The organism is Streptomyces vulcanius (assembly GCF_042653945.1).
Taxonomy (GTDB): domain Bacteria; phylum Actinomycetota; class Actinomycetes; order Streptomycetales; family Streptomycetaceae; genus Streptomyces; species Streptomyces mangrovi.
In genome coordinates this window covers 54,619-99,147 of the sequence record NZ_JBHSFK010000044.1, presented here as the reverse complement: position 1 = coordinate 99,147, position 44,529 = coordinate 54,619, and the positions used below count along the sequence as shown (strand labels likewise).

41 protein-coding genes and 2 tRNA genes (1 of these 43 only partly in view) are annotated in these 44,529 nt (G+C 72.0%); 27 read left to right on the top strand and 16 right to left on the bottom strand.

All coding sequences use genetic code 11. The features are described 5' to 3' along the window. From ACFPIH_RS45105 to nudC, 4 genes are all read left to right on the top strand, one after another. On the top strand, positions 1 to 2,169 hold a 2,169-nt coding region (locus ACFPIH_RS45105; protein ID WP_385878860.1), incomplete at its 5' end, for a PD-(D/E)XK nuclease family protein. Between the two features lie 44 nt (positions 2,170 to 2,213). After that, positions 2,214 to 5,684 carry a UvrD-helicase domain-containing protein gene (locus tag ACFPIH_RS45100; RefSeq protein WP_381164932.1) on the top strand — a complete coding sequence of 1,157 codons (3,471 nt, stop codon included), beginning with the start codon at positions 2,214 to 2,216 and terminating at the stop codon, positions 5,682 to 5,684. 10 nt (positions 5,685 to 5,694) lie between these two features. Continuing rightward, positions 5,695 to 7,104: a dipeptidase gene (locus tag ACFPIH_RS45095; RefSeq protein ID WP_381164929.1), complete on the top strand. Its 1,410-nt coding sequence runs from the start codon at positions 5,695 to 5,697 to the stop codon at positions 7,102 to 7,104. Between the two features lie 155 nt (positions 7,105 to 7,259). Continuing rightward, entirely contained in the window at positions 7,260 to 8,204 is a 945-nt protein-coding gene (nudC, locus tag ACFPIH_RS45090) for an NAD(+) diphosphatase (RefSeq protein ID WP_381164926.1), read from the top strand. A 58-nt stretch (positions 8,205 to 8,262) separates the two neighbouring features. On the opposite strand, the gene ACFPIH_RS45085 is transcribed toward nudC, so the two are convergent. Next, positions 8,263 to 8,505, bottom strand: coding sequence for a mycoredoxin (locus ACFPIH_RS45085; protein ID WP_381164923.1), 243 nt, complete (start codon positions 8,503 to 8,505; stop codon positions 8,263 to 8,265). Positions 8,506 to 8,599: 94 nt separating this feature from the next. On the opposite strand from ACFPIH_RS45085, the gene ACFPIH_RS45080 reads away from it, so the two are divergent. From ACFPIH_RS45080 to ACFPIH_RS45065, 4 genes are all read left to right on the top strand, one after another. Beyond that, complete coding sequence (locus ACFPIH_RS45080) at positions 8,600 to 10,924, top strand: ATP-dependent DNA helicase UvrD2 (protein ID WP_381165767.1); 2,325 nt, start codon at positions 8,600 to 8,602, stop codon at positions 10,922 to 10,924. 145 nt (positions 10,925 to 11,069) lie between these two features. Continuing rightward, entirely contained in the window at positions 11,070 to 11,396 is a 327-nt protein-coding gene (locus tag ACFPIH_RS45075; protein WP_381164920.1) for a hypothetical protein, read from the top strand. Positions 11,397 to 11,572: 176 nt separating this feature from the next. Then, a complete protein-coding gene (locus ACFPIH_RS45070; protein ID WP_030038270.1) occupies positions 11,573 to 11,941 on the top strand; it encodes a WhiB family transcriptional regulator in 369 nt (122 codons plus the stop codon). Beyond that, the gene (locus ACFPIH_RS45065; protein ID WP_381164916.1) at positions 11,938 to 12,261 is read left to right on the top strand and encodes a hypothetical protein; all 324 of its coding nucleotides are present in this window, start codon (positions 11,938 to 11,940) and stop codon (positions 12,259 to 12,261) included. Before ACFPIH_RS45070 ends, ACFPIH_RS45065 begins: the two co-directional genes overlap by 4 nt. Before the next feature lie 125 nt (positions 12,262 to 12,386). On the opposite strand, the gene ACFPIH_RS45060 is transcribed toward ACFPIH_RS45065, so the two are convergent. Continuing rightward, a complete protein-coding gene (locus ACFPIH_RS45060; RefSeq protein WP_381164913.1) occupies positions 12,387 to 13,760 on the bottom strand; it encodes an ABC1 kinase family protein in 1,374 nt (457 codons plus the stop codon). Continuing rightward, a complete protein-coding gene (locus tag ACFPIH_RS45055) occupies positions 13,753 to 14,982 on the bottom strand; it encodes a TOMM precursor leader peptide-binding protein (protein ID WP_381164910.1) in 1,230 nt (409 codons plus the stop codon). The genes ACFPIH_RS45060 and ACFPIH_RS45055 overlap by 8 nt, the downstream gene beginning before the upstream one ends. Before the next feature lie 198 nt (positions 14,983 to 15,180). On the opposite strand from ACFPIH_RS45055, the gene ACFPIH_RS45050 reads away from it, so the two are divergent. From ACFPIH_RS45050 to ACFPIH_RS45035, 4 genes are all read left to right on the top strand, one after another. Next, positions 15,181 to 15,777, top strand: a complete 597-nt coding sequence (locus tag ACFPIH_RS45050; RefSeq protein ID WP_381164908.1) for a M48 metallopeptidase family protein — start codon at positions 15,181 to 15,183, stop codon at positions 15,775 to 15,777. A gap of 145 nt (positions 15,778 to 15,922) precedes the next feature. Beyond that, entirely contained in the window at positions 15,923 to 17,626 is a 1,704-nt protein-coding gene (locus ACFPIH_RS45045) for a TerD family protein (protein ID WP_381164905.1), read from the top strand. 11 nt (positions 17,627 to 17,637) lie between these two features. Next, positions 17,638 to 18,318, top strand: a complete 681-nt coding sequence (locus tag ACFPIH_RS45040; RefSeq protein WP_381164902.1) for an AIM24 family protein — start codon at positions 17,638 to 17,640, stop codon at positions 18,316 to 18,318. 18 nt (positions 18,319 to 18,336) lie between these two features. Beyond that, complete coding sequence (locus ACFPIH_RS45035; protein WP_381164899.1) at positions 18,337 to 19,092, top strand: AIM24 family protein; 756 nt, start codon at positions 18,337 to 18,339, stop codon at positions 19,090 to 19,092. Positions 19,093 to 19,137: 45 nt separating this feature from the next. Here ACFPIH_RS45035 and ACFPIH_RS45030 read toward each other — a convergent pair whose 3' ends face one another. Both ACFPIH_RS45030 and ACFPIH_RS45025 read right to left on the bottom strand, forming a co-directional pair. After that, positions 19,138 to 19,653 carry an NUDIX hydrolase gene (locus tag ACFPIH_RS45030; RefSeq protein ID WP_381164896.1) on the bottom strand — a complete coding sequence of 172 codons (516 nt, stop codon included), beginning with the start codon at positions 19,651 to 19,653 and terminating at the stop codon, positions 19,138 to 19,140. Beyond that, complete coding sequence (locus ACFPIH_RS45025; protein ID WP_381164893.1) at positions 19,650 to 21,098, bottom strand: zinc-dependent metalloprotease; 1,449 nt, start codon at positions 21,096 to 21,098, stop codon at positions 19,650 to 19,652. Before ACFPIH_RS45025 ends, ACFPIH_RS45030 begins: the two co-directional genes overlap by 4 nt. A gap of 194 nt (positions 21,099 to 21,292) precedes the next feature. On the opposite strand from ACFPIH_RS45025, the gene ACFPIH_RS45020 reads away from it, so the two are divergent. The 4 genes from ACFPIH_RS45020 to ACFPIH_RS45005 all read left to right on the top strand — a co-directional run bounded on the left by ACFPIH_RS45020 (position 21,293) and on the right by ACFPIH_RS45005 (position 24,460). After that, a complete protein-coding gene (locus tag ACFPIH_RS45020; RefSeq protein WP_381164890.1) occupies positions 21,293 to 22,402 on the top strand; it encodes an SDR family oxidoreductase in 1,110 nt (369 codons plus the stop codon). 153 nt (positions 22,403 to 22,555) lie between these two features. Beyond that, positions 22,556 to 22,975 carry a molybdenum cofactor biosynthesis protein MoaE gene (locus ACFPIH_RS45015; RefSeq protein ID WP_381164887.1) on the top strand — a complete coding sequence of 140 codons (420 nt, stop codon included), beginning with the start codon at positions 22,556 to 22,558 and terminating at the stop codon, positions 22,973 to 22,975. A gap of 171 nt (positions 22,976 to 23,146) precedes the next feature. Further along, positions 23,147 to 23,311 (top strand): hypothetical protein, encoded by a 165-nt coding sequence (locus tag ACFPIH_RS45010; protein WP_381164884.1) that lies wholly within the window; start codon positions 23,147 to 23,149, stop codon positions 23,309 to 23,311. 54 nt (positions 23,312 to 23,365) lie between these two features. Then, positions 23,366 to 24,460 carry a YlbL family protein gene (locus tag ACFPIH_RS45005; RefSeq protein WP_381164881.1) on the top strand — a complete coding sequence of 365 codons (1,095 nt, stop codon included), beginning with the start codon at positions 23,366 to 23,368 and terminating at the stop codon, positions 24,458 to 24,460. Between the two features lie 22 nt (positions 24,461 to 24,482). On the opposite strand, the gene ACFPIH_RS45000 is transcribed toward ACFPIH_RS45005, so the two are convergent. After that, positions 24,483 to 25,025: a PPA1309 family protein gene (locus ACFPIH_RS45000; protein ID WP_381164878.1), complete on the bottom strand. Its 543-nt coding sequence runs from the start codon at positions 25,023 to 25,025 to the stop codon at positions 24,483 to 24,485. A gap of 165 nt (positions 25,026 to 25,190) precedes the next feature. On the opposite strand from ACFPIH_RS45000, the gene ACFPIH_RS44995 reads away from it, so the two are divergent. From ACFPIH_RS44995 to ACFPIH_RS44980, 4 genes are all read left to right on the top strand, one after another. Beyond that, positions 25,191 to 28,169, top strand: coding sequence for a UPF0182 family membrane protein (locus tag ACFPIH_RS44995; RefSeq protein WP_381165765.1), 2,979 nt, complete (start codon positions 25,191 to 25,193; stop codon positions 28,167 to 28,169). Between the two features lie 41 nt (positions 28,170 to 28,210). Further along, positions 28,211 to 28,284, top strand: a tRNA-Met gene (locus ACFPIH_RS44990). Positions 28,285 to 28,491: 207 nt separating this feature from the next. Next, positions 28,492 to 30,354: a tetratricopeptide repeat protein gene (locus tag ACFPIH_RS44985; protein WP_381164875.1), complete on the top strand. Its 1,863-nt coding sequence runs from the start codon at positions 28,492 to 28,494 to the stop codon at positions 30,352 to 30,354. A 149-nt stretch (positions 30,355 to 30,503) separates the two neighbouring features. Continuing rightward, a tRNA-Met gene (locus tag ACFPIH_RS44980) sits at positions 30,504 to 30,577 on the top strand. A gap of 42 nt (positions 30,578 to 30,619) precedes the next feature. Here the strand turns inward: ACFPIH_RS44980 and ACFPIH_RS44975 are convergent. From ACFPIH_RS44975 to hisN, 6 genes are all read right to left on the bottom strand, one after another. Further along, positions 30,620 to 31,753, bottom strand: a complete 1,134-nt coding sequence (locus ACFPIH_RS44975; protein WP_381164872.1) for an ABC transporter substrate-binding protein — start codon at positions 31,751 to 31,753, stop codon at positions 30,620 to 30,622. Continuing rightward, the gene (locus ACFPIH_RS44970; protein ID WP_381165763.1) at positions 31,750 to 32,610 is read right to left on the bottom strand and encodes an ABC transporter permease; all 861 of its coding nucleotides are present in this window, start codon (positions 32,608 to 32,610) and stop codon (positions 31,750 to 31,752) included. The genes ACFPIH_RS44975 and ACFPIH_RS44970 overlap by 4 nt, the downstream gene beginning before the upstream one ends. Positions 32,611 to 32,615: 5 nt before the next feature. Beyond that, positions 32,616 to 33,398 (bottom strand): ABC transporter ATP-binding protein, encoded by a 783-nt coding sequence (locus ACFPIH_RS44965; protein ID WP_381164870.1) that lies wholly within the window; start codon positions 33,396 to 33,398, stop codon positions 32,616 to 32,618. A gap of 97 nt (positions 33,399 to 33,495) precedes the next feature. After that, on the bottom strand, positions 33,496 to 33,912 hold the full coding sequence (locus ACFPIH_RS44960; protein WP_381164868.1) for a Fur family transcriptional regulator: 417 nt from the start codon (positions 33,910 to 33,912) through the stop codon (positions 33,496 to 33,498). Positions 33,913 to 34,044: 132 nt separating this feature from the next. Then, positions 34,045 to 34,437 (bottom strand): CBS domain-containing protein, encoded by a 393-nt coding sequence (locus tag ACFPIH_RS44955; protein WP_381164865.1) that lies wholly within the window; start codon positions 34,435 to 34,437, stop codon positions 34,045 to 34,047. A gap of 184 nt (positions 34,438 to 34,621) precedes the next feature. Beyond that, on the bottom strand, positions 34,622 to 35,422 hold the full coding sequence (gene hisN / locus ACFPIH_RS44950) for a histidinol-phosphatase (protein WP_381164862.1): 801 nt from the start codon (positions 35,420 to 35,422) through the stop codon (positions 34,622 to 34,624). A 143-nt stretch (positions 35,423 to 35,565) separates the two neighbouring features. On the opposite strand from hisN, the gene ACFPIH_RS44945 reads away from it, so the two are divergent. Beyond that, positions 35,566 to 36,183 carry a TetR/AcrR family transcriptional regulator gene (locus tag ACFPIH_RS44945; RefSeq protein WP_381164859.1) on the top strand — a complete coding sequence of 206 codons (618 nt, stop codon included), beginning with the start codon at positions 35,566 to 35,568 and terminating at the stop codon, positions 36,181 to 36,183. A 349-nt stretch (positions 36,184 to 36,532) separates the two neighbouring features. Here ACFPIH_RS44945 and ACFPIH_RS44940 read toward each other — a convergent pair whose 3' ends face one another. From ACFPIH_RS44940 to ACFPIH_RS44925, 4 genes are all read right to left on the bottom strand, one after another. Further along, the gene (locus ACFPIH_RS44940; protein ID WP_381164856.1) at positions 36,533 to 36,856 is read right to left on the bottom strand and encodes a DMT family transporter; all 324 of its coding nucleotides are present in this window, start codon (positions 36,854 to 36,856) and stop codon (positions 36,533 to 36,535) included. A gap of 96 nt (positions 36,857 to 36,952) precedes the next feature. Continuing rightward, on the bottom strand, positions 36,953 to 37,963 hold the full coding sequence (gene rsgA / locus ACFPIH_RS44935; RefSeq protein ID WP_381164853.1) for a ribosome small subunit-dependent GTPase A: 1,011 nt from the start codon (positions 37,961 to 37,963) through the stop codon (positions 36,953 to 36,955). 11 nt (positions 37,964 to 37,974) lie between these two features. Then, complete coding sequence (aroA, locus tag ACFPIH_RS44930; protein WP_381164850.1) at positions 37,975 to 39,300, bottom strand: 3-phosphoshikimate 1-carboxyvinyltransferase; 1,326 nt, start codon at positions 39,298 to 39,300, stop codon at positions 37,975 to 37,977. Positions 39,301 to 39,410: 110 nt separating this feature from the next. After that, positions 39,411 to 40,133 carry a M50 family metallopeptidase gene (locus ACFPIH_RS44925; RefSeq protein ID WP_381164847.1) on the bottom strand — a complete coding sequence of 241 codons (723 nt, stop codon included), beginning with the start codon at positions 40,131 to 40,133 and terminating at the stop codon, positions 39,411 to 39,413. Positions 40,134 to 40,249: 116 nt separating this feature from the next. On the opposite strand from ACFPIH_RS44925, the gene ACFPIH_RS44920 reads away from it, so the two are divergent. From ACFPIH_RS44920 to ACFPIH_RS44895, 6 genes are all read left to right on the top strand, one after another. Then, positions 40,250 to 41,065: an SOS response-associated peptidase gene (locus ACFPIH_RS44920; RefSeq protein ID WP_381164844.1), complete on the top strand. Its 816-nt coding sequence runs from the start codon at positions 40,250 to 40,252 to the stop codon at positions 41,063 to 41,065. 1 nt (position 41,066) lies between these two features. Further along, entirely contained in the window at positions 41,067 to 41,696 is a 630-nt protein-coding gene (locus tag ACFPIH_RS44915; protein WP_381164841.1) for an alpha/beta hydrolase family protein, read from the top strand. Between the two features lie 244 nt (positions 41,697 to 41,940). After that, positions 41,941 to 42,624: an RNA polymerase sigma factor SigR gene (gene sigR / locus ACFPIH_RS44910; RefSeq protein ID WP_381165761.1), complete on the top strand. Its 684-nt coding sequence runs from the start codon at positions 41,941 to 41,943 to the stop codon at positions 42,622 to 42,624. Then, positions 42,621 to 42,932 (top strand): mycothiol system anti-sigma-R factor, encoded by a 312-nt coding sequence (gene rsrA, locus ACFPIH_RS44905; RefSeq protein ID WP_381164838.1) that lies wholly within the window; start codon positions 42,621 to 42,623, stop codon positions 42,930 to 42,932. Before sigR ends, rsrA begins: the two co-directional genes overlap by 4 nt. Positions 42,933 to 43,064: 132 nt before the next feature. After that, complete coding sequence (locus ACFPIH_RS44900) at positions 43,065 to 44,369, top strand: HD-GYP domain-containing protein (RefSeq protein WP_381164835.1); 1,305 nt, start codon at positions 43,065 to 43,067, stop codon at positions 44,367 to 44,369. Positions 44,370 to 44,401: 32 nt separating this feature from the next. After that, a protein-coding gene (locus tag ACFPIH_RS44895) for an HD-GYP domain-containing protein (RefSeq protein ID WP_381164832.1) crosses the window boundary here: on the top strand, positions 44,402 to 44,529 show its 5' end (the start). Its footprint extends 1,120 nt past the window's final position; only the first 128 of its 1,248 coding nucleotides appear in the window; its start codon is at positions 44,402 to 44,404; the stop codon falls past the right edge of the window.

The following is a 44,529-nucleotide window of genomic DNA, read 5'->3' as shown; positions in this document are numbered from 1 at the left end:
CCCGCCTCGCCCTCCGAGCCCGCCTCGCCCTCCGAGCCCGCCTCGCCCTCCGAGCCCGCCTCGCCCTCCGAGCCCGCCTCGCCCTCCGAGCCCGGGTCGCCCCCCGAGGCCGCGTCGCCCCCCGAGCCGGCACCTGCCCCCGTGTCGGCTGCGAGGCCAGCCCCGGAGCCCGCCTCCGTCGCCGTGTCGCCCTCCGGTCCCGCCCCGGAGCCCGCCTCCGTCGCCGTGCCGCCCTCCGGTCCCGCCCCCGAGCCCGCCTCCGCCCCGGCCGCCGCGCCCGCACCCTGCTGGCTCGACACCGAGACCGCCCTCGCCCTGCTCGCCTCCCCCCTCGCCGGTATGGACGCCGCCGATCTGCGGCGGCTCGGGCGGGCCCTGCGGGAGGAGGAGCGGGCCGGAGGGAATGCCGTGCCGCCGCCTTCGGACGAACTGCTCGCGCGGGCGCTGGCCGAGCCGGAGCGGCTGGTCGCCCACGACCCGGTGTACGCGCGCGGCGCCCAGCGGCTCGGCGCGCTGCTCGCCACGGCCCGTGAGCGCCTCGCGCGCGGCGGCACGGCCGAGGAGGCCCTCTGGGACCTGTGGGAGGGCACGCCCTGGCCCGCGCGGCTGGAGCGGGCCGCCCGGCGCGGCGGCGCGGCCGGCCGCAACGCCGACCGCGACCTGGACGCCGTATGCGCCCTGTTCGCCACCGCCACGCGCGCGGAGGAGCGCACCGGAGGCCGCGGCGCCCTGAACTTCCTGGCCGAGATCGAGGCCGAGGACATCGCCGCCGACACCCTCACCCGCCGCGCCGTACGCCCCGACGCCGTACGCCTGATGACCGCGCACCGCGCCAAGGGCCTGGAGTGGAGCCTGGTCGTCGTCGCAGGCGTTCAGGAGGGCCTGTGGCCGGACCTGCGCCGCCGCGGCTCGCTCCTGGAGGCCGACCGCATCGGCCGCGACGGACTCGCCGAGCCGCTCACCCCGGGAGCGCTGCTCGCCGAGGAGCGCCGCCTGTTCTACGTGGCCGCCACGCGTGCGCGTGACCGGCTCGTCGTCACCGCCGTGAAGGCGCCCGCCGACGACGGCGACCAGCCCTCCCGCTTCCTCACAGAGCTCGGCGTCGAGCCCCGGGACGTCACCGGCCGCCCCCGCCGCCCGCTGTCGGTCGCCGCCCTCGTCGCCGAACTGCGCGCCACGACGGTCGACCCGCGCGTCTCCGACCGCCTGCGGGAGGCCGCCGCCCAGCGGCTGGCCCGGCTCGCCGCGCTCACCGACGAGGACGGCCGCCCACTGGTCCCCTCCGCGCACCCCTACCGCTGGTGGGGCATGTTCGAGCCGACCGAGAGCAAGGTGCCGCTGCGCGACCGCGACCAGCCCGTCGTGCTGTCCGGCAGCGCCCTCGACCAGCTCGCCAACACGTGCGCCCTGCAGTGGTTCCTGGGCCGCGAGGTGAAGGCCGACGCCCCCGCCACCGCCGCCCAGGGATTCGGCAACGTCGTACACGTCCTCGCCGACGAGGTCGCCTCCGGACACACTCCGGCCGACCTCGACGTCCTCATGGAACGCCTCGACTCCGTGTGGAACGCGCTCGCCTTCGACGCGCCGTGGAAGTCGGAGCAGGAGAAGGGCAACGCGCGCGTGGCGCTCGAACGCTTCCTGAAGTGGCATGTGATGGACCGAACGGGTCGCACCTCGGTCGCCAGCGAGCACGACTTCGACGTCACCCTCGGCGCGGGCGACTACGAGGTCCGCATCCGCGGCCAGTTGGACCGCGTCGAGGCGGACGGCGAGGGCCGCGCCTACGTCGTCGACTTCAAGACCGGGAAACAGGCGCCCACCGCCCGCGAGGTGGAACGCCATCCCCAGCTCGCCGTCTACCAGCTGGCTGTCCGCGAGGGCGCCGTCGACGAGGCATTCGACGGGGTGCGGCCGGAGCCGGGCGGCGCGGAGCTGGTGCAGCTTCGCCAGGGCGCCGCCAAGAAGGACGGCGGCGAGACCCTGCCCAAGGTGCAGGCGCAGGAGGCCTTGCAGGGCTCGGCGGGGGAGTGGGTCGGCGAACTCCTCGCCACGGCGGCCGGGAAGGTCCTCGACGAGCGGTTCACACCGAGCGCGGGCCAACACTGCACGCACTGCTCGTTCCGCGCGTCGTGCAGCGCCCGGCCCGAGGGGCGGCACGTGGTGGAGTGAGCGGTGTGTCATCGGTTGTCAGTGCCCGCCGCTAGCCTCTCAGCATGCCCGCCCGTATCACCGATCCCGAGCAGCTCAAGGAGCTCCTCGGGATCCCCTTCACCCCGGAGCAGACGGCCTGCATCGTCGCGCCGCCAGCCCCGCAGGTGATCGTGGCCGGAGCTGGGTCGGGGAAGACGACGGTGATGGCCGCGCGCGTGGTGTGGCTGGTCGGCACCGGCCAGGTCGCCCCGGAACAGGTCCTCGGCCTGACCTTCACCAACAAGGCCGCCGGCGAACTCGCCGAACGCGTCCGCAAGGCACTGGTGAGGGCCGGTGTCACCGACCCCGACGTCATCGACCCGGACAACCCGCCGGGCGAGCCGGTGATCTCCACATACCACGCCTTCGCGGGCCGCCTGCTCACCGACCACGGCCTGCGCATCGGCCTGGAGCCGACCTCCCGCCTGCTCGCCGACGCCACCCGCTTCCAGCTCGCCGCACGCGTCCTGCGCGAGGCCCCGGGACCCTACCCGTCGCTCACCCGCTCCTTCGCCGACCTGGTCAGCGACCTCCTCGCCCTCGACGCCGAACTCGCCGAACACCTCGTACCCCCCGAGGACCTGCGCGCCTGGGACGCCGGACTGCTGCGCACCCTGGACGGCGTCAAGCTCACCAACGCCGACCTGCGCAAGGTCCCCGACACCGCCGCCGCCCGCCGTGAACTGGCCGACCTGGTACTGCGCTACCGCGCCGCCAAGCGGAAACGCGACCTGCTGGACTTCGGCGACCAGATCGCCCTGGCCGCGCGGCTCGGCCAGGTCCCCGAGGTGGGCCGGATCCTGCGCGACGAGTTCCGCGTCGTCCTCCTCGACGAGTACCAGGACACGTCGGTGGCCCAGCGCATCCTCCTCGCCGGCCTGTTCGGCGGCGGCACCGGCCACCCCGTGACCGCCGTCGGCGACCCCTGCCAGGCCATCTACGGCTGGCGCGGCGCCTCCGTCGCCAACCTCGACGACTTCCCCGAGCACTTCGCCCGCGCCGACGGCAGCCCCGCCACCCGCCAGGCGCTCAGCGAGAACCGCCGCAGCGGCGGCCGGCTCCTCGACCTCGCCAACGGCCTCGCCGAACCCCTGCGCGCCATGCACGCGGGCGTGGAGGCCCTCCGCCCGGCCCCCGGCGCCGAACGGGACGGCCAGGTCCGCTGCGCCCTCCTGACCACCCACGCCGAGGAGATCGACTGGATCGCCGACTCCGTCGCCCACCTCGTGAACACCGGCAAGGCGCCCGGCGAGATCGCCGTCCTGTGCCGCACCGCCACCGACTTCGCCGAGATCCAGGGCGCGCTCGTCGCACGGGACGTACCGGTCGAGGTGGTCGGCCTCTCCGGGCTGCTGCACCTCCCCGAGGTCGCCGACCTCGTCGCCGTCTGCGAGGTCCTCCAGGACCCCGGCGCGAACGCCTCGCTGGTCCGGCTGCTCACCGGCCCGCGCTGGCGCATCGGCCCGCGAGACCTGGCCCTCCTGGGCCGCCGGGCACGGCTGCTCGTCGCCCACGCGCGCGGGGACGGCGACGACGACCCGGACCGCCGCCTCGCCGAGGCCGTCGAGGGGGTCGACCCGTCCGAGGTGATATCGCTCGCGGACGCCCTCGACACGTTTCTGGAGACCCCCTTCGAGGGTGACCGGGACGACGGGCTGCCGTTCTCGCCGGACGCGCGCGTGCGCTTCGCCCGCCTCGCCACCGAACTGCGCGACCTGCGCCGCTCGCTGGCCGACCCGCTGATGGACGTCCTGCACCGCGTCCTCGCCGTCACCGGCCTCGAGGTCGAACTGTCCGCCTCCCCGCACGCCCTGGCCGCCCGCCGCCGCGAGACCCTGTCGAACTTCCTCGACATCGCCGCCTCCTTCGCCGCCGGCGAGCGCGAGGCGAGCCTGCTCGCCTTCCTCGGCTTCCTGCGCACCGCCGCGCAGTACGAGAAGGGCCTCGACAACGCCCTCCCGGGCGGCGAGAACACCGTCAAGGTGCTCACCGCGCACAAGTCCAAGGGCCTGGAGTGGGACGTCGTCGCCGTCCCCGGTCTGGTCACCGGAACCTTTCCCAGCGGCCAGGGCCGCGAGAAGTGGACCGCCCAGGCCAAGGTGCTGCCGCACGAACTGCGCGGCGACGCCGACACCCTCCCCGACATCGGCTCCTGGGACTCCCGCGGCATGAAGGCCTTCCACGAGGCCATGAAGGACCACCAGCACACCGAGGAACTCCGCCTCGGCTATGTCACCTTCACCCGCCCCCGCTCCCTCCTGCTCGGCTCGGGGCACTGGTGGGGTCCCACCCAGAAGAAGCCCCGCGGCCCCTCCGACTTCCTTCAGAAGCTGTACGACCACTGCGCGGCCGGGCACGGCGAGATCGAGGCATGGGCGGACGAGCCGGAGGAGGACGAGGAGAACCCCACCGTGCACCGCGCGGGCGCCGACCAGGTCTGGCCGCTCCCCCTGGACGACGCGGCACTCGCCCGCCGCCGCGCCGCCGCCGCGACCGTCCTCGCCCACCTGGACGACCTCGCCGCCCGGGACGACGTCCTGCCCGCCACCACGCACGACCAGGAGACGTACGACGACCCGGACTGGCCCCCGCCGCCCGACGAGGACGAGCCGCCCTACGACGACCTCCACGACGAGCCCGACCCCTTCGACGATGACCTGGCATCCCGCGTCGGCCCGGCCCGCCCCACCGTCCCCCACCAGGCCACCGCGCCGCGGGACCGCCTCACGCCCGAGGAAGCCCGTACGGTCGCCTCCTGGGACCGCGACCTCGACGCGCTCGCCGGAGAGCTCCTGCGCACCCGCCGCGCCGTCACGGACGTACCCCTCCCGGCGACCCTCACCGCCTCGCACATGCTGAAGCTTGCCGACGACCCGGACGGGCTCGCGCAGGAGCTCGCGCGCCCCATGCCACGCCCCCCGCAACCGGCCGCGCGCCGTGGCACCCGGTTCCACGCATGGGTGGAGGCCCGTTTCGAGGCGTTGACGCTCCCCCTGCTGGAACCGGACGACCTGCCCGGCGCCGACGCCGAGATCGCCGACGAACGCGACCTGGAAGCACTCAAGGAGGCCTTCGAGCGCACCGACTACGCCCACCGCACACCCCACCGCGTGGAGGCCCCCTTCCAGCTCGCCCTCGCCGGACGCGTCGTCCGGGGCCGGATCGACGCCGTCTACAAGGAGGTCGACGGGGAGACGACGACGTACGAGATCGTCGACTGGAAGACCAGCCGCACCCGGTCCGCCGACCCGCTCCAGCTCGCCCTCTACCGGCTCGCCTGGGCCGAGCAGCAGGGCGTACCCGTGGAATCCGTCACAGCGGCGTTCCTCTATGTCCGCACCGGCGAGGTCGTACGGCCCGCCGCACTGCCCGATCGTGCGGCGCTGGAGCGCCTGTTGACGGGCGAGGAGGCCGCCGGAGCCGACTCGGCGGGGCAGACAGCACAGGAACAGCGTGCGCAACCGCCCGGCGAGGATGTCGGCGCGGGCCGATAGGCTCGTGACCATGAGCCATCCCGTTGACAGTGCCGTCAGCGCCGTCCGCACGTACATCGAGCAGCACCGCGCCGCCTTCCTCGACGACCTCGCCGGGTGGCTGCGCATCCCGTCGGTGTCGGCACAGCCCGACCACGCCCCCGACGTGCGGCGCAGCGCGGACTGGCTCGCGGCGAAACTGAAGGAGACCGGCTTCCCGGTCACCGAGGTCTGGCAGACGCCCGGCGCGCCCGCCGTGTACGCGGAGTGGCCCGCCGACGATCCCGGCGCACCCACCGTGCTGGTCTACGGCCACCACGACGTCCAGCCCGCCGCCGTCGAGGACGGCTGGGACAGCGACCCCTTCGAGCCCGTCGTGCGCGAGAACCGGCTCTACGCGCGCGGGGCGGCCGACGACAAGGGCCAGGTCTTCTTCCACACCCTCGGCGTCCGCGCCCACCTCGCCGCCACCGGCCGCACCGCCCCGGCGGTCACCCTCAAGCTGCTGATCGAGGGCGAGGAGGAGTCCAGCTCACCGAACTTCCGCGCCCTGGTGGAGGAGCACACCGAGCGGCTCGCCGCCGACGCCGTGATCGTCTCCGACACCGGCATGTGGTCCGCGGACACCCCCACGGTGTGCACGGGCATGCGCGGCCTCGCCGAGTGCGAGATCCGCCTCTTCGGCCCCGACCAGGACATCCACTCCGGATCCTTCGGCGGCGCCGTGCCCAACCCGGCCACCGCGGTGGCCCGCCTGGTCGCCGCCCTCCACGACGAGCACGCGCGTGTGGCCGTTCCCGGCTTCTACGACGGCATCGTCGAGCTCACCGACCGCGAACGGGAACTCTTCGCCGAACTGCCCTTCGACGAGGACCAGTGGCTGCGCACCGCCAGGTCGCACGCCCCCCACGGCGAGGCCGGACACACCACCCTGGAGCGCGTCTGGGCCCGTCCGACCGCCGAGGTCAACGGCATCGGCGGCGGCTACCAGGGTCCCGGCAGCAAGACGATCATTCCGTCCTCGGCCTTCGTGAAGCTGTCCTTCCGGCTGGTCGCGGGCCAGGACCCGGACCATGTGGAGAAGGCCGTACGCGCCTGGGCCGCCGAGCAGCTGCCCGCCGGGATCCGCTCCGAGATCGCGTTCAGCCCGGCCACCCGCCCGTGTCTGACCCCGCTCGACCACCCCGCCCTGCAGTCCGTGGTCCGCGCCATGGGCCGCGCCTTCGAGCAGCCCGTCCGCTTCACGCGCGAGGGCGGCTCAGGACCGGCCGCCGACCTCCAGGAAGTGCTCGGCGCCCCCGTGCTCTTCCTGGGTATCTCCGTCCCCTCGGACGGCTGGCACGCGCCGAACGAGAAGGTCGAGCTGGATCTCCTCCTCAAGGGCGTCGAGACCAGCGCGTACCTCTGGGGCGATCTCGCCGACACCTGGCACGCGCCCTGACATTCCCGCTAGGTCCGGAGCCGGTTGGTGCGCGCGGCACACTGGGAAGGCCGCCCCCGCACCGTGACACCTCACCGGCCCCGGTCGCCCCTGCCGCACGTCCCGCTGAACCGCCCGCCGAAACCACCGTTCCACCGGGGGAGTTGGAAGCACCCGTGACCACCTGGACCGATCAGAACGCCGACCGACCCATCTCGCTCACCGCCCCGAGCGGCATCGACCGAGCCGCTCACCACCGGCTCGACGAGGCCTGGCTCGCCGCGGCGTGGAGCCACCCCACGACGCGCTGCTTCGTCGTCTCCGGCGCCCAGGTCCTCATCGACGAGACGGCCGACGGCCGCACCGAACTCGTCATGACCCCGTCCTTCGAGGCCCCCCTCACGGAGGCGCACCGCTACTTCCTGGGCACCGACGAGGACGGCGTCAGCTACTTCGCGCTCCAGAAGGACGCCCTGCCCGGCCGTATCGACCAGTCCGCGCGCGCCGCAGGACTGCGCGAGGCCGGGCTGCTGCTGTCACCGCGCGACGTGGGCCTGATGGTGCACGCGGTCGGCCTGGAGAACTGGCAGCGCACCCACCGCTTCTGCTCCCGCTGCGGCGAGCGCACGGTCATCGCCGCGGCAGGGCACATCCGCCGCTGCCCCGCCTGCGGCGCCGAGCACTACCCGCGCACCGACCCCGCGGTGATCATGGCCGTCACCGACGAGGACGACCGCGTCCTGCTCGGCCGGCAGGTCCACTGGCCCGAGGGCCGTTTCTCGACCCTCGCGGGTTTCGTGGAGCCCGGCGAGTCCATCGAGCAGGCGGTGCGCCGCGAGGTCTTCGAGGAGGCCGGGATCAGCGTCGGCCAGGTCGAGTACATCGCCAGCCAGCCCTGGCCGTTCCCGTCCAGCCTCATGCTGGGCTTCATGGCCCGCGCCACCTCCACCGACATCGACGTCGACGGCGACGAGATCCACGAGGCCCGCTGGTTCTCCCGCGACGAACTCGGCGCCGCCTTCGAGTCCGGCGAGGTGCTGCCCCCGTACGGCATCTCCATCGCGGCCCGTCTGATCGAGCTCTGGTACGGCAAGCCGCTGCCGACCCGCACCTTCAGCTGACCCACGGCAGGCGAAAGGGCGGCCACCGGTACCTCGGTGGCCGCCCTTTCGCCTACGCCTACGCGCCGATCTTCTGCTTCACCTGCGCCAGCGACGGGTTCGTCAGCGTCGAACCGTCCGGGAACAGCACGGTCGGCACCGTCTGGTTTCCGCCATTCGCCTTCTCCACGAACGCCGCGGACTCCGGGTCCTGCTCGATGTTGATCTCGGTGTACGCGATGCCCTCGCGCTCCAGCTGCTTCTTCAGCCGCTGGCAGTAGCCGCACCACGTGGTGCTGTACATCGTCACAGTGCCCAGCATGTCTCTCGTGCTCCTTCGGCGGGTCGTGGGGACGGGCGGTCGTTGGGGCAACGTACGTGAAAGGGCCGCCATTCCCGGCACACACATCCAGGGGATGACGGCCGACGCATTAGTACGACTGCGAGGGTCCGCCTGTGGACAACCTGCTCACCCGTCCCGGCCGACCTGGCAGCATGGCCGTGTGACAGCAGCAACGCACTCCCCTCTCTTCCCGCGGGTACCCGACTCGGCCGACGCGGTGCTCGAAGGGCTCGACCCCGAGCAGCGCGAGGTGGCCACCTCACTGCACGGCCCGGTGTGCGTGCTGGCCGGAGCCGGTACGGGCAAGACCCGGGCGATCACCCACCGGATCGCCTACGGCGTCCGCGCCGGCATCCTCCAGGCCTCCAGCGTGCTCGCCGTCACCTTCACCAACCGCGCCGCGGGCGAGATGCGGGGCCGGCTGCGGCAGCTCGGCGCGCAGGGCGTCCAGGCCCGCACCTTCCACTCCGCGGCCCTGCGCCAGCTGCAGTACTTCTGGCCGAAAGCCATCGGTGGCTCGCTGCCCCGGCTCGTCGACCGCAAGATCCAGCTCGTCGCGGACGCCGCCGCGGCCTGCCGCATCCGTCTCGACCGGGGCGAGCTGCGGGACGCGACCGCGGAGATCGAGTGGTCCAAGGTCACCCAGACCGTCCCCGCCGACTACGCCCTCGCCGCCGCCAAGGCAGGCCGAGATGCCCCCCGCGACCCCGCCGAGATCGCCCAGCTCTACGCCGCGTACGAGGACCTCAAGCGCGACCGCGGGGTCATCGACTTCGAGGACGTCCTGCTGCTGACCGTCGCAGTCCTCCAGGACCGGCAGGACATCGCCGAGCAGGTCCGCGCCCAGTACCAGCACTTCGTGGTGGACGAGTACCAGGACGTCAGCCCCCTCCAGCAGCGCCTCCTGGAGCTGTGGCTCGGCGACCGGGAAAGCCTCTGCGTGGTCGGCGACGCCAGCCAGACGATCTACTCCTTCACCGGCGCCACCCCCGACCACCTCCTCGACTTCCGCACCCGCCATCCCGGCGCCACCGTCGTCAAGCTCGTCCGCGACTACCGCTCCACGCCCCAGGTCGTCCACCTCGCCAACGGCCTGCTCTCCCAGGCCAGCGGCCGGGCCGCCGACCACCGCCTGGAGCTGATCTCCCAGCGCGCCCCGGGACCCGAGCCGGTCTACACCGAGTACACCGACGAGCCCGCCGAGGCCGAGGGCGCCGCCCGCCGCATCCGCGAGCTCCTCGCCGCAGGGGTCCCGGCCGCCGAGATCGCCGTCCTGTTCCGCACCAACGCCCAGTCCGAGACCTACGAGCAGGCCCTCGCCGACGCCGGCGTCCCCTACCAACTGCGCGGCGCCGAGCGCTTCTTCGACCGGCCCGAGGTGCGCAAGGCGATCGCCGCGCTGCGCGCCGGCGCCCGGTTCGGGGGCAACGACACCCTCCTGGAGGACACCGTCGACCTGCCCTCGCAGGTGCGTGCCGTCCTCTCCGGCGAGGGCTGGACTCCACAGCCCCCGGCCGGCTCCGGGGCCGTCAGAGAGCGCTGGGAGTCGCTGGCCGCACTGGTCAACCTCGCCCAGGACTGCGCGGCGGCCAGGACCGGCGCCACCCTCGCCGACCTGGTCGGCGAACTCGACGAGCGGATGAACGCCCAGCACGCCCCGACCGTCCAGGGCGTCACCCTCGCGTCCCTGCACTCCGCCAAGGGTCTGGAGTGGGACGTGGTGTTCCTGGTCGGGGTCGCCGAGGGAATGATGCCGATCACCTACGCCAGGACCGACGAGCAGATCGAGGAGGAGCGCCGGCTGCTCTACGTCGGGGTCACCCGGGCCCGCGAGCGCCTGCATGTCTCCTGGTCGCTCTCCCGCTCGCCCGGCGGCCGCCCGAACCGCCGCCCCAGCCGCTTCCTGGACGGGCTGCGCCCGGGCTCGGGAGCGCACTCGGGCCGATCGGGCTCCGGGGCCCCGGGAAGCGTCGAGCGCGGCTTCACCGGCGCCACGGCGAGCGCCCCCGCCGTGCCGCGGCGGACCCAGCGCTCCCCGGCCCGGTGCCGGGTCTGCGGGCGCACCCTGACCGACGCCGGCGAGATGAAGCTGATGCGCTGCGACGACTGCCCCTCCGACATGGACGAGGGACTGTACGAACGGTTGCGGGAGTGGCGGGCGACGCAGGCGCGCCGAGGCGGGCAGCCGGCGTTCTGCGTCTTCACCGACCGGACCCTGATGGCCATCGCCGAGACAGTCCCCGACGAGGCGGGCGAACTCGCGCGGATCCCCGGCGTCGGAGTGCGCAAGCTCAACCGTTACGGAGCCGATGTCCTGGCCATCTGCGCAGGCCGGCCCGTCGCGGACGAGGACGAGGAGGAGCGGGACGGTACTGACGCGAACTCGTCGAAAAAATAGTTTGCGCATGCCCCGGCAATCCCCATAGGTTCTTGCACACGGGAACGGCGGCCTTCTCCAAGGCACCGGTTCCGTGCTCTACTTACATATCCGTCGGACTGGGTTCACCCCCGGTCCCCCGAGACGCCGAGAGGAGGCGATTCCAGTGATCATCATCAACAGCCGCTCCACCACCAGCACCGCCAAATTGACCGATCGCTCGGTCGTCTCCACGTGCATGCTCGGCGCCTCGACCCTGGGCACCGGTCTGTCCGGCACTCGTGCCGCTCGGCCGGCGTCCTCCTCTGTTGCCCCCGCGGGCCTTCCCGTCCGTGAGCGCAGTGAGCGACCGACCAAGGCACTGGAAGCAGTAGCGGCACAGGCGCAGGCCTATGCCTTTACGGCGGCCGGTGCCGGAGGCCGGAAGCAGACGACGCAGCACCACCTGATGTGGGCCTTCCGTGGGCCAGAACCCTGGAGTGATCCAGCCTGATCGACAATCAGGCCGGCGCCTTCAGGGCCGCGGAACCCCACCCGGGATCCGCGGCCCTTCTGTTTGTCCCCCAACGGGGATGACGGAGCGAAGGGGCCTCGGGACAACAAAAGAACCCGGTACCAGCCGCCACCCGGTCCCACCGGACCGGAACGACCAGACGAGGAAGACGAACCGTGCAACTCGAAGCGCACGCCCCGTCCGTACCGCCTTCCGAAACGATCCCCCCGCCCGGCCTCACGGAGGACTCCACCTTGACTCCGCTCACCGCGCTCACCGCGCTCGACGACGCCATCGAGAACCTCGGCGTACCCGTCCCCTGCCGCTCCTACGACCCGGAGGTCTTCTTCGCCGAGTCGCCGGCCGACGTCGAGTACGCCAAGTCCCTCTGCCGCACCTGCCCGCTGGTCGAGGCCTGCCTCGCCGGCGCCAAGGAGCGGCGTGAGCCCTGGGGCGTCTGGGGTGGCGAACTGTTCGTCCAGGGCGTCGTCGTCGCCCGGAAGCGGCCGCGTGGCCGCCCGCGCAAGAACCCGGTCACGGCATGAACACCGCAGGAACGATCGACCGCCCCCTCACGCAAGACCCCAAGAAGCAGGCCCCGATGAAGCCGTTCACCAGCGAGCCCGAAGGCTCCGCGACCGAAGACGTCACCACCACCGGAGCGATCGACTCGCGCCAGAACAGGACCCGCGAAATGCAACTCATCCCAGAAGCCCTGGCTCGTGCGCATATGCACGAGCGACTGCGGGAGGCCGAGCGGGACCGCCAGGCCGTGCGCCTGGCGGCGGCCCGCCGGATGCAGCGCCGGGCCGAGCGCGCCTCGCTTCGCGCCCGCCGGGCGCTCGCCATGGCCGTGATGCAGTAGCCATCACCTGCATCACCTGCATGACCTAGTGGCCACCTCGCAGGGGCCGGTCCGTCCGAACGGACCGGCCCCCGCGGCATATCGTCCCGAGGGACGGCCGGCCTCGTCCTGGTGGTGCGGACCCGTCAGGCCCCCTGCACGTCCAGGTCGTCCAGGCCGTCGTCCCCTTCCAGGACGAAGCCCGGCAGCCACTCCTCCAGTTCGTCCCGCAGCCGTACCGTCGCGCCCAGCTGGCACAGCACACCGATCGTGCTCAACGTCACCCGGTGTATCAGCAGATAGGCCGGCGGCAGGTTGAGCTGCTTGCCCAACTGGTGGGCCGGGGAGCGGGGGTCGGCGATCCGGGCCGCCTGGCTGCGCATCCAGCCCCGGGTGAAGGTGAACTCCTCCGCCCGGGCCGGTTCGATGATCGGCAGCAGATAGTCGAGGACCGCGTCCGGGTCCAGTTCGATGGACTCCTTGACGAAGCCCTCCTCGCACAGGAGCTCGTAGACCGCCTCCGCCTGGCTCTCCAGAGTCAGCCGCAGGGACACGCCGATCGGCAGCGGCAGACCGCCCGAGAGCCGGTCGACGGTGCCGAAGTCCAGGACGCCCAGCCGCCAGTCGTCCTCCCCCTCCGGCCCGCCGGGCAGCAGACGGAAGTTGCCGGGGTGCGGGTCGGCGTGCAGCAGTCCGGTGCGGGCCGGGCCGGAGAACAGGAACCGGGACAGCAGCTGGCCGGCCCGGTCCCGTTGCTCCTGGGTGCCCCCGGAGATCACCTCGGACAACGGCACGCCGTCCATCCACTCGGTGACCAGCACCTGCTCGCACTGGTGGACCACCGCCGGGACCACCACGTCGGGATCGCCGGCGAACTCCTCCGCGTGGGCCTGCTGGGCCTGCGCCTCCAGGGCGTAGTCCAGTTCCTCGGAGACCCGGTCCCGCAGCTCGGAGATCAGCGGTTTCACATCCATGCCGGGAATGAGCGGGCCCAGCAGCCGTGCGAAACGGCTGAGCTGGTTCAGGTCGGAGACCAGGGCCTCGCCCGCACCCGGGTACTGCACCTTGACCGCGACCCGGCGTCCGTCGTGCCACACCGCGCGGTGCACCTGGCCGATGGAGGCCGCCGCGGCCGGCTTGTCGTCGAACTCCTGGAACAGGTCCGGCCAGTCCTCGCCGAGCCGCTCCGCGAGCACGGAGTGCACCGTGCGGGTCGGCATCGGCGGCGCCGCCTCCTGGAGCTTCGTCAGGGCCGAGCGATAGGGGCCGGCGATCTCCTCGGGCAGGGCCGACTCGAAGACGGACAGCGCCTGCCCGAACTTCATCGCACCCCCCTTCAACTCACCGAGGACCTTGAACAGCTGCTCCGCGGTGCGCTGTTGCAGCTCGCGGCCGACGATCTCCGCGGACTCGCCCACGATGCGCTTGCCCAGGCCCCAGGTCGCCCGGCCGGCGAAGCCGAGCGGGAGCGCGGCGAGTTTGGCGGTCCGGGTGACCGCCTTCCGGGGAAGATCAGACATGCGCCCTCCAAGTCCCAGCCGGCCGCGCCACCCCTGTCGTACGGGGCGACTTCTTCGAATGCGGTGGCGCTGCCATTGTCTCGTGTCGCCCTGTGTCCTCGGGGGTGTGTTTCCGCTTACCTTTCTGCCCCTTACTCTTCGTGGCGGCTCCGCACGGACACGCCGAGTGCGGCCACACCGGCCGGGTGTGCCACTGGAGGGCGGGCAGGGAGACCTCCCAGCGGGCCCCGGCGCTGGACGGGAGGTGGCCGTCGAGGAAGGCGAGCGCGTGTGCCGCCGCCAGGCCCGCGACCGTAGTGGCCAGCGTCACATCGCAGGCCAGGGTCGGGCGCCGCTTCCCTGACTGCCACTGCGCGACCAGCCGGGGCCAGGTCTCATCACGGTCGGCGCGGGTCTGCTGCAGACAGCCCGCGCAGCCCGTCTCACCGGGCAGGACCAGCGGACCGACCACCCCCGTCGCCTCCACCACCCCGGCGTAGAGATGCGGGGTGCCCGAGGCGATCAGCGGGTCGGCCGCGGAGGGTGCGGGGGCGTACACGGACACATCGTCCCGCGGCGCCATGACCACCAGGGAGAAGCCGGGTGTGTCCTCCCCCACCGGTGACCTCGGGTTTCTGCGGGGCGGACGGTCCGGGGCGGCCCGGCGCACCACCCGGCGGGCGGCCTCGGCCCGCCGCTCGCCCACCGCCTCGGCGGGCAGCCCGCCCGGTGCGACGTCCGCCGGCTCCACCAGGCCGCCGTCGCACACGTCCACCTCGCCGACCCCCGCGCCCGCCAGCAGCGCGGCCAGCACCGACCCGACCCGGCCCGCGCCCCGCACCTGCACCCGCAGCCCGCGGCGAGCCGCCAGTCGCCCGATCGCGTCGCCCGGCGCCGACGTGGTCACGGACAGCGACGCGAGATCGGGGCGGAGACGGTCGAGAACCTCCGGCTTCTCCCGCAGGGCCGCCGCGTCCGGCCCGCCGCCGCGCGCGTCGTCCAGCAGACCCGCCCGGGCCAGCCGCTCCACCAGCTGATCCACATGGCCCTCGGGCAGATCCATGCGGCGCCCCTCCTCGCGCAGCAGGGCCAGTCCGCGGGTGCCGTCCAGCAGGTCGAGGAAGCTGCCCGTCGCCGTGTCCACCGGCCCCAGTGTCAGCGCGTGTGCCGGGGCCATCCCGAACTGCACGGTGTTCAGGTCACGCCAGCCGCGCCGCAGCGCGGGCTTCACCATCGGATGCATCAGGACCCCCGTACGCCTGGAAACTCCGCCGACGAGTGCCAGGATGCCCGGGCGCCGCCGAGGCGTGCCGAAAGTTGTCCACAGGCGGGGCCATTCGTCGTACAAATCCGTCGTATGAGGCAAAGACGGGGTGAGAGATCGGAACCCGTCCGCCCCGGAGTCGGGACTTCTCCCGTGTGCAGCGGGTAACGTCAGGGCGTGCCCGCCGACCCACTGCACCGCGCCGGAACGCCACAGCGCAGCACGACGAGCCAGCCGCCGAGCGGCTCGTGGACGAGCGCAATCGAGGTCCGCAGGAGTACCCGCCGTCGCCGAACGGTCTCCGCGTACCGTGAGGGCGACCGCACGATCGTGCTCATCCCCGCCCGCATGTCCGAGGCCGAGGAGCAACGCTGGGTGAGCGTCATGCTCGACAAGCTCGCCGCCCAGGAGAGCCGGCGGGTACCCGGCGAACCCGAGCTCGCCGAGCGCGCCGAGCGGCTGTCGGCCCAGTACTTCGGCGGCCGGGCCCTGCCCGTCTCGGTCCGCTGGGTGACCAACCAGAACACCCGCTGGGGCTCGTGCACACCGGCCGAGGGCAGCATCCGGCTGTCGCACCGGCTGCAGGGCATGCCCGAGTACGTCGTCGACTACGTCCTCGTCCACGAGCTCGCCCATCTGCTGGTGCCCGGGCACGGCCCCGACTTCTGGCGGCTCCTGGAGGCGTACCCGCGCACCGAGCGGGCCCGCGGCTACCTGGAGGGCGTGGCCGCCGCCGAGCGGCTGCCGCATCTGACCGACGCGCGCGAGGAGTGACCCGCGCCGGACGGTACGTGCCCCCGTCCGCTGCCGGGCGACGCGGGTTGTGTACCGGGTCTGTACCGACATCGTGCGTTGTCGGACTTTGCCGTTAGCCTGACGCGACGCAACTCGCACTCGGGATGGGGGACGGTCGTTACGCATGCCCAGGGAATTCCAACGCGGCCACAAGGCCAGGATCAGTGACCTCACCGCGGGCACCGATCTGTACGTAGGCGTGCAGATCTCCGGCCCCGGCCTGTCCTTCGACATCAGCTGCTTCGGGCTCGACGCCGACGAACGGCTCTCGGACGACCGGTACTTCATCTTCTTCAACCAGCCGAAGTCCCCCGAGGAGTCCATCCAGCTCCTGGGCGCCCAGGCGGGTGACACGGAGTCCTTCCGCGTCACCCTGGACCGGATTCCGGCCGGGATCCACAAGCTGTCCTTCACCGCGACCATCGACGGCGCCGGGCAGATGTCCCAGGTCGGCCCCGGATACCTCCGTATCGTCGCGGGTGGCGAGGAGGTGGCCCGGTACGCGTTCGGCGGCTCGGAGTTCTCCACCGAGCGGGCGGTGATGCTGGGCGACTTCTACCTGAAGGACGTCTGGCGGTTCGCGGCCGTCGGACAGGGCTTCGACGGCGGTCTGGACGCGCTGCTGAAGAACTTCGGCGGCGAGGTGGCGGAGGAGGAGACACCCGCCGCTCCCCAGCAGCCGCAGGCCGACGCGGCCCCCAGCTTCGCCCCGCCCGCCTTCGCCGCCCCGGCGGCCCCGGCGCCCGTTCCCGCCCCGGCCCCCGCGCCCCAGCAGCCGCAGCCCGCAGCGCAGGGTTTCGCCCCGCCGGCCGGAGTGCCCGCGCCCCCCGCCCCGGCGCCCGCGCCCTCGATGCACGCCGCGCCGACCATCGTCGCGCCGATGACCCCGCCCGGCGGAGCCCAGGTCCCGCCGCCGGCCCCGGCCCCCGCGCCCTACGGCCAGCCGCCGCAGCCGTACGGCCAGCCCGCCGCTCCACCGCCACCGGGCTACGGCCAGCCCCAGGCACCACAGGCGCCGATGCCCCCCGGTTACGGCCAGCCCCCGTCACCCCAGGCCCCGCAGCCGCCTCAGGCGCCGATGCCGCCCGGCTACGGCCAGCAGCCTCCCTTCGGGCAGCAGCCGGCCCAGCAGACGTACGGCGTCCCCCAGGGCGCGCCCCAGGGCGGTGCCGGAGTGACCGCGGCGCTCCAGAAGTTCCGCGAGACGCCCACCGGGCAGCGCTGGACGCAGCAGAACAAGAAGCTGATCCGTGTCGACCTCGGCATCGGCGGCCAGCCCGTGCTCGCCCGGCAGGGCAGCATGGTGCTCTACCAGGGCAAGGTCGACTTCAGCTACAAGGGCGCCGGGTTCGCCGGCCGGATCGTGGGCAACGCGACCGGTCAGGAGATGCAGCTGATGCGCTGCACCGGCCAGGGCCAGGTGTTCCTCGCCGACAACGCCACCCACCTCCACCCCGTGGAGCTCCAGGGCGACGCCATCTGCGTCTCCGCCGAGAACGTCCTCGCCTTCGACGAGAGCCTCCAGTACGAGGTCCGCCGCATCGAGGGGCACGGCATCCCCGGCGGCGCCCTGTTCACGATGCAGTTCCAGGGCACTGGCACGATCGTCGTCAAGACGCACGGCACGCCCGTCGTCCTGCCGGTCACCCCCACCACGTTCGCCGACTGCAACGCCGTCGTCGCCTGGTCGGCCGCCTCCCAGGTGGTCGTCTCCAGCCAGGTGCGGATGCGCCGCAACGCCTACGCGGGCGACACCGGGGAGAGCGTCAACCTGCAGTTCCGGGGCGCGCCCGGCAACTTCATCGTCGTCCAGCCGTACGAGGTCTGAGGGAGCCCGTCATGAACCAGCCGCTCGCGGGCTACGCCCCCGCACCCGTCACCGCCCGCATGGAGAACCACGGCAGCCACATGCTGAAGGTCGCCATGCAGACCGGGAACGACCTCTTCGCGCGCGTGGGCTCGATGGTCGCCTACGAGGGCTTCGTGCAGTACGAGCCCAACCCGCCCGCCGTACGCCAGATCGCCCGCGACTGGATGACCGGCGAGGGCGCGCCCCTGATGAAGTGCACCGGCGACGGTCTGCTCTACCTCGCCGACTACGGCGCCAACGTCGTCGTGATCAACCTCAACGGCGACGGCATCTCCGTCAACGCCACCAACCTGCTCGCCTTCGACGCCCATCTCACCTGGGGCGTCGAGCGGGTGAAGGGGCTCGCGAAGTTCGCGGGCCAGGGGCTGTGGAACACGAAGATCTCCGGACAGGGCTGGGTCGCGCTCACCTCCCGGGGAGCGCCCATCGTCGTCGACTGCGGCGGCGGCGACGACGAGACGTACGTCGACCCGGACGCGCTCGTCGCCTGGTCCCCGAACCTCAAGGTGAAGGGCAAGCGCAGCTTCAAGGCGCAGTCGCTGATCGGCCGGGGCAGCGGCGAGGCCTACCAGATGGCCTTCTCGGGCCAGGGCATCGTCGTCGTCCAGCCCAGCGAGGACAGCACCGACCGCCTCCGGATCCGGGGCTGAGGGGGAGCCGGAAACACCATGCAGAGCTCACTTTTCGCACACAACGACTCGCAGAACCAGGAACGCTGGAGCCTGCAGAACAAGCAGATGCTCCGGATCGCCCTGGAGGGCCACGACGACATCCTCGCCCGCAAGGGCACGATGGTCGCCTACCAGGGTCTTGTCGAGTTCGACGCCGAGTACCAGAGCAACCAGCAGGGACGCGCGCGTGCGCACACGGGCGAGGGCCTGGACCTGATGCGCTGCCACGGACAGGGCACGGTCTACCTCGCCAACCTCGGCCAGTACGTCCACCTCGTGGACGTGGAGCAGGACGGGCTGACCGTCGACAGCGGCTACGTCCTCGCCATGGACTCCTCGCTGCACCACGAGGTGATCGCAGTCGACAGCCTCTACGGCATCGCCGGCTCCGGGAAGTACCAGCTCAACATCACCGGCCGGGGCCGGGTCGCCCTGATGACCTCGGGCGCGCCGCTGATGATGCAGGTCACGCCCGACCGGTACGTCAACTGCGACTCCGACGCCATCGTCGCCTGGTCCACCGGGCTGCGGGTGCAGATGCAGGCCCAGACGCACTCCTCCGGGGTGTGGCGCCGGCGTGGCAGCACCGGGGAGGGCTGGGAGCTCAGCTTCATGGGCTCCGGTTTCGCCCTGGTGCAGCCCAGCGAGCTGCTTCCTCCGCAGCACGCCCAGATCGGCTCCGGCCTGGCCGCGCAGTACGGGATGGGACAGCAGGGGGTGCGGGGGCAGAACCAGGGCAACGCCTGGAGCTGAGCGGGGTGTAGGGGGTGACTCGCCGAACGGTCACCCCTTACCACGTCAGAGCCTGGCGCGGCTCGCTTCCAGAAGCCGTACGACGGAGTCGTCCGCCACGCCCGCGACCTCGTCGTAGGCGAACCAGCGCAGGTCGAGGGACTCGTCGCTGATCGCCTCCACGGCGCCGGCGGGCGCGAGGGCGGCGTACTGCACGTCGAGGTGCCAGGCGCAGGGCGTCAGATGCCGGTCCAGGCGGACCGGGCCGCCGGGCAGCAGGCTCAGTCCCGGGATACCCGACTCCTCCGTCCCCTCGCGCAGGGCCGCCGCCGCGAGCGTCTCGTCGGCCGGCTCGCAGTGGCCGCCCATCTGGAGCCACATCCGCAGCTTCTTGTGGAGAGTGAGCAGCACGCGCCCGCGTGCTGGGTCGATCACCAGCGCGCTCGCCGTGATGTGCCCGTCGCCGCAGGACTTCCACAGGCCGTCCAGGTGGCCCGCGAGATGCTCCAGGTAGATCTCGCGCAGTTCTTCCTGGCCCTCGTAGCCCTTGAGCACGAGGACCGCGTCGTCGTACAGGCTCACTCGGTGTCGTCGCCCTCGGGGTCGTTCTTCTTCAGGTTCGGCTTCTGGTCAGGACCGCCGCCGCCTGCCTCGCCGAGCATCTTCTCCAGCTCGGAGAAGTCCAGCTGCTCGCGGTGCACGAAGCCGTCCGGGTCGTCCAGGTCGGAGGCGGTCGGCAGCATGTCCGGGTGCGCCCACAGGGCGTCACGGCCGTCCACACCGCGCGCGTCCGTCAGCGACGCCCACAGCCGGGAGGCGTCGCGCAGCCGGCGCGGGCGCAGCTCCAGGCCGATCAGCGTGGCGAACGTCTGCTCCGCGGGGCCGCCCGTGGCACGGCGCCGGCGCAGGGTCTCGCGCAGCGCGTCCGCGGACGTCAGACGGGGCTTCGCAGCCGCGTGGACCACCGCGTCCACCCAGCCCTCGACGAGCGCCAGGGCGGTCTCCAGACGGGCCAGGGCTGCCTTCTGCTCCGGGGTGTCCTCCGGCTGGAACATGCCCTGCTGGAGGGCGTCCTGCAGCTGCTCGGGGTTCTGCGGGTCGAACTGGCCGACCACGTCCTCCAGCTTGGCCGTGTCGACCTTGATCCCGCGCGCGTAGCCGTCGACCGCGCCGAACAGGTGCGAGCGCAGCCACGGCACATGCGCGAAGAGGCGCTGGTGGGCGGCCTCGCGCAGGGCGAGGTAGAGCCGGACCTCCTCCTTCGCCACGCCCAGGTCCTTGCCGAACGTCTCGATGTTCAGCGGCAGCAGCGCGGCCTTGCCGACCGGGCCGAGCGGCAGTCCGATGTCGGTCGAGCCGACGACCTCACCGGCCAGCACGCCGACCGCCTGTCCGATCTGCTGGCCGAACATCGCGCCGCCCATCGAGCGCATCATGCCGATCAGCGGGCCGGCCATGGCCTGCATCTCCTCCGGCAGGACGTCACCCATGGCCGCGCCGACCCGCTCGGCGACCGGGTCGACCAGCTCCTTCCACGCGGGCAGGGTCGCTTCGACCCACTCCGCGCGCGACCACGCCACGGCCGAGCCTGCGCCGGACGGCAGCGATGTCGCGTCGTCCAGCCAGAGGTCGGCCAGGCGGATGGCCTCCTCGACCGCGGTGCGCTCGGCCGGGCCGAGGCTCGCGTCCTTCACGCCGTCCGACGTGCCCTGGGAGACCGTCTGGCGGGCGATCTGCTTGGCCATGTCCCAGTTCACCGGGCCGCCCTCGTAGGACAGCATCTGTCCCAGCTGCTGGAAGGCGGCGCCCAGGTCGGTGGGGTTCAGGGAACCGAACATGGCTGCGAGCGGGTTGTCGGCACCCGGTCCGCCCGGGACGCCGAAGCCTCCGGCTCCGGGCATCCCGCTGAAACCGAACGGGTTGGCCGGTCCCTGACCACCACCGCTCTGCTGGTCCTTCTTCTTGCCCTCGTCGCCGTCTTCCGGCTCCTCCGGCGGAAGGCCGAATCCGAATGGTGTGTCACTCACGGGATTCCTCGGCTGGTAAGGCCACCGGTTCTCACCCGGCGGCACGGCTGCCCTGCAACACCACCCAGCGTAGACACCCCGGCTCGATCGGGCCTCGGTGCTTCGCCGACTCCTGGCCTGCGGCAGGATGGATGCCACCTGGTACGTACGCGTCACTCACGCCCGTATGCCAAGACAACCGCTGGAGACACCTGGTGAGTTCCCCAGATCCGCAGGTTCGCGCAGCGCGAAACCACTCAACCCCGGGCGGCTCGCGCGGGCCCGTCGTCGCCGTGACCGGCGCCGCCACGGGGGTCGGAGCGCTGCTCACCGAGCGGCTCGCCGCGTCGGACGAGGTCAAGCAGGTCGTCGCCATCGACGAGCGGCGGGGCGAGTGCGACGACGCGCAGTGGCACATCCTCGACGTCCGCGATCCCGCGATCGCCGAGAAACTGCGCGGGGCGGACGTGGTGGTCCATCTCGCGCTCGACCTCGACCTGGGGAGTGACGCCGCCGCCCGGACGGCCTACAACGTGCGCGGAACGCAGACCGTGCTGACCGCCGCGGCGGCGGCCGGGGTGCATCGCGTGGTGCTGTGCACCTCCGCGATGGTCTACGGCGCGCTGGAGGACAACGAGCTGCCGCTCTCGGAGGACGCCGAGCTGCGGGCCACGGCCGAGGCGACCGGCGTCGGGGATCTGCTGGAGATCGAGCGGCTCGCCCGGCGGGCGCCCCGGGCGCATCCCGGGCTGAACGTCACCGTGGTGCGGCCCGCGATCCTGGTGGGCGGTACGGACACGGCGCTGACCCGGTACTTCGAGTCGCCCCGGCTGCTGGTCGTGGCCGGGTCCCGGCCCGCCTGGCAGTTCTGCCACGTCGAGGATCTGTGCGGTGCCCTGGAGTACGCCGTTCTCGAGAAGGTCGAGGGGGAGCTGGCCGTCGGGTGCGACGGGTGGCTGGAGCAGGAGGAGGTCGAGGAGCTCAGCGGGATCCGGCGGATGGAGCTGCCGTCGGCGGTCGCGCTGGGCGCGGCGGCCCGGCTGCACCGGATCGGGCTGACGCCGTCTCCGGCGGGGGATCTGGCGTACACGATGTATCCGTGGGTGGTGAGCGGGTCGCGGCTGCACGACGCGGGGTGGCGGGCCCGGTGGACCAATGAGGAGGTGCTCGCGGAGTTGCTGGAGGAGGTGGCCGGGCGGCACACGGTCGTCGGGCGGCGGCTCGGGCGGAAGGACGCGACCGCGGCGGGGGCCGCGGGGGCGACGGTCGCTCTGCTGGGGGCGGCGGCCGTGGTGCGGCGGGCTCGGAAGGCTCGGCGCCGGTGACGTGCGGGTGAGCGCCGGGGGTTTCTCGCCCCCGCCGCCCTTCCCTTCCCGTCCGTGGGGGCTGTGCACCCAGACCCCCTTTCGGCCCTGGACGGGCCTCGTCCTCGAACGCCGGACGGGCTGGAGAAAACCCGGTGGTGCGAAGATGAGGGCATGGATCCCATCAAGTTGATCTCCGTCCGGGACTCTGCGCTCTCGCTCGACGAGGTTTTTCGGGCCGTGGGGGACGACGCGGCCGGGGGGACGGCGCTGTTCGTCGGGACCGTGCGGAATCAGGACGGCGGGGCCGATGTCGACTCGCTCGGGTATTCGTGTCATCCCAGTGCCGAGGCCGAGATGCGGCGGATCGCCGAGAAGGTCGTCGCCGAGTTTCCGGTGCGGGCGCTCGCGGCCGTGCACCGGGTCGGGGAGCTCACCGTCGGCGATCTCGCCGTCGTGGTCGCCGTGTCGTGTCCGCATCGGGGCGAGGCCTTCGCGGCCTGTCGGAAGCTGATCGACGATCTCAAGCACGAGGTGCCCATCTGGAAGCACCAGAAGTTCTCCGACGGAACCGAGGAGTGGGTCGGCGCGTAGCGCCGTCGTTGAGGGGTGGTGGTCGGGCGACGGGAGGGCGGGTCGGGGCCTCCTGAGCCGTCCGGCCCCGTCGGGCTCCGGTTGCGTAACCGCACCCCTGCCGTGAGCGTTGTCAGTGCGGATGGTTAATCTGCTGATCAGTCAGTTGCGGTATGGGGTTGGGAGGTCGGCATGGCGGCGCTCGCCTGGTTGCTGATTCCGTTTGTGGCCGCCGTCGGCGGCGGTCTGTGGGGTGGCTGGGCCAGCCGCACCCGCAGGGCCCGCGGCGACGGGCCCGAACTGGACGGGTACGCGCGCTTCCGGGCCGCCATGGAGAAGTCGCACTCCGGTACCTGACCCGGGCGGTGGCCCTGACGGTGCGCCGACAGAACCGTCCCGTAGTGTCGACTCATGCCACGCCGCACCGCGACGATGCTCGCCTCCACCCTGATGCTGATCGCGCTCCTGTGCGCGGGAGTGCTCATTACCGTGCCGTACTCGGAGATGTCCCCGGGGCCGACCGTGAACACGCTCGGCGACCACGGCGGCGAGCCGGTGCTGCAGATCTCGGGGCGGAAGACGTACGCGACGAGCGGGCATCTGAACATGACCACCGTGCGGGTGACCAGTGCCGACTATCGGATGAATCTCGTCGAGGCCGTGTACGGGTGGCTCGCGCACGACGACAAGGTCGTGCCGCACGACACCCTGTACCCGGACGGCAAGACCGAGGAGCAGTCCACCCAGGAGAACGCCGAGGAGTTCAGCCAGTCCCAGGAGAGCGCCAAGGTCGCCGCCCTGAAGGCGCTGGACATCCCGGTGAGGTCCTGGGTGATCGTCTCGACCGTCGTGAAGGGGTCCCCGGCGGAGGGCAGGCTGCACGCCGGAGACGTGATCAAGGCCGTGGACGGGACCACCGTGAAGGAGCCCGGTGACGTCGCCGAGCTCGTCACCAAGCACAAGCCGGGGCAGGACGTCGTCTTCACGATCGTCCCCGCCAAGGAGCAGGCCGCCGCGGAGAAGGCGAACAAGACGGCCACCGGGACGAAGACCGTCACCATCACCACCGCCACCTCGGACGACAGCGGTGAGAAGCGGGCCATCGTCGGGATCTCGGCGGGGACCGACCACACCTTCCCGTTCACGATCGACATCAAGCTCGCCGACGTCGGGGGGCCGAGTGCGGGGCTGATGTTCGCCCTCGGGATCTACGACAAGCTCACCCCGGGCAGCCTCACCGGCGGCACGTTCGTCGCCGGCACCGGGACCATCGACGACGACGGCAAGGTCGGGCCGATCGGCGGCATCGAGATGAAGACCGTGGGGGCGCGCGACAAGGGCGCGCGGTACTTCCTCACTCCGGCGGACAACTGCTCCGCCGCCGCCAAGGACACCCCCTCGGGGCTCAGGCTCGTCAAGGTCAAGACCATCGACGACGCCCTCGCCGCCCTCAAGGACATCCGCAGCGGCGACACCGCCGATCTGCCGAAGTGCAGCGCCGGGTAACTCCGTACGAGCAACCCGGCGGCTACTCCTCGAAGGTCGCCGACAGGGCCTCCGCCAGGCCCGGGACCAGGTCCGTGCCGGTGAGGACCTCCGTCGGGGCGTCCTTCTCCCGCAGACGCAGGGCCGCGTCGCGGGTGCCGTCGCGCAGCACCGCGACCGTCATCCGGACCTCCTGACGGTCCGGGTGCTCGGCCACCCACCGCGCCAGCTTCGCGTCGCTCAGGCCCTGCGGGACCTGGGCCTCGGCGGACGGGGGAAGCATCAGCCGCTCCACGGTGAGGGCGCAGCCGGCCACCGCGTCGGGCCAGGCGATGGTGGCCAGGAACTCGTCGAGCGCCTTGTCCGTTGGCACTTCGTCCTGCTCGATCGGGGTGAGACCGGTGGTCTCGGGTTCGTCCTCCAGGCCGAGCTGGGCGGCGAGCGAGGGTTCCTGGACCCGTAGCCGTGCGGTGTCGACGAGGGCGAAGAGGCGGGCGGGCTGGTCCCAGCCGAGGCCGGAGGCGTACTCGTCGATCTCGAGTACGGCCCGGGTGAGGGGATTCGCTGCCATGGGAGTGTTGGACATGGTCACAATCCTCTCTCGTTCCCGGGCGGAATCGGGAACCGAGTAAACGGTGAGTAAGTTGCATAGGTGTGGGCCCACGATCACGGGGGGCCACGAACGGTCCACGAACACGCGGGCCTGAAGGAATCAACAGCGACTTTCGAGGTGCGCACCTTGGCTTTCCAGATGCCGGACCGCGGTGGAGGCCCGACAGGGCCGCGGATCAGAGCGGGCCGCCCTTCGCGGCGCGTCCGGACCCTGCTGATGACGCTGGGCGTCCTCGCCGTCCTCGGCATGGCGTTCACCATGTTCGCCGGGTTCTGGACCGACTGGCTCTGGTACCGGTCGGTGAACTACTCCTCGGTGTTCACCACCACCCTGTGGACCAAGATCGGGCTGTTCTCCGTCTTCGGCCTGCTGATGGCCCTCGCCGTCGGCTTCAACATCTGGCTGGCCCACCGGCTGCGCCCGCCGCTGAGCGCGATGTCGGTGGAGCAGCAGAGCCTCGACCGCTACCGCATGGGCATCGCGCCCTACAAGCGCTGGCTGCTGCTCGGCCTCACCTCCCTGGTCGGCCTGATCGCGGGCGCCTCCGCGGCCGGCCAGTGGCGGACCTGGCTGATGTGGGTCAACGGCGTGCCCTTCCACCAGAAGGACCCGCAGTTCCACCTCGACGTGTCGTTCTTCGCGTTCGACCTGCCCTGGTACCGGTTCCTGCTCGGCTTCGGCTTCGCCGCCACGATCCTCTCCCTGATCGCTGCCGCGCTCACCCACTACCTGTACGGCGGGCTGCGCGTCACCAGCCCCGGCGCGCGCGCCACCGCCGCGGCCACCGGCCATCTGTCGGTGCTGCTCGGCATCTTCGTCGCGCTGAAGGCCGTCGCCTACTGGCTCGACCGGTACGGACTGGCCGTGAAGTCCAGCGACTTCAAGGCCACCGACAACTGGACCGGCCTCAGGTACGTGGACGCCAACGCCTATCTGCCGGCCAAGACGATCCTGTTCTGCATCGCCGTCATCTGCGCGCTGCTGTTCTTCGCGACCCTGTGGCGGCGCACCTGGCAGCTGCCGGTCATCGGCTTCGGCCTGATGGTCCTCTCCGCGATCCTCATCGGCGGGCTCTACCCGGCGATCGTCCAGAAGTTCCAGGTCCAGCCGAACGAGCAGGCCAAGGAAGCCCCGTACGTCGAGAAGAACCTCAAGGCGACACGTGAGGCGTACGGCATCGACGGCGCCCAGGTGACCGAGTACTCCGGCACCAGCACCACCAAGGACAAGACACAGCTGCGCGACGACGTCGACGCGACCGCGAGCATCCGTGTCCTGGACCCGAACATCGTCTCGCCGACGTTCCAGCAGCTCCAGCAGATGCGGAAGTACTACGCCTTCCCGACCAACCTGGACGTGGACCGCTACAACGAGAGCGGCTCCGACCAGGACACCGTCATCGGTCTGCGCGAGCTGAACCTCGCGGGCGTGGACAAGCAGAACTGGATCAACAACCACTTCCGCTACACCCACGGCTACGGCGTGGTCGCCGCCAAGGGCACCACCTCCGACTCCGAGGGCCGCCCGCTCTTCACCGAGTCCAACCTGCCCTCCGAGGGCGACCTGGGCACGTACCAGCAGCGGATCTACTACGGCGAGAAGACCACCACGTACTCGATCGTCGGCGGTCCCCAGAAGGAGATCGACTACTCCGACGACAACGGCGAGAAGACCACCAGCTACACCGGCAAGAGCGGGGTCAACCTCTCCAACCCGGTCAACCGGGCCGCGTACGCGGTGGCGTTCGGCGAACCGCAGATCCTGTACTCCGGCGCGATCGGCGAGGGGTCGCGGATCCTGTACAACCGCACGCCCAAGGAGCGCGTCGAGGCGGTCGCCCCCTGGCTGACCATCGACGGCGACGCCTACCCGGCCGTGGTCGACGGGAAGATCCAGTGGATCGTCGACGCGTACACGACGACGAACGGCTATCCGTACGCGTCGCGTACGACCCTCGGTGACACCACGGCCGACTCGCTGACCGCGACCAACGACAACCGTGCGGTGGTGGCCCAGCAGAACCAGGTCAACTACATCCGCAACTCGGTGAAGGCGACCGTCGACGCGTACACCGGCCAGGTCAAGCTCTACCAGTGGGACACCGAGGACCCGGTCCTGAAGACCTGGATGAAGGCGTTCCCCGACACGGTCGAGCCCAAGAGCGCCATCTCGGACGCGCTGATGGCCCATCTCCGGTACCCGCAGGACCTGTTCAAGGTCCAGCGCGAGCTGCTCACCCGCTACCACGTGAAGGACGCGACGACGTTCCTCAGCGGCAGCGAGGTGTGGCAGGTGCCGGACGACCCGTCCAACAAGTCGGGCGACGCGGTGCCGCCGTACTACCTGAGCATGAAGATGCCCGACCAGAAGGCGCAGGCGTTCTCGCTGACGACGACGTTCACGCCCAACGGCCGTGACAACCTGAGTGCGTTCATGGCGGTGGACTCGGAGGCGGGTACACCCGGCTACGGCAAGATCAGAGTCCTGAAACTGCCGACGAGTACGACCGTCGACGGACCCAAACAGGTCCAGAGCCAGTTCAACTCCGAACAGGACATCGCCGAGTCGATCAGACTCCTCAAGGGCGGTGACTCCGACATCGAGTACGGCAACCTGCTGACCGTGCCGCTCGACGGAGGACTGCTCTACGTGGAGCCGGTCTACGTACGCGGTGGTGGACTGAAGTACCCGCTGCTGAAGAAGGTGTTGGTGACCTACGGCGGCAACACCGCCTTCGAGGACACCCTCAGCCAGGCCCTCGACAAGGTCTTCGGCGCCGAGGGCACGGCGCCACCCGAGGACGACGACGGAGGCGGCACCACCACACCGCCGACGTCCACCAACCCCACCGTCCAACAGGCGTTGAACGACGCGCAGAAGGCGTTCACGGCCGGCCAGGAAGCCCTGAAGAAGGGCGACTGGGAGGCGTACGGGCAGGCGCAGAAGGACCTCGAGGCCGCGCTGAAGCGGGCCGAGGAGGCGCAGACGGAGGCCGACAAGGGCAACAAGGCCTCCAGCAGCCCGAGTCCGAGCGGCGGCGCGAGCGGCAGTCCCGGCGCCGGCAGCAGTCCGAGCCCGAGCGGCAGCCCGAGCCCGAGCAGTAGTCCCAGCGGCTGATCAAGAACCACCCCGCGCCGTGGTACGGTTGTTTCACACGGCGCGGGGTGGAGCAGCTCGGTAGCTCGCTGGGCTCATAACCCAGAGGTCGCAGGTTCAAATCCTGTCCCCGCTACTGAAGACGAAGGCCCGGATCCAGAAACGGATCCGGGCCTTCGTGCTGTGCGAACGCATGTGCCGGAACCATGGAGCGCCGTGCCGGTGTGTTGAGTTGGGAGGAGCTGTGTTTGACTTGTCTCTCTGTGGGCATGTCGACAAAACGCTGAAGTGACCTTACGGGCTGCGGTATACCAGGTGTACCCGGGTTGCAGGTGGTGCGACGATGGACGTTATGGGGGACAAGGCAACTCTGTTCGAGACAGGGCGGTTTGTGCAGCCTTCCGGTGAGGAAGCGACCCCGGACGAGAGCCGGGACGAAATGGTCGACTCGGTTGATTCGGTCGGAACGACCGAGACGGGGGAGGCCGTCGAGGAAGTACGGCTGCGGCTCGCCGCCGAGGCCGGCGACCCCGAGGCGACGAGCGTGCTCGGCGCCATGCTGCTGCGGCGCGGCGATTTCGACGGCGCCGAGCCGTATCTGCGCGCGGCCACCGCCGCCGGCGACCGGGCCGCGGCCAACAACCTCGGCGTCCTCCTCCACCAGCGCGGATACCCCGACGAGGCCGCCGGATGGTGGCGGGTCGCCGCCGTCGCCGGCTCGGCCGCCGCCGCGCACGCGCTGGGCCGCCACTGCCGGGAGTGCGGGGACGAGCCCGCCGCCGAGTACTGGCTGCGCCAGTCCGCCGAGCAGGGGCACGCCCTGGGCGCCTACGCACTCGCCGACCTGCTGGAGCACCGCGGGGACGCCGGGGCCGAGCGCTGGCTGCGGGCCGCCGCCGAGCGGGGGCACCGGGAGGCGGCGTACCGGCTGGCGCGCGCACTGGACCGGAAGAGCCCGCAGGACACCGGCGGAGGCGACGGTGACGACGGGTTTTCCTCGCACGCGGAGGCCGAGCAGTGGTACCGGCAGGCCGCCGCGCGCGGGCACCGGCGGGCCGCGCTGCACCTCGGGTCGATCCTGGAGCGGCGGGGCGAGCTCAAGGAGGCAGGGCGCTGGTACCTGACCTCCGCCAAGGACGGCGAGGCACGGGCCGCCTGCGCGCTCGGCTTCCTGCTGCGCGACGCCGGCGACACCGAGAACGCCGCCATCTGGTGGCTGCGGGCCGCACAGGACGGCGACGGCAACGCGGCCAACGCGCTCGGCGCGCTGCACGCGGAGCGGGGGCAGACCCAGACCGCCGAGCGGTGGTACCGGGCCGCGATGGACGCCGGCGACGACAACGGCGCCTACAACCTCGCGCTGCTCTGCGCCGAGCAGGGCCGGACCGTGCAGGCCGAGCAGTGGTACCGGCGGGCGGCCTACGCCGGGCACCGGGAGGCCGCCAACGCGCTCGCCGTGCTGCTGCTCCAGGTCGGGGACACCGCGGGGGCCGAACCGTGGTTCTCCAAGGCGGCGGAGGCGGGGAGTGTCGACGCCGCGTTCAATCTCGGGATCCTGTTCGCGGGGCGGGGCGAGGATGTCGTCGCGCTGCGCTGGTACGAGCGGGCGGCTGCCGCCGGGCACAGCGAGGCGGCGCTCCAGGTCGGGATCGCCCGGCTGCGCGAGGGCGACGAGCGGGCGGCCGAGCGGCATCTGCGGTGCGCGGCCGGCGGAGGCAGCGCGGAGGCGGCGTACCGGCTGGCGGCCGTGCTGGACGCGCGCCGGCCGCCGCAGCCCGCGCACGAGCTCGGGGAGATCACGCACGAGAAGACCGAGTGCGAGGAGTGGTACGAGCGGGCGGCCGAGCAGGGGCACCGGCGGGCGCAGGTGCGGGTCGGGATGCTGGCCGCCGCGCGGGGTGACGTGGTGGAGGCGGCGCGGTGGTACCGGACGGCCGCGGAGGCCGGGTCGCGCAACGGTGCCTTCAATCTCGGACTGCTGCTGGCGCGGGAGGGGAGCGAGCCGGAGGCCGTGGTGTGGTGGACCCGGGCCGCGGAGCAAGGGCACGGGCGGGCGGCGTTGCGGCTGGCCCTGGTCTACGCGCGTCGGGGCGAGCTGGCGGAGGGGCAGGGGTGGGCGGACCGGGCGGTGTCGCTGGGGCCGGGGGAGGTCGCGGAGCGGGCGGCGCGGCTGCGGGACGCTCTGCGGTCGGAGCTGTCCGCGTGAGCGTGGGTTGCGGTGACCGTCCCAGGGGGCTCTGCCCCCTGGACCCCCGTCCTCGCCCACCCGCCACCTGACTCGGTGGGCTGAAAGCTACCCCCCGACGAAGCGATTTGCTTCTCTGCTCCCCCTTCACGTAATGTTGCATTCATCGCCGCGGGGTGGAGCAGCTCGGTAGCTCGCTGGGCTCATAACCCAGAGGTCGCAGGTTCAAATCCTGTCCCCGCTACTGATGGCCGAGGGCCGGAATCCAGAACATGGATTCCGGCCCTCAGTCGTTGTGGCCGACCGCCTCCTCGTACAGGGTGCGGTTCACCGTCCGTGACTCCGGGAGCGGGGTTCCCTCGGTCACCCCCTGGGCCTGGTAGGCCGCCTGGAGGCGGTCCGTCGTGCCGGCGCGGATCTCCCAGTCCATGCGCAGGGCGGGGGTGGACTCCAGGATCGTCCGGTCGATCTTCAGGAGCTTGGAGAGGTAGCCGACGAACTCCGCGTTCTTCTTGTAGTCCGCCGCGAAGTACGTGTTCACCGTGCGGATGTAGGCCCGCAGCAGGGCCACTCCCGCGTCGACGCCGTCGTCGTCGTTCAGCAGGCTCGGGCCGTACAGGAGGCCGCCCAGTGGCTCGCCCGGGGGCTGGCCGCCCAGGAACGCGTAGGACGGGTCGCCGTCGACCTTGCGCCAGACCGGGTCGAGGAGCCAGGCCGAGTCCACGCCGCCGTTCTGCAGGGCGGTCAGGACGTCGGCCGAGCCCAGCTGCTGGTACTGGATCCGGTCCAGGGCGCCGCCGTGCCGCTCCAGCGCCTTCTCCATCGGGTACGCGATCACCGAGCCCTTGCCGATCATCGTGCCGAGCCTGCTGTCGGCCATGGAGACGTCGTCGGCGTTCTGGCCTTCATCGAGGCGGGCCCACAGGCCGCTCTTCGAGGCGGGGTCGGGGGAGAAGTTCCCGGCGACCCAGCGGATGTCGAAGCCGCCCCTGACGCCGTTCATCACGGCCGCCTCCGGGGCCGCCCACAGGGCGTCGATCTCCCCCTTGGCCAGCAGGGGCAGGGCGTCGGGGGTGGGCAGCACGCGCAGGGTGACGTCCAGGCCCTCCCGCGCGAACTCGCCCTTGTCGACGGCGACCTGGAGGGGAGCCACGTACTCCGCGCTGAGCGTGCCCGTCGCGATGGTCAGCCTGCGTTTCCCGGTCAGGGGCTCCGGTGCGGGGGCGCCCGGCTCACAGCGGGCCGGGGCGCGGGTCGGGGAGAGGTCCGACGGGTCCGTCCACGAACCGGTGCCGCAGCCCGGCACGGGGCGGATGGTCCGAGGGCCCGCCGACGCCGTCGGTTCCCCCTTGTCCGCGCACCCGGCCGACAGCAACAGCGCGCTCACCACCGCCATCACGCCGTACATCCGCCGGATCATGACCGCCCCCGTCCGCGGTCCCTGGGTGCCCAGGGGGTGAGCAGACGGCCGAGGAGCCGTACGGCCTCGGAGAACAGCACGCCCAGGACGGCCACGCAGACGATGCCGACGAACATCACGTCGTTCTGGAACAGAGCGCGGGAGTCGAAGATCAGGTGGCCCAGGCCGTTCGTCGCGGCGATCTGTTCCGAGGCGACGATGACCAGCACCGCGACGCCCGCCGCGATCCGCGCGCCCACCAGGACCGACGGGAGGGAGGCGGGGAGCAGGACGTGGCGGAACATCTGCCAGGGGGAGGCGCCGAAGACGCGGCCCGCGTCGCGGTGGCCGGACGGGACGGCCAGCACCGCCGACATGGTGGAGATCCACACGAAGAAGAAGACCGTGGCCGCGACCAGGGCGACCTGGGGTCCCTCACCGAGGCCGAACATGTTGAGGAAGATGGGGAGGAGGGCCAGCTTGGGGACCACGTAGAGGGCGTCGAGGAGGGGCTCCAGGGCGGCCCTGACCAGGGCCAGGGAGCCCATCAGCAGGCCCAGCGCGTAGCCGGCCGCCGTGCCGATCGCGTAGCCGGCGAGGACGCGTTTCAGGGTGGCCCAGACGTCGGGCCACAGCTCGCCGGCCGTGGCCCGGTCCCAGCCGTCGGCGAGGATGGTGGAGGGGGCGGGGTAGACGCGGTCGTCGATCCAGGCCTGGGCCGCGGCCAGTTGCCACAGCAGGACGAGGACGACGGGGACGGCGACCGCCAGGGAGAGCTCCAGGGCCCTGCGACGGCGGTGGGTGCGTACCGGGTGGAGTTCCTCGGGGCCGGGGCGGCGGACCAGCACCGACCCGCCCGAGTCCGAGGGCTTCAGCAGGGTGCTCACGCCGGCACCGCCTCCCTCCGCAGCAGGTCCCACAGCTCGCCCTTGAGGGCCGTGAACTCCGGCGTGGCGCGGATGTCGCCGGTGCGCGGGCGCGGGAAGGGCGGACGGCGTTCGGCGATGATCCGGCCGGGGCGGGCGGACATGACCAGGACGCGGTCGCCGAGGACGATCGCCTCCTCCAGGCTGTGGGTGATGAAGAGGGTGGTGGTGCGGGTGGCCTGGGTGAGGTCGAGGAGCTCGTCCTGGAGGATCACGCGCAGCTGTGCGTCGAGGGCGGCGAACGGCTCGTCCATGAGCAGGATCTCGGGTTCGACGGCCAGCGCGCGGGCGATGGCCACGCGCTGGCGCATGCCGCCCGAGAGCGTCGCGGGATAGGCGCCCGCGAAGTCGGCCAGGCCCATGCGGGCCAGCCAGTCGTCGGCGCGGGCGTTCGCCTCGCGGCGCGGGACGCGCTGGACGTCCAGCCCGAAGCGGACGTTGGCGCGGACGGTCTTCCAGTCGTAGATCCCGTAGTCCTGGAAGATCATGGCGGCCGGGCGGGGGCCGGCCGTGCGGATCTCCAGCGTGCCCGTGGTGGGGCGCAGCAGGCCCGCCGCTATGCGCAGCAGCGTGGACTTCCCGCAGCCGGAGGGGCCGACCACGCAGAGGAACTCGCCGGGGGCGACGGACAGGTCCAGGGGGCCGAGGGCGTCGACGGCGCCGGGGCCCCGGCCGAAGGTTCGGGTCAGATCGTGGGCGCTGAGTTTCGGATACGAGTGTTTCGGATACGGCTCTGCCACGCGTACGAAGATATGACGGTCCGTCAGATTCGGGAAGGTCGCGCGCAGCGCGAAGCCCCGGCAGCCATGCGGCGCCGGGGCTCGGGGCGAACCGGTTCTACGCTGCCGCGCAGTTCGGGCAGACGCCTCGGTACGTCACCTCGACGTCCGAGACCGCGAAGCCGAAGCGCTCCGAGTGCGGGAGGTCGGCCAGCGGGTTGCCGGTCGGGTGGACGTCGCGGATCGCGCCGCAGCGGGCGCAGACCAGGTGGTGGTGCGGGCTGTGCGCGTTGGGGTCGTACCGCTTGGCACGCCGGTCGGTGGCGACCTCCAGGACCTCGCCGAGGGAGACCAGCTCGCCGAGCGTGTTGTACACCGTCGCCCGGGAGATCTCGGGCAGCTTGGCGACCGCCCTGGAGTGCACCTCGTCGGCGGTCAGGTGGACGTGTTCGCCGTCGAGGACCTCGGCCACGACGCGCCGCTGTGCGGTCATCCGCCAGCCGCGTCCGCGCAGCCGTTCCAGAAGGTCACTCATGCGCACCAGCCTAACAGCAGCAGGAACAGTTCCCGATCAGGTGTGATTTTGGAGCGAACCCTGACTTAGACATTGTCCATTATGGGATCGGGGCTGTCCATGCCGGTGGAGCGGGCGCGGAGAGGGTTGTTCTCAGGCGGGGACGTGCTGTCGTGCCGGGGCCCAGCAGCGGATGATGTCGCGGACCGAGACGATGCCGAGCGGTTCGCCGCCGTCGAGGACGATCAGGTGCCGGAAGCCGCCGTGGGCCATGGCCTGTGCGGCTTCCTCCAGGGTCCAGGTCGGCGCGGCGAAGACCACGTTGTTGGTGGTGTGGGCGTATGTGCGTTCGGTGTCCGGGTTCTGGCCGAGGCCCACCGAGTTCAGGATGTCCCGCTCGGTGAGGATGCCTGTGCCGCCGGCGTCGGGGTCGTGGACGATGGCTGCGCCGACCCGGCGGGCCGACATCAGGGCGGCGGCCTGACGGAGGGTGTGTGCGGGGCCGATGGTGAGCACCACCGTGCTCATGGCGTCGCGGACGAGCATGGGCTGAGCACCTCCTAGGAATCCCCCCAGTGCGGAAAACGGTGCGGAGATTGTTCAGGGATTCACAAGTTCACAAGGGGGGGTGCTGTCAGCGTGGCAGGTAAAGCGGGGGTCAACAAGGGGGCGCGCGCATCCAAATGAGGGCGCACGCGCTCATCTGTGACCGACGGGTTTCGGCAACCGCTCAGTACCGGCGCTCGAGATACCCCAGCAGCTCGTCGTGCAGCAGCCCGTTCGACGCCGCCGCGTTGCCGCTGTGCGGGCCCGGGTGGCCGTCGAGGCCGGTGAAGGTGCCGCCGGCCTCCGTGACGACGATCGCGGTGGCCGCCATGTCCCACAGCGACAGCTCCGGCTCGGCGCACAGGTCCACCGAGCCCTCGGCGACCATCATGTACGGCCAGAAGTCGCCGTACGCGCGCGTGCGCCACACCTCGCGGGTCAGGTCCAGGAAGCCCTTGAGGCTGCCGCGCTCCTCCCAGCCGGAGAGCGAGGAGTACGCGAAGGACGCGTCGGACAGCCGCGAGACCCGGGAGACGTGCAGCCGGCTCGCGGAGGAGAGGCTGCGCCCGCTGAAGGCGCCGTACCCCTTCGCGGCCCACCAGCGGCGCCCCAGGGCAGGGGCGGACACCACACCGACCACGGGCTGGAAGCCGCTCTCTCCCGCCTCCATCAGCGAGATGAGCGTCGCCCAGACCGGGACGCCGCGGACGTAGTTCTTGGTGCCGTCGATCGGGTCGATCACCCAGCGGCGCGGACCGGTGCCCTCGATGCCGTACTCCTCGCCGAGGATCGCGTCGCGCGGACGGGCCCGCTGGAGCTGGCCGCGGATCAGCTCCTCGGCGGCCTTGTCGGCCTCGCTCACCGGGGTCATGTCCGGTTTGGTCTCGACCTTGAGGTCGAGGGCCTTGAATCGGTCCATGGTCCCGGCGTCGGCGGCGTCGGCGAGGACGTGCGCGAGACGGAGGTCGTCGAGATAGTCCGGCATGGGACGAACCGTATCCGCCGCGGGAGGCCGGGGCTACATCAGGCCGGAGTACGGACCGTCCGCACCCTCCGCCCCCGCGAACCCTTGACACTGCCCGCGTGTACGTCAAACCTGGGCACCAAGCCGCTCGCCCCAGGGAGGCGATGATGCCTGCAGCGCGGGAATCCCTTCTGGACGCCGCCTTCTCGGCGCTCGCCCTGCGGCCGTGGGCCGCGGTGAGGATGGTGGACGTCGCGGTCGCCGCCGGGGTGTCCCGGCAGACGCTGTACAACGAGTTCGGCAGCAAGGAGGGCCTCGCCAGGGCCCTGGTGCGGCGCGAGGCGGACGGCTACCTCGCCGGCGCCGAGCGGGCGCTCGCCGTGCACGGCGACATCCGTGAGCGGCTCACCGCCACCGCCGAGTGGACCTACTCCGCAGCCCAGGGCAACCCGCTCGTACGGGCCGTCCTCACCGGCTGCTGGAGCGAGCGCCTGCCGTCGCCCACGCTGTCGGCGGTGCCGTCCAGTTCCGCCGTGCCGGCGCAGCGGCGGGCGGACGGGCCGCTGCCCTCGCCCGCCGACCTCGTGGGGGCCGTCCGCGACCGTGCCGTGGCCGTGCTCGGCGGCCCCGGCGCGGCCCGCTCGGACGCCGGCGAACTGGCCCGCTCCTGCGAACTCGCCGTCCGCCTCGCCCTGTCCTGCGTGGCGGCTCCACCGGCCGGCGAGAACGGGGTGACGGATCTCGTACGGGCCGCGCTCCAGCGGCAGCCGACTGGACAGTGACGCGTCATGCCGCGGCCGGCCGTCAGTCACACGTCATGCGGCAGCCGAGTGGTCAGTGACCCGTCATGCGGCAGCCGAGCGGTCAGTGAGCGACATGCGGCAGTCGTCCGGTCGGTGATGCGACGTGCGGCAGCCCGGCTGGTCAGTGGCGCGAGATGCGGCGGTTGAGGGGTCCGTGACGCGGCAAGCGCAGCGGGCCGGTCCGTGGCACGTCATGCGGCAGCCGAGCGGTCAGTGAGGGGCATGCGGCAGCCGAGTGGTCGGTGAGGGGCATGCGGGCAGTCGTCCGGTCGGTGACGCGACGTGCGGCAGCCGAGCCGTCCGTGACGCGGCATGCGTAGTCGGACGGTCAGTGGGCGGAGCCCGAAAGCTGGAGTCCGATGACGCCCATGACCACCAGGCTGATCGAGATGATCTTCAGGATCGACACCAGGTCGCCGAGGAACACCATGCCGTAGATCGCGGTGCCCGCCGCGCCGATGCCGGTCCACACCGCGTACGCGGGGCCCACGTCGAGCTTCTTCAGGGACAGGGTCAGCAGGCCGAAGCTGCCGAGCGCGAACGCGCAGAACGCGATGGTCGGCCACAGCCGGGTGAAGCCGTGCGACAGCTTCAGACAGACGGCGAAACCGGTCTCGAGCAGTCCCGCGACGATGACCAGCAGCCACGCCATGTGCTGTCCTCCCGTAGTAAGCCGCTCGTCCGTCCCGGTCCGGCTCGGTGCGATTATGCACTTACCGGACTCACAGGCTCACAAACAACGCTGAGGTCAGTCGCCTTCCGTGCGCTCCCGTGTGGAGAGGAGCCGCCGCAGGGAGTACAGCCGGGCCGGGTCCGCGTGACCGTCCGCCACCCACTGGTCCAGCGCGCAGTCCGGCTCGTCGTGACTGCACGCGCGCGGACAGCCCACGGTGCCCGGCTCCAGATCGGGGAAGGCGAGGATCACCCGGGCCGGGTCGACGTGGTGCAGGCCGAAGGACCGTACGCCCGGAGTGTCGATCACCCAGTCGTGGGCGCCCGCCAGGGGCAGCGCGAGCGCCGAGGTGGTGGTGTGCCGGCCACGGCCGGTCACCGAGTTGACCACACCGGTCACCCGGCGCCGGTCGTGCGGCACCAGCGCGTTGACGAGGGTCGTCTTGCCGACGCCCGAGTGGCCCACGAACGCCGTGATCTTCCCGATGAGGTGCTCGCGCACCCGGTCCGCCGCGTCGCCGTTCTCCAGTTCCTCGCGGCTGGTGACGACGTACGGGATGTCGAGGTGGCCGTACAGCTCGAGGATCTTGTCCGGCGACGCCAGGTCCGACTTCGTCATGACCAGCAGGGGGGTCAGCCCGCCGTCGTACGCCGCGACCAGACAGCGGTCGATCAGCCGGGGGCGGGGTTCCGGGTCGGCCAGGGCGGTGACGACGGCGAGCTGGTCGGCGTTGGCGACGACCACCCGCTCGTAGGGGTCGTCGTCGTCCGCGGTACGGCGCAGCACCGACGTACGTTCCTCGATGCGGACGATCCGGGCCAGGGTGTCCTTCGTCCCGGAGAGGTCCCCGACCAGGGCCACCCGGTCCCCGACCACGGCCGCCTTGCGGCCCAGCTCACGGGCCTTCATGGCGAGTACGGTCCGTTCCCCGACCAGACAGGTCAGCCGGCCGCGGTCCACGGTGAGGACCATGCCCTCGGAGGCGTCCTCGTGCTTGGGCCGGATATGGGTCCGGGGCCGGTTGCCCTTGCGGTTCGGGCGGCTGCGGATGTCGTCCTCGTCGGTGTTCTTGCTGTAGCGGCGCATGGCGAAGGCCCCTATACCCCGAGCATCCCGGTCCACAGGTCGGGGAAGTCCGGGAGGGTCTTCGCCGTCGTCGCCACGTTCTCGATCCGTACCCCCTCCACGGCCAGGCCGATGACCGCGCCGGCGGTCGCCATGCGGTGGTCGTCGTAGGTGTGGAAGGTCCCGCCGTGCAGCGGGCGCGGGCGGATGTGCAGACCGTCGGCCGACTCCGTGACGTCCCCGCCCAGCTCGTTGATCTCCTTGGTGAGCGCGGCGAGGCGGTCCGTCTCGTGCAGCCGCAGATGTGCCACGCCCCGCAGGGTGGACGGCGAGTCCGCGAGGGCGGCGACCGCCGCGATGCCCGGGGTCAGCTCGCCGACGTCGCCCAGGTCGACGTCGATGCCGTGGATCGAACCCGAACCGGTGAGGACCAGGCCGTAGTCCGTCAGCTCGCAGGAGCCGCCCATCTCGGTGAAGATCTCCCGCAGCCGGTCGCCCGGCTGGGTGGTACGGACCGGCCAGTCCGGGATCAGCACCCGGCCGCCCGTCACCAGCGCCGCCGCCAGGAACGGCTGGGCGTTCGACAGATCCGGCTCGACCGTCAGGTCCCGGCCGAGCAGCGCGCCCGGCGTCACCCGCCAGACGTTCGGCTCACCGCCCGACTCCGGGGTGTCCACCTGGGCGCCGACCGCGCGCAGCATGTCGACCGTCATCCGGATGTGGGGCAGCGAGGGGAGCGTCGAGCCGATGTGCCGGACCTCGACGCCCTGGTTGAAGCGCGGCGCGGAGAGCAGCAGCGCCGACACGAACTGGGACGACGAGGACGCGTCGATCTCCACCGGGCCGCCGTCCAGCGCGCCCGAGCCGTGCACGGTCAGCGGCAGCGCGCCCCGGTCGTCGTCGTCGATCCGGGCGCCCAGGACGCGGAGCGCGTCGATGACGCCGTGCAGGGGGCGCTCGTACGAGCGCGGGTCGCCGTCGAAGCGGATGTCGCCGTCGGCGAGGGCGGCGACCGGGGGGAGGAAGCGCATGACCGTGCCCGCGTTGCCGACGTCGACCGTGGCCGGGCCGTTGAGGCCGGTGGGGAGCACGCGCCAGGCCTCGCCGGTGCCGTCGGGGCCCACGCCCTCCTCGATCTGCACGCCCATCGCGCGCAGCGCGTCGGCCATCAGCAGGGTGTCGCGGGAGCGCAGGGGGCGGCGGAGCCAGCCGGGCTCGGAGGCGAGGGCGGCCAGGACGAGGGCGCGGTTCGTGACCGACTTCGACCCCGGCACGTGGACCGTCGCGTCGACGGCCTCGCTCGCGGTGGGGGCGGGCCAGAGGGCGGTGGCGGTGGTTTGTGCGGGGGTTTCGGGCATGCGGCTACTTTAGTGCCGGGGGCGGGTGCGGCGCCGTGGTGGCTCTCGCGCTCACGCGGCGGAGCCGCATATTGATACAGCCCCGCGCCCCTGAAGATCCAGGTCGGCTGTTACATCCCGAGTAGCCAGCGCCCCCCGCCCATCAGTGCGCACAGGCTCACCACGTGGAACAGGAACAGCCACATCCCCGCCGGAACATGCGTCAGGCGGGACAGCTGGTCCGCGTCCGAGTCGCCCGCTCCGCCCCGGCGGCGCTTGACCTGGAGCTCGAAAGCCGGGCGTACGCCGCCCAGCAGCAGGAACCACACCACCGCGAAGGCGAAGGCCGCCTGGACCTGGGGGCCCGCCAGCCAGGAGACCAGCAGGAAGGTGCCCCCGGTGAGGACCACCGTCAGGGCGCCGTACGCGTTGCGGATCATCACGAGCATCGCCACCAGCAGGGCGGTCGCCAGCCACAGCAGCAGGGTGATGCGGCCGGCGCCGAGGAGGGCCGCGCCGCCCAGGCCGAGGAGCGGGGGAGCGGTGTAGCCGGCCGCCGCCGTGAGGATCATGCCGAGGCCGTGCGGCTTGCCGCGGCTGACGGTCAGGCCGCTGGTGTCGGAGTGCAGCCGGATGCCGGTCAGCTGGCGGCCGGTCAGCAGCGCGACCAGGCCGTGGCCGCCCTCGTGGGCGATGGTGATGGCGTTGCGCGATATTCGCCACAGGTTGTGCGGGACCACGACCGCGAGGGCGGCGACGGCGGTGGCGAACACCACCCACAGGTCGGGGTCGGGCTGGGTGCCGACGAGACGGTCCCACAGGTCGGGCAGCGCGGTGGCGGCGGTGCTGTCCATGTTCGGAGGTGGCTCCCTCTCGTCGTATCCAATAGGTGTCGGCTAGGTGGCGGCGCGGAGCGCCGTCGTTGGGGGGTGGTGGTCGGGTGACGGGTGGGCCTGGCAGTGTGGCATGTATGTGCGGACGGTATGCAGCGAGTCGCAGGCCCGAGGATCTCGCAGGAGTCTTTGAGATCGAGAAGTGGGAGCCGGAGGAGACCCTGGAGCCCGACTACAACGTGGCGCCGACCAAGGAGGTCTACGCCGTCCTCGACCGTCCGTTGAAAGACGCCGAGGACCGGCGCCCGGTTCGGCAGCTGCGCAAGCTGAAGTGGGGGCTCGTGCCCTCCTGGGCCAAGTCGCCCGAGGGCGCCGCCCGGATGATCAACGCGCGGGCCGAGACCGTCGACGAGAAGCCGTCGTACCGCCGCGCCTTCACCACCCGGCGCTGCATCCTGCCCGCCGACGGCTACTTCGAGTGGGTCACCGCCAAGGACGAGCGGGAGCTGGAGGTCGAGGGGAAGAAGAAGCGGGCCCGCAAGCAGCCGTACTTCGTGCTGCCGGCCGACGGATCGGTGTTCGCCATGGCCGGTCTCTACGAGTTCTGGCGGGACCGGACCCTGCCCGACGACCATCCGCAGGCCTGGTGGGCGACCTGCTCGGTGATCACCACCGAGGCGGGGGCCACCCCGCTCGCGGTGGCCCCCGCCGACGGCCCGTACGCCCTAGCCGACATCCACCCCCGGATGCCCCTGATGCTCACCCCGGACCGCTGGGACTCCTGGCTGGACCCCTCCCGCACCGACCCCGACGACCTGCGTGCCCTCCTCGACCCCCCGCCGGCCGGCCTGATGCGCGCCTACCCGGTCTCCGTGGCCGTCAGCAACGTCCGCAACAACAGCCCGGAGCTGCTGAAGGAGCTGGAGGGGCCCGAGGAGGGCACACTCTTCTGACGTGAGCACCCAGATCGTTTCCACGGACGCGGGCGACGCCCGCATCACCTGGCACCGGGCGAAGCAGCCCCGCCTCGTCCTCGCCGTCAGCCACGGCGCCGGCGGCGGCATCGAGGCGCGCGACCTGAAGGCCCTCGCCGGGGTCCTCCCCGCGCACGGTGTCACCGTCGCGCTCGTCGAGCAGCCCTGGCGGGTGGCCGGCAGGAAGGTCGCGCCCGCGCCGAAGACACTCGACACCGGCTGGCGCGGGATCTGGCCGGCCGTCGCCGAACCCGGCCTCCCGGTGATCTCCGGCGGGCGCAGCGCGGGAGCCCGCGTGGCCTGCCGTACCGCCACCGAACTCGGCGCGCACGCCGTCCTCGCGCTGAGCTTCCCGCTGCACCCGCCGGGAAAGCCCGAGAAGTCCCGCGCCGACGAGCTGCTCGGCGCCGGCGTGCCCACGCTCGTCGTCCAGGGCGCCAACGACACCTTCGGCCGGCCGGACGAGTTCCCCGAGGGCGACTACGAACTCGTCGAGGTGCCGTACGGCGATCACGGCCTCGCCGTGCCCAAGCGCGCGGAGATCACGCAGGAGCAGGCCCTGGAGGCCGTCACGGCCGCAGTGGTGAAGTGGAGCGGGCCACTCGGGTAGGGGCTGGGAATGTGGAGGCAGCCCTCGCTGTTGTGGCGGACGTACGGCAAAGACGTTCGTAGGAGAGGAAGTCCGCCGCATGGGTTCCACCATTTGCCCGACCCGCAGCAGCCGCGCCGACCTGGACTGGACGGTGCTGCACGCGGCGAAGGCCACTCCTTTTGGAGCGGCGGCAGGTACCGCTCGTCGTCTATCCTCCGATTCTGGTGACATCGGCTTCGGTGCCACCCGGAATACTGAGGAGGTGGGTCCGGTCACCGGTACCGACGCAGGGACCGACAACGGCCAGGCGGAGCTGCCCGAGGGCCAGGGCGTCAGCGCGGAGTCGACCACGGAGCGCAGCGCGCGCTTCGAGCGGGACGCGCTCGAGTTCCTCGACCAGATGTACTCGGCCGCGCTGCGTATGACGCGCAACCCGGCCGACGCCGAGGACCTGGTGCAGGAGACGTACGCGAAGGCGTACGCGTCCTTCCACCAGTTCCGTGAGGGCACCAACCTGAAGGCCTGGCTGTACCGGATCCTCACCAACACCTTCATCAACTCGTACCGCAAGAAGCAGCGCGAGCCCCAGCGCAGTGCGGCCGAGGAGATCGAGGACTGGCAGCTGGCGCGCGCCGAGTCGCACATGTCGACCGGTCTGCGCTCCGCCGAGTCGCAGGCGCTCGACCACCTGCCCGACTCGGACGTGAAGGAAGCGCTCCAGGCCATCCCCGAGGAGTTCCGCATCGCCGTGTACCTCGCGGACGTCGAGGGCTTTGCGTACAAGGAGATCGCGGACATCATGGGGACCCCCATCGGTACGGTGATGTCCCGGCTGCACCGGGGTCGCCGTCAACTGCGCGGCATGCTCGAGGACTACGCCCGTGAGCGCGGACTGGTCCCGGCCGGCGCCGGAGAGTCGAACGAAGCGAAAGGCTCGGGGTCATGAGCTGCGGAGAGCCGCACGAGACGGATTGCAGTGAGGTTCTCGACCATCTCTACGAGTTCCTCGACAGCGAGATGCCGGAGGTGGACCGGGACAAGTTCAAGGTCCACTTCGACGAGTGCTCGCCGTGCCTGGAGAAGTACGGGCTCGAGGAAGCCGTGAAGAAGCTGGTCAAGCGGTGCTGCGGGCATGACGACGTGCCGATCGACCTGCGCGCCAAGGTCCTCGGGCGGCTCGACCTGATCCGCTCCGGGCAGACCGTCCCCGAGCACGACGTGACCGCCGCTCCGGTGACTCCGCAGGAGTCCTGAGTCCGAGAGCCGCACGGCCCGGCAAACCGGGCACCGTCACTCGAATGTGCTAATCCGCGGGTGATACGCCCGCGCCGCCACCTCACGCCACCCTAGGCTCCGAAGCCTTGACGGGCGGGCTGGGGAGGCGTGATGGAGGGAGTGCCGGCGCGGGCGCGCGCCTATGTCGCCTGTGCCGTGCTCGGCGCCCTGCTCTGTCTCTCCCCGCTCACCGCCGCGCGCCCGCCCTGGTGGGCCGTGGGGCTGCTGGCGGCCCTGTACGCCGGGGGAGAGCAGATCGCCCGGCGGCGGTTCGCCGGGACCTTCTGCCCCGCGCTGCTCGCCGCGGCCTTCCTGCTGTCGCCGGCCGCCGCCGCGCTCGTACCGCTGCCCGGGGCCCTGCTCTCGCCCGTCGAGCAGGGCCCCTTCGTGCTGCGCCGGATCTGGCGCGCCGCCCAGTCCTCGATCGGGGTGTGGGCGGCGGCCGGGGTGCACGGGGTGCTCGGCGGGCAGCGGGCGGTGGCCGCCTCCGAGCTGCCGTACGCGCTGGTCCCGGCGGGTGCGGCCGTCCTCGTCCTCTGCGCGGCGCACGCCGTCCTCGACGGCGGGATGTTCTGGCTGGCCGAGGGGCTGCCGCCGCGGAAGGTCTGCCGGGGGCTGTTCCTGCGCTCCCTCGCGCCCCTGGCCGTGCACGGTCTCGCCGCGCTGATGATGGCCGTCCTGTGGCGCAGCCCCTACGGGCCGGTCGCCGCGCTGCTCGTGCTGTTCCCGATCGGCGTCTCGTGGTGGGTGTTCGCGCAGTACCACCGGGAGCGGGCCGCGCACCGGGCGACCATCCGCGCGCTCGTGCAGGCCGTCGACATCAAGGACGAGTACACGCGCGGGCACGGCGAACGCGTCGGCCGGGCCTCCATGATGATCGCGCGCGAACTCGGCATGGACGAGGGCCGGGTGGAGATGCTGCGGCTCGCCGGGATCCTGCACGACGTCGGCAAGCTCGGCGTGCCCACCCGGCTGCTGCGCAAGGACGGACCGCTGACGCCCGAGGAACGGCGCGTCATCGAACTGCACCCCGAGTACGGGCACGAGATCACCCGGGGCATCTCCTTCCTCGGCGAGGCCCGCTCGGCGATCCTCCACCACCACGAGCGGATCGACGGCAGTGGCTACCCCTACGGGCTGGTGGGCCGTCAGATCCCGGAGCCGGCCCGGGTGGTGGCCGTCGCGGACGCCTTCGACGCGATGACCTCCACCCGCTGCTACCAGCGGGCCCGGCCCGTGCCGGCCGCCCTGGAGGAGCTGTACCGGTGCGCGGGGCGGCAGTTCGACCCCGAGATGGTCGACGCCCTGGTGCGGGCGATCGGCCGGGACGGCTGGCATCCGGCGGTGACGGCCGACGAGAACCTCCCGACGGTCCCCGCACCGACCGTCCCCGACCGCCCCGGGGTGACCCGATGAACCGCGGTGGTCTGATGAACCGCGGTGAATCGATGAACCGCCGCGCTCTGCACACCGCCGCCGCCCTGCTCGCCGCCGTCTCCCTCCTCGTCACCCTCCGCACCGGCGTCGAGGAGCGGGCCGTCGCCCTCGCCTTCGGGATGCTCGTGGCCGTCGGCGA

What these genes read in the sequence shown, in the direction of transcription:
- ACFPIH_RS45000 (WP_381164878.1), bottom strand. Translation starts at nt 25,025, where the DNA reads ATGTCCAACACTCCCATGGCAGCGAATCCCCTCACCCGGGCCGTACTC.
- ACFPIH_RS44940 (WP_381164856.1), bottom strand. Translation starts at nt 36,856, where the DNA reads ATGGCGTGGCTGCTGGTCATCGTCGCGGGACTGCTCGAGACCGGTTTC.
- ACFPIH_RS45065 (WP_381164916.1), top strand. Translation starts at nt 11,938, where the DNA reads ATGAACACCGCAGGAACGATCGACCGCCCCCTCACGCAAGACCCCAAG.
- ACFPIH_RS45060 (WP_381164913.1), bottom strand. Translation starts at nt 13,760, where the DNA reads ATGTCTGATCTTCCCCGGAAGGCGGTCACCCGGACCGCCAAACTCGCC.
- ACFPIH_RS45080 (WP_381165767.1), top strand. Translation starts at nt 8,600, where the DNA reads ATGACGGCCGACGCATTAGTACGACTGCGAGGGTCCGCCTGTGGACAA.
- ACFPIH_RS44975 (WP_381164872.1), bottom strand. Translation starts at nt 31,753, where the DNA reads ATGATCCGGCGGATGTACGGCGTGATGGCGGTGGTGAGCGCGCTGTTG.
- rsgA (WP_381164853.1), bottom strand. Translation starts at nt 37,963, where the DNA reads ATGCGCCGCTACAGCAAGAACACCGACGAGGACGACATCCGCAGCCGC.
- ACFPIH_RS44945 (WP_381164859.1), top strand. Translation starts at nt 35,566, where the DNA reads ATGATGCCTGCAGCGCGGGAATCCCTTCTGGACGCCGCCTTCTCGGCG.
- ACFPIH_RS45010 (WP_381164884.1), top strand. Translation starts at nt 23,147, where the DNA reads ATGGCGGCGCTCGCCTGGTTGCTGATTCCGTTTGTGGCCGCCGTCGGC.
- ACFPIH_RS45085 (WP_381164923.1), bottom strand. Translation starts at nt 8,505, where the DNA reads ATGCTGGGCACTGTGACGATGTACAGCACCACGTGGTGCGGCTACTGC.
- ACFPIH_RS45045 (WP_381164905.1), top strand. Translation starts at nt 15,923, where the DNA reads ATGCCCAGGGAATTCCAACGCGGCCACAAGGCCAGGATCAGTGACCTC.
- ACFPIH_RS45095 (WP_381164929.1), top strand. Translation starts at nt 5,695, where the DNA reads ATGAGCCATCCCGTTGACAGTGCCGTCAGCGCCGTCCGCACGTACATC.
- hisN (WP_381164862.1), bottom strand. Translation starts at nt 35,422, where the DNA reads ATGCCGGACTATCTCGACGACCTCCGTCTCGCGCACGTCCTCGCCGAC.
- ACFPIH_RS44920 (WP_381164844.1), top strand. Translation starts at nt 40,250, where the DNA reads ATGTGCGGACGGTATGCAGCGAGTCGCAGGCCCGAGGATCTCGCAGGA.
- ACFPIH_RS44900 (WP_381164835.1), top strand. Translation starts at nt 43,065, where the DNA reads ATGGAGGGAGTGCCGGCGCGGGCGCGCGCCTATGTCGCCTGTGCCGTG.
- ACFPIH_RS44955 (WP_381164865.1), bottom strand. Translation starts at nt 34,437, where the DNA reads ATGCTCGTCCGCGACGCCATGAGCACGGTGGTGCTCACCATCGGCCCC.
- ACFPIH_RS45040 (WP_381164902.1), top strand. Translation starts at nt 17,638, where the DNA reads ATGAACCAGCCGCTCGCGGGCTACGCCCCCGCACCCGTCACCGCCCGC.
- ACFPIH_RS44985 (WP_381164875.1), top strand. Translation starts at nt 28,492, where the DNA reads ATGGACGTTATGGGGGACAAGGCAACTCTGTTCGAGACAGGGCGGTTT.
- ACFPIH_RS45035 (WP_381164899.1), top strand. Translation starts at nt 18,337, where the DNA reads ATGCAGAGCTCACTTTTCGCACACAACGACTCGCAGAACCAGGAACGC.
- rsrA (WP_381164838.1), top strand. Translation starts at nt 42,621, where the DNA reads ATGAGCTGCGGAGAGCCGCACGAGACGGATTGCAGTGAGGTTCTCGAC.
- ACFPIH_RS45005 (WP_381164881.1), top strand. Translation starts at nt 23,366, where the DNA reads ATGCCACGCCGCACCGCGACGATGCTCGCCTCCACCCTGATGCTGATC.
- ACFPIH_RS44995 (WP_381165765.1), top strand. Translation starts at nt 25,191, where the DNA reads ATGCCGGACCGCGGTGGAGGCCCGACAGGGCCGCGGATCAGAGCGGGC.
- aroA (WP_381164850.1), bottom strand. Translation starts at nt 39,300, where the DNA reads ATGCCCGAAACCCCCGCACAAACCACCGCCACCGCCCTCTGGCCCGCC.
- ACFPIH_RS45055 (WP_381164910.1), bottom strand. Translation starts at nt 14,982, where the DNA reads ATGCATCCGATGGTGAAGCCCGCGCTGCGGCGCGGCTGGCGTGACCTG.
- ACFPIH_RS44925 (WP_381164847.1), bottom strand. Translation starts at nt 40,133, where the DNA reads ATGGACAGCACCGCCGCCACCGCGCTGCCCGACCTGTGGGACCGTCTC.
- ACFPIH_RS45015 (WP_381164887.1), top strand. Translation starts at nt 22,556, where the DNA reads ATGGATCCCATCAAGTTGATCTCCGTCCGGGACTCTGCGCTCTCGCTC.
- ACFPIH_RS44960 (WP_381164868.1), bottom strand. Translation starts at nt 33,912, where the DNA reads ATGAGTGACCTTCTGGAACGGCTGCGCGGACGCGGCTGGCGGATGACC.
- ACFPIH_RS45100 (WP_381164932.1), top strand. Translation starts at nt 2,214, where the DNA reads ATGCCCGCCCGTATCACCGATCCCGAGCAGCTCAAGGAGCTCCTCGGG.